Here is a 57,671-nt window from a genome sequence, read left to right as displayed (position 1 = left end):
GAGACGATCACCTTGAATCCCTGGTCGGACGCCGCGTCGATGACCGCGCGGTACGACTTCCAGTAGGAGCCGTTGACCGTGTACGGGTTGATCGGCAGCCGCACGGTGTTGGCACCGAGGTTCGCGCGGAAGGCGGCGATGATCCGGGTCGCCTTGGCGTAGGTGCGGGCGTAGTTGTCCGAGGTCGACAGACCGGACAGCTGGAGCAGGTCGTCGGCGAAGTTGTCGCGCGGGTCGGCCCAGTTGACGCCCTTGAACTGCGTCGTGTCCTTGCTCGGCGCGCCGTTCGCGAGGGCGGCGGCAGAGGTGGTGGCAGGGGTGGAGGCGGAGGCGGGACTCACGGCCACCGCCGTACCGCTGGTCGCGGCGATCGCGAGCGCCACGAGGGCGGCGCGCAGTCTGGGGGAGGGGCGGGTGGCGCCGAGGATGTTGCGCATCAACTTGCCCTTTCGCATGCCGGTCGGAGACCGAGGGGGGCGATGTTTACGTAAACATCGCGGCGCCGAAATCGTGGCACCCGCCACAGAGATCGTCAAGGTTTCCAGCGCGTAACGCGTCCGCTGGGTGGAACGGATGCCGACCGGTCGAACGTGAGGGTGCCCGATCATCGCCGGTCGAGCGTCTGAGAAGAGGGGATGGGTGCAGGGCGTCGCACGAGGCCGGGCCGGACAGGACTCAGCCGACAGACTCAACGAGACTGGCCCGGTGGCCCGGTGGCCCGGTGGCCCGGTGGCCCGGTGGCCCGGTGGCCCGGTGGCCCGGTGGCCCGGTGGCCCGGTGGCCCGGTGGCCCGGTGGCCCAGCCACGCCTCGGGCTTCGGATGGGCATGTCGGCAGTACCGGCCCGGCTCACGCCGACAGCCTGCGGGCTCCCTCCCCGTCGCCGTTCCGGTTCTGCCAGTCGGTGCGGTGGGCGCGGGCCGCCGATTCGGCGTGGCGCAGGGCCGGGGCGGGCACCGGCAGGCGGCGCAGGGCGTCCAGGGTGGTCAGCATGTGCTGGGCGAAGCGGTCGCCGAGGGGGGTGAGCCGGCCCGAGGACAGGGCGACGGTGGTCGCCTCGTGGGCGGCCAGCCGCCAGCGGGCGAACTGGGCGTGCGCGGTGGCGCGCAGCGCCGGGTCGGGTTCCGTCTCCCGGCGGCGCTCCCAGAAGCGGGCGACGCCCAGATGCGCGTACGCCCCGTGGAACAGGCCGGGCAACGGGCGGGGGTCGGGCCGCCAGGGGGCGTAGAAGCGGTCGGGGCCGCCCGGTTCGAACAGGTCGAAGAGATGGAGCAGCGCCGCCAGTTTGTTGTGCTGCGTCTCGTGCGTGAGGGTCACCGCGAGGCCCGTCGCCGAGGTCGGCGGAGACAGTGCCATACAGCCGAACGTCTCCGCGCGGCTGCCGCTTCTGTTGCCGTGGCCGGGGCGGATCAGCGGCACCAACAGATGTGGTCCGGCGGCCAGTTCCGCGTACGTCTCGGGATGGTCGGCGCGCAGGAGCCGGCAGGCGCCCCGGGCCGGGCCGGCCCACCGGTGCGCCTCGGCGGCGGAGAGGCCGTCCGGGTGGCGGGCGGAGTGCGGGAAACAGGGCGGGTCGAGGGTGTCCAGCAGCAGCGGGGCGCCGCCGTCGAGGACGGTGAGCAGCTGCGCGCCGTACCAGCGGCCGGTGATGCCGTGGAAGCCGTCGGGGTCGACGGAGCTGACGGGTTCGGGTGCGTGGCCGCCCAACGGACCGCCGGGGTAGGGGAGTCCGGGCACCTCGACCGTTTCGCCCACCGCTGTGACGCGGCACCGGCCCGCCCCGTCGACACGTACCTCGGCGAGGTCGCCGGGGCGGGCGCCGGGAAAGCGGGCGCGGCCCAGGGACGGCAGGGCGGCCCAGGAACCGGCGAGGGGCAGCTCGGCCCGGGTCGGCAGCCCCGCACGGGCAGCCGCCGACACCGCCAGGGCCGTGAACCAGTGCACGGGTGGCGGGAGTTGACCGTTCGGGTGGCGCAGCTGGGCCAGCAGGCCGAACAGGGCGGGGCCCGCCGACGGGTGGGTCAGTACGGCCGCCACCGCCTCGGGCGAGGCACGCGTGGCGTCGGTGAACAGCCCCCAGGCGCGCTCGGCCGCCTCACCGGCCCGCCCCCCGGTCTCCCGGGCCGCCACGGTCACGGCGTACGCGCAGGCCAGGCGCCTGCTGTACTCGGCACGGCCCAGCAGCCGCAGGGCCTCCGCCCCGCCACCGCCCGCGGCGATCGCGTCGAACAGCGCCCCCGGCATCCGGTGCGGCGACGGGTTCATGCCGCTCCCGAGGACAGCGCCACGCCGGGCGCCCCCAGGTCCGCGGTCAGGCGTCCCCGTACGCGGCCGATGAGTTCGGTGAGGTCGGCGCAGTACACGCTCGGGTTGGCGAAGCCCGTGGCGCGGTCGTAGCGGGTGGCGTAGTGGCCGCCTCCGCAGACCCGGTGCAGGGGACAGGCGAGGCAGGCGGCGGACAGGGCGGCGGTGCCCCACTGGCGGGCCGCGACGCCCGGGTGGAGCAGCAGGGTGTCGAAGGAGTGGCGGTGGATGTCGAGGCCGGTCCGGGCGGCGCCGTCGTACGCGGTGCGCAGCGTGTCGTCCTGGGTGAGGGAACCGTCGGTGTCGACCACCGCGTAACGCACCGGGGACAGACCGAGTGCCTCGCTGCGCGGGGTGGCGCCGAGCAGCAGGGCGAGAAGGTTGTCGAGGAGGCGGACCGAGGTCTCCTTGGTCCGGGCGCCGTACCAGCGCTCGAAGACCGCCCACAGCCAGTCCGCGTACGGGGTGCGCCGGCCGCGCGGGTCCAGACCGGGGGGCGGGGTCTGCCAGTTGCCCAGCGGGAGAAGGAAGTCGACGGCCGGGGGGCCGTGGGTCAGCAGGGCCTCGTACGTACGCACCGGGTCGTTGCGCAGGTCGATCGTGCACAGCAGCGCGCCGAACAGCCGGCGGTGGCGCCCGCTCGACAGGCGACGCAGCGAAGCCTCGACCCGGGCGTGGCTGCCGCGGCCGTCGGCGCCCCGGCGGTGGCGGTCGTGGGCCGCCCGGGTGCCGTCCGTGCTGACGCCGATCCGGACGTCCAACTCGCCCAGCAGATCGAGACGTTGCTCTGTCAGACGCAGCCCGTTGGTCTGCAGGCTCAGGTGCAGGCGTACCCCGTCACCGAGCACCGCGCGCAGGGTGCGGACCGTCCGGGCGAGCGCCTCGTCGCCGATCAGCAGCGGCTCGCCGCCGTGCAGGACCACGCCCGCCTCGGTCGTCCCGTGCGCGGACAGGTGCTCGGCGATCCGCTCGGCGGTGCGGGCGAGGGTCGCCGGGGTCATCGTGCGGGGCTGGGCACGCCAACTCTGGTCGTGCGAGCGGTACATGTAGCAGTAGTCGCAGGCCAGGTCGCAGCGGCTGTGCACCTTCAGGACGAAGGAGTCGAGCGGAGTCGGCTGCCAGCCGGCCGCCCGGCGCGCCGTCACGTCGGCGATCGTCGGCCAGGGCGGTTCGGTCCGGCCCAGTGGCGGTCGACTCATCCGCTTCCCCCCGAAGGCGTACGTCGCGGACCCAGGGCCTGTCCGGTGCCTGCCCGGTGCCTGTCGTGCCGCCCGTCCGGGCGTCGCCGACGGCACACTCTGTTCGACGTGCGACCAGTATTCGGGCGGGTCAACTTCAGCGTCAACATCATGAATGAGCCAACGAAGGTCGACTGCGGGGAAGTTGAGCGACGCTCACCGTCTCCGGCTCCTGCCGTAACGGCAGTTGGCGGCGTTACGCTGGAGAGCCTCTCCGTGTTCCTCCGACACCCCATGGAGTGACCCGCATGGCAGTCGCCGACGGCACCGCCCCCGCCGGGGCGGGTACAGGAGCGGGACCGGGTGAAGGCCCGGACCCCGAGGTCGAGTCGGTCGTTCTCGACCTGGTGGCCCTGTCGCCCGAGGACATCGGAACCCTGCCCGACTCGGTGCTCGGCGCGTTGCTGCGCCAGGTGTACGACAGCTGCGCCGAGGGCAATCCGTTCGTCACCGGGCACAGCGAGAGCGTATGAGACACGGGGCACGCGGGATTGCTCCGGACGCCGTGCGCCAGGTGCGCGGCGTCCTATACTGGCGCTCCTCGGCCGCCCTTTTTGTCCCCCTTGTTCACCGCCGCGCCGAGCGGAGACGTGCCGAGCGGAGAAGCCATGCCAGACGCCAACACCCCTGACCGGCCAGGGCCGTTCGCGGTCTTCCTCGCCACCTCCGAGAACCTGGGCCTCAGCACGACCCTGCGCAACGTCGCCGACATCCTCGCCGACACCAACCGCAGCGTCCTCCTCGTCGACGGCCGCTCCGGCGAACCCGGCGCGAGCGCGCCCTTCCCCCACCCCGAACCCGGCCGGGTGCACACCGCGACCGCTCCCGGCGGCCCCGCCCTGGCCGCGCTCGCGGAGGACCCCGTCGCCGCCGAGTACGACCATCTCCTCGTCGAGGCCCCTGTACCGGACGCCTCCGAGGAGACGGAACCGGTGCGCTTCGCCGCGGACGCCGACACGCTCGTCGTCTGTTTCGCGATGACCGCCTGGTCCATCGACGGGGCCGCCGCGCTCGCCGAGGACCTGATCGTCCGCCGGGGCGGCCGGCCCGTGCGGCTGCTCACCCTCGGCCTCAAGAGCGACATCGGCGTCCACGACCGGCTGCGCGACTCCCGCGAGCGGGTGCGCCGGAAGTTCGCCCCGGTCGCCGCCGCGCTCGGCGGGACTGATGTCACCTTCCTCGAAATCCCGTACAACCCGCTCTACCAGGACAGCCGCAGCCTCGCCGTCGACGCGGAGGACGTCGGCACGATCAGCGGACTGCGCCCCTACTACGAGCAGCTCGCCGACTGGCTGCGCGCCCGCCGCGCCACCCGTCTCACCGACGTCACCGTCGTCCACTCGGCCCGGCACGCCCTGTGGGCCGCGTGGCTGCGCGACCGGCTCGCCGTCAAGGGAGTGCGTACGGAGCTGCGCCGCGCCGACACCTACGCCGGCGAACGCCCCGACCCCGGCGCCGCGTTGCTCTTCCTGTCGCCCGACGACGCCGACGACACGCTCCTCGAACAGATCGGTGCCCTCTCCCACACCGACGTCCGCATCCTCCTCGTCGACGAACCGTTCCCGCACACCGAGGCCGCCCACCACGAGCGGATCGACCTGCGCGACACCACCGAGGACCAGGCGCTGCGGCTGCTGTACACCGGCCTCGGCCTCGGCGCGGCCGAACCCGGCGACAGCGGTGACGGGGCCGGGTTCCCGCGGCTGCCGGAGACCACCAACGTGGGGGCGCGCAACAACGCCTTCGTGGACCGCCCCGCTCTGCTCGGCACGCTCCACGAGGAGCTGCGCGGCGCCGCCCGCGACGGCGCGTGCCTGGTGCTGCACGGCCCCAGCGGCTGGGGCAAGAGCGACACCGCGCACGAACTGTGCCACCGGGTCGGAGCCTCGTACGACGTGGTGTGGTGGGTGCGCGCCTGGGAGCGCACCCGCGTCGAGCGCGGCCTCGGCCGGCTCGCCGGGCGTCTCGGCGCACCCGAGGACCGGGTCGGCACCGACGGGGACGGCGTCTCCCGGCTGCTGTCGCGGCTCTCCCGTACCGACGGCGAGGCGGACAGCTGGCTCATCGTCTACGACGGTGTCACCGACCCCGCCGAACTGCGCGGCCTGCTGCCCGTACCGCACGAGCGCGGGCACGTCCTCATCACCAGCCGGACCGCACCGGCCGGCAGCGACCCCGCCGAGGACGTACGCCCGCCGCATCTGCGGCCCCTCGGCATCGCCCCGATGGACGCCGAGGAGAGCCGCGCGCTGCTCGCCGAGAAGGTGCCGGAGGTCAGCGAGCGACAGGCCCGGCAGATCGCCAGCGTCGTCGACTCGGTCCCGCAGGCACTGCACCTCGCCGCCCACTGCCTCGCCGAGCGGACCGCCGCGCACCGCCGCGACGACCACATGAACCAGGACGCCGCGGTCCGCGCCGCCGTCGGTGACCTCCTCGCCGAGTACCGCGCCGGCAAGACCGAACTCCTGCGCACCACCGACGCGGTGTCGCCCGTCGCCGTGATGGTGCGGGTCGCCCGGCGCGTCGTACGGACCACCCCGGGCGCTCTCGCCTGGGGCGCCGAGAGCCCCGAACGCGACGCCGTGGGCTGGCTGTTGGGCGCCGCCTCCCTGCTCACCGGGCGAGGCATGGGCCTGGAGCTGCTGCGCTCGCGCCGCATCCTGTCCGAACTCGCCCGTGACGACGAGTCGTCGACGCCCGCACCCGCCGGCACCGAGGTACTGCTGCCCGACGAGCACATGGTGAGTGTCGCCCTGTGGGCCCTGGCCCAAGTGGGCCTGCTGGACGTCGACTTCGACCGCGCCCGGCAGCCGCTCGTCCAGCATCACGGGCTGCGCGACCTGATCCGCGCGGACATGGACCCCGCCGAACGCGCGCACATCGAGTCCGTGCTGCGCAGCGTCCTGTCCGAACACGCCTCGCAGAAAGAGGACCTGCCCCCCGACTGGGCCCGCGAGGTGTTCTCGCTGCGCCTGTGGGAGGACCCCCGGCCCCGGGTGCGGCGCTCGCTGCTGCGTCACCTGGGCGCGCTCAGCCAGCGTGCCGAGGCCGCCGACCTCGACCGCCTCCTCGACATCGCCGGGCAGGCCCGTGAGCAGTGGCGAGTCGACAACAGCGACACCACCGACAACAACGACAACAGCGCTGGCAGCGAAGGCAGCCACAGCAGCCGCGACAGTGACAGTGACAGCGGCGGCCACGGCGACGAGCAGTCACCCGAGTACCTGCGGCTGCTCAACTTCGTCGCCCGCGCCCACCGGCTGCGCGGCGACTACGACCTCTCCCGGCGGATCGCCCAGGACGCCCTGCGCGGCCACCGCCGGCTCCTCGGCATCACCCACCCGCGCACCCTGCTCTCCGCCGACTCCTACGCCGCCACCCTGCGCGCGCTGGGCCGCTTCGACGACGCCCTGCTGCAGATGCGGCCCGTCCTCGCGGGCCTCACCCTGCTGCTCGGCCCGCAGCACACGGCCACCATCCAGGCCGAGCACAACCTCGCCCTCACCGAGGCGCTCACCGGCCGGGTCGCCCCCGCCCTGGCCGCCATCCAGGACCGCTTCCGCTACCGCCAGGCCGTCGGCGGCACCGACGACCCCGTCGCCTGGAACGCCGCCGAGCTGCTCGCCTACCTGTACCGCGCCGCCGGACGCGACGGCGAGGCGCGTGACCTGCTGCGCCAGAAACTGCGCCGGCACGGCGACACCTGGGACCTGGTCCGGCTCCGTACCGAGGTCGGCCTCGCGGTCAGCGAACGCCGGCTCGCCGACGGCTTCCCCGCCTTCAAGGACCCCCTCTACAGCTACGAACTCGCCCACGAACGCGACCTGCGGGCCCTCGGCCTGTACGTCGACCGGTTCGGCCCCGACCGCTTCGACACCGTGCGCTGCCGGTTCAGCTACGCCGCCGACCTGCACGCCCTCGGCAAGGTGGAGGAGGCCGAACAGCAGGCCCGGCAGTGCGTGGACAGCCTCGCCCGCTGGTTCGGGCCGGGGCACCCCTACACGGGCGTGGCCCAGGTGCGCCACGGGGTCTATCTGCGGGCCGGCGGCGAGCTGCGGCTGGCCGAGGGCGTCGGCCGGGGCGCGCTCAACCTCCTCACCCACAAGCTGGGCCGGGCCCATCCCTGGGTCGCCGTCGCGGAGAACTCCCTTGCGGCGACGCTCGCTTCGGCGGGCCGCGACGAGGAGGCCGTCGAACTCGCCCGCACCGCCCTGGCCCGCCTCGGCGATCTGGGCATCGCCCACCGAGTCGGTGGCCGCCGGGTCGGCGCCCACCTGGACCGCCTCACCGGCGTCGACCCCACCCGCCCCGTCCCCCCCTCGGGCTACGACATCGACCTGGAACTCCCCGACGTATGACCCACCGGCCCGCACGACAGCCCCCGCCCACCGACCGGCAAGGCACCGACGAGTAAGCCACCGCCCCAGCAAGGCACCGAGCCGCGAGCCACCGAGCAGCTAGCCGCCGACCAGTACGCCACCGGCCGGCACCGCACCGACCAGTGAAAGGTGAGTACCCGTGGCAGCCCCCGTCCCGCTCCGGAGCACCACGCTGAAGGAGTCCCACTGGACTTCCAAGCGCCACGGCCTGATAACCGCGCTGTGCGAGGAGACCCTCGCGCGGACGCCCGCGATCCGGTCCCTGGCCCACTACAGCAACGGCATCCTCGACTTCGCCGTCCTGAGAGCGGACCGCGCCCCGCTCTCCAGCCTGATCACGGAGATCGGTGACGACGCGCAGAACGAGTCGCTGCCCGGCTCCAGGCTGCTGCTGTGCACGCAGGATCTGGGCGCCGTCCTGCGCCCGCTGAAGACCGGCGAGCTGATGCGCACGGTCCTCGCGGGCACGCGCGCCGGCCTGTGGGGCGGCCGGGCCCGCCCCGACGAGTTCCTGGCGGCGGTGACGGACGTACCCGACGCCGTGCCCGCCATGGACGAGGCGATGAACGGGCTCGTCGCCCGTATCCGCACCGAGGTCCACGGGCTGCCCGACGAGTTGCTCGGCGGTGACGCACAGGCGAGGCCCCATCTCCAGAGCGGGGAGGCGCCCGCGGGCCCCCACGTCGACTTCGGAACGGCCGCCGCCCCCGACACCGTGTACGAGCAGCGCCTGCGCGATCTGTGGCGCGGCCATGTGAACACCACGGACCTCCAGTACGCGGGCTACTACCGGGACTGGACCCTGGTCTGTGTCGGTGACGTCTTCGACAGCCAGGAACTCGGCCCCCGCTTCATGGACGTGAGCGTGCGCACCCGGCGGACCGCCTACCGCGACCTCTCACGCAGCCTGCGCGGCCATCTGATCCGCCTCAAGGACGCGCTCGACCTGATCGCCCCGCCCCCGGGCAGCGGCGCCTCCGTCGAACGGCTCGTCCTCGACGTCCAGGAGGGCGCGGTGTACGTCCACTGGACCTCGCCCCGCGCCTTCCTCCTCGGCGTCACCCTCGACCAGCGGCAGGTGGGCAACGCGGAACGGCGGCTCGCGGGCCTCGCCCGGACCACGGGCGGCGTGACCGTACCGCCGCCCCGCTGAACACCCGTACCACTAAGGCACGGCCGGAGCGCTCAGCGTCCCCCACACCTCCTCCGCCAGCACCTCCACCGTGCGGGCCGGGGTCAGCGGGTGCTGGTGCTCGGCGTTGCCCAGCAGATGCACCGGCAGCACCTCGACCGCGCTCTCGTACTCCCGGCAGATCCGGCGCAGTTCGCTCAGCTGCACCTCGGTCGGCGAACCCGGCGTCGCCGCCCGGGCCCAGGTCGCGACAGCGCCCCGGAAGTCCTCCGTCAGCGCCCGCACCAGGGTCGCGCAGCCCAGCACGCTCAGCTCCGCCGCGCTCGCCGCCGTCCGCCGGTTCATGGTCCGGCCGGCCACCCGCCGGGTCACCGACTCCAGCATCGCCAGCGCGTCCCGGAACCGGCGCCACACCGGCCCCGGCAACTCCTCGGCCGGCTCCGCCTCGGGGGCCGTGTGAACGGACTGGGGCGTCCCGCCGGGCGCCCCCGTCGCGCCGGGACGCACCTCCAGCGTCATCGCGGCCAGGTTGCGACGCATCTCGTCCAGGTGGGCCGTCTGCTGCGCCAGGTTCCGGCGCATCCGCTCGCCCAGTTCGGCGAGATCCTCCTCCCGGCCCTCCTCCACGAGCCGCCGCTCCAGCTGCAGCAGCGCCTCGTGCACCTTCTTCGGGAACCCGCCCTGCCGGTACACCAGCGGGCGGGAACCGATCGACCGGCCGAGCCGGTCCTGCATCGCGTGCGACACCAGCCCGTTGACCACCAGCAGTGCCTCGAACCGCCCCGGGCGCACCGCGCCGCGCAGCCCGTTCACCTGGGTGACGATCCGTTCGACGTCGTCGGCGAGGAGCAGGGAGCGGGCGTAGACCACCGCGATGTAGGCGTTCGGGGCCGGCGACAGCCAGTACAGGACCTCCTCCCGGCCGCCCGCCGAGCGCGCGAGCCTCGCCGGCACCGGATCACGGGAGGCGATCCGCCACTGCCCGAGATTCAGCGCGTCGTGCACATCGCCCATGACCCGCTGGTACGACACCCGCTCGTGCAGCGCCCGTACCGCCTTCAGGACGGTGACGCCCGGCACCCGTCGCACCAGGCCCGCGGTGTCCTCACTGAGCTGCCAGGCCTCCCGGCACGTCTTGAGCACCTCACGGGGCACACCCTCGGTCAACTCGTGCAGCAGCCGCAGGGCTTCGTCGTCGAAGGGCCCGGTGGGCGGCGGCGCGGCGCCGGTTGCGGGCGACGGCTCGGACGTCCCGTCGGCGCCGGCCGTCACCTCGCCCGTGCCATTCGTGTCGAGCGCCCCGTCGGCCCCGCCCGACCCGTCCGCCTCCCCGCCCGAGGCCAGATAGCGGGCCACCAGCTTCCCCGTACGGTCCTGGTCGAGCCCTGTCGGCCACAGCTGCACCACCCGCTCGTGCACGCTCTGGCGCAGCGCCCGCAGTCCGTCGGGCGAGGAGCAGAAAACCAGCAGACCGCCGTGGCTCGTGTAGATGTTGATGAGGCGTTCGAAGGCGTCCATGAACGCGCCCCGGTTGTCCGCCGGCCAGTCGAGCACCTTCTCCAGCGAGTCGAGGAGCAGGACGTACGGCTGTCCGACCCGGCCGTGCAGAAAGCCCTGCACGGTCAGCGCGTCGAAGACCCGGTCGATGCCCGCGGCGAGGTCGTGGCGCCCGTCCGACGGGCCGATGGCCTCGGTGATGCCACGCTCACGCAGCGGCTCGGCGGGCTCGGCGCCGTTCAGCCAGTTCCACACCATGCGGTTGAACGGCGGCTCCAGCAGCAGCGCGAGCGCGGTGGAGTACCGGCGGTGCTCGGTGACATCGCCCAGGGTGCCGCGCAGATCGGCGTGGATCACCTCGGGGTCGTAGCGAAGTGCCGACACGACCTTGTCCGGGTCGAGGACCCGGTCACGCAGCCCGGTGGCGATCTCCCGCAGGGTGCCGCGCCGCGGGTCGTCGTCGGCCGCGCCGACCCAGCCGGCCGTCACATAGGCGTAGTAGTCCCGCACCAGTTCCTCGAAGGCCCGTTTGCCCTGCTCGGTGTCGCCGGGTCCGCGCAGCCGGTCGCGGTAGAGCCGCCCCATGTCCTGTGCGGGTTCGTCCACTATCCACGTCGCGGTCTCGGCGTGCCGTGCCCGGATCGTCTGGTAGGTCCGGCGCAGGGCGTGGCTCTTGCCGAGGCCGAACTCGCCCACCAGAGCGATCGCCCGGCCACGCCGGCCGCCGGCGGCGGGTGGCGCGAAGTAGTCGTCGACGAGCCCCTCGACGTCCTTGATCAGCGGGGTGTCGATGTGGGCGTTGCCCGAGTCGGCCGCCCGGACCCGCGCGTCCCCCAGGTCGGACAGGGGTCCGAGGCGCACGACAGGGCTCAGCGGGAAGGGGTTCTGGTGCCAGGTGTGTCCACTGGTCGGTGTCACGATGGCACTCCTCATGTGTCCGGTGTCGGCCTTGGGAGCGGCGAGCGGGTGCGGCGGGTACGTCTGTTCGGTTCCTGTGTACGGCCGGAACGGGTGCGTCGGGAGCCCCTCGGTCAGTCGGATCTGCGGGGCGGGCGGCCCATGTCCGCGAGGCCGAGGTCGGGCGGGGTGAGATGGTCGGCGGTCACCCGTACCCGGCCGTCCGTGAGTCTCTGCTCCTCGGCGATCCGGAAACACTGCTGGCGCAGGTACCGGACGTCGGCGAAGCGCCACAGGTTCGCGTCCCCGCCCCGCCCCGGGATCGCGGGCGGCGGAGGCGGCGCGTTCCCGCCGTCGGGATGGCCGCCGCGAACGGCCTCGGTGAACTTCACGGTGTCCTCCGTGGCGAGCGAACCGAGCGAGAGATGGGTGACCGCCTTGCCCGTGGGCAGCCCCGCGATCACCTCGCCCGCCGTGTCCGGATCCTGATGACTCATCTCGACGAACAGTACGATCCGGCTCTGTGCGTGACTCAGCCAGGTTTTGAGGAAGTCCGTCCGCACCTCGCCCCCGGCGTCCCGCCAGTCGATGTGCGGGATGATGGCGAACAGCAGACCGTTCTGCCGGGTGAGCAGTCTGCTGATGCCGCGGAACGCCGCGCGGATGTCGTCGCCGGTGACCGACGGGTCGAGCGGAACCCCGGGGAACTCCTTCTCCAGGGTCTCGACGAGCTTGTTGCGAATGGCCGCGTTGATCTTCTGGGTGCTGACGAAGTGGCCGCTGCCGTCCCAGCTGACGTCCTCACCGCCGTTCACGTACCCCCCGGCCATCGCCACGATGGGACGCGGCGCGAGGTGGGACCGCTCCTGCTCCCTGAACCTCCGTGCGAGCTCCTGGAAGTACTCGTGCGCCCGGTGCACGCACCGGTGGATGAGGGTGGTCTTGCCCATGCCCACCGGCCCGGTCACCACGACCAGATGCCCGCGTACGTCCGGCAGCAGCAGCCCGGTCAACTGAGCCCGGAGACACTGCTCGAACAGGTCGAACTGCTCCCGGGCGTGGTCGACGTCGACCCACTGGTGGGCGTGGCTCCCGTCCTTCCAGGGCACCAGCGGATGGTCGTCCATCGGCCGGGCGTGCCCAGCGGGCAGCAGGTCCCTGATGTCGGGAAGGAACACGCCGAACGGGTTCTCGTCGTACTCGTCCTGTGCCGTGGTCACTCCGCGCTCCCCGTCCCCGCTGCCCCGGGGCGTACCGGCCGGTGCCGGACGGCGCGCCAACTCCAGTGCAGGGAAGTGCGGTCGAGGCCGGGCAGGGAGCGCAGGCAGCGGTCCACGGACTCCTGCTCGCTGTTCGCCCGACGCGTGCGGGTCGGCGCGTCGAGCAGGTACCGGCCTGCTGTCCGCGGCAACGGCTCGGCCAGCGGCAGCGCGTCGGTGAGCCGCTCCGCCTCGGCACGCCGGGCCGAGGGGCCGGGCACCCGGGAGAGGGCGACGGTCAGTGCGTCCCGCGTGGCGCGCACCGCCGTGTGGTCCGCCCGCTCGTCCTGGCCGTACTCGGCGAGGTACTCCCGTACGGCCGCCCGGTAGGCGCTCTCCGTCGTCCCCAACTCCTGCCGCAGCGAACGCCGTTCGGACTGGCCGCGTTCGTAGGACTGACCGCCCAGGGTGAGCAGCGCACCCGCCAGGAGCAGGGGCAGCTGTTTCAGCAGGGCGATGAGCCAGCCGTCCTCGCCGCCGCCCTTGTCCTCCTGCGCGGCCGACGCCGGGGAGTCCGACTCGGCGGCCATCAGCGCGGCGCAGGCCCGCCCGAAGTCGTCGTCGTGGTCCTTGGCCCACCGTTCCGGCGACACCTTCGCGTCGGCCTTCAGCAGCCCCAGCCTGACGGCCGCCGGGAGCAGGTCGGTGCGGTGGACGGGGTCGAGGCAGTACACCAACTGGGCATCCCGCTCAGGGGAGTCGGCGCCCCCGGAGGCGGCGAAGGCCGGCGCGGTACCGGTGGCCAGCAGCAGGAGGACCGCCCCGGTCGCCGCGCGGGACGCGTGCCGTCCGCGAGGCCGGCGGCCCGGGGGAGCGGTACCCCGAGGGCTCCGGGCGCTCCGGGGGTTCCCGGCGCCCCGGACCGGCGGCCGGGTGTCGTCGCGGGGCACCCCTCGCACCCCTGATCTCCTCGCCTGCCTCATCAGCGTCTCCCCCGTCCGGTGCCGGAACCTCACACACTCACACGCCTGCTGGGTCTCGTACGTCTTGCATTCCCCACGGCCGCCGCCTGTCCCACATTTCCGGCCGCCCGAACTCCGTTCACGCGACCGACTGTTCGTCCTCCGTCCGCTGGTCGTACGGGGAGTGACGCTCGGAGCCGGAGGAGAGTTCCCGGCGTCCGCGTGCCCGCCGTCGCCGGGGCGGATGAGCCAGGAGCGCCTGCGAGGTGCCGTACAGCAGGTTGACGGTGATGACGGCCGGCCCGACGGTCGCGGCGGTGCCCGGGAAGTCCCGTTCCAGGGTCAGGGCGATCAGTACGGCAGTGATGCCGTTCTGCTGGCCGAGACCGAGCGCGATCCGGTCCCCGCGCTCCAACCCCCTGACGAACAACGGCAGTACGACCAGCGCCACCACCGCCTGCGCGGCGAACGCCGCCACCCCGAGCACGAACCCCGGCCACAGCCGCACCCCGTGCGCGAGCAGCAGCCCGAGTGTCAGGAACGCGGCGAGGAACGCGCCGCCCACCGCCCGGCCGACCGCCTTGTCCAGCACCGTGGCACGCAGCACGAGACCGGCCAGCGCCACCCCGAGCATCAGCTGGTCCAGCGCCGCGAGCACCAGCATCGCCCCGACGAGCAGCACCGCGCCGCCCGCCTTCGTGCGCCGGACCGCCACCACGTCCGGCAACCGTGACGCCACCCGCCGCCCGGCCCACCACAACAGCACCACGGCGGCCAGGAGTACGGCGTTGAAGAGGAGCCCGGTCGCGTAGTCGCCGCCCGCGCCCCGGCTGATCTCGGGGGTGCCCTCGTGCCCCGCCGCCGTATAGGCGTACCCCGCCAGATACAGCGTCAGCAGGACCGTCATCGGGTCGTCGAACGAGGCCCACGCCGTCAGCAGCGACCGGGCGCGCGGCGACATCCGCCCCCTGCCGGTCAGGGCGGCCACCGACAGCGGGTCGATCTGGGCGACGGCGATGCCGAGCACCAGGTACTCCGGCCGCCGGAACACCAGCACCATCGTGCCGGCGATCAGTCCGGCCTTCAGGACCACACCCAGGGTGACCGCGGCCACCACACCGGGCAGATCGGCCCGCAGCGCCCTGAGATCGATCGAGTACGTGCTCCCGTACAGCCCGACCGCGAGCAGCAGCGCCGCCCCGAGCACATAACCGTCGGAACGCACCAGCGCCGAGACGTCCACCACCAGACCGGCCAGCACGCCGACAACCAGCAGGCCCGCCGCGCCGAGCACGATCCCGGAGACCACCTCGGGCAGCCTTCGTAAGCGGGTGCGCAAGGATGTCCCCATGGCCTTGTCCCCCCTCCGCTCCGCCCCCGCGCGCTGTACGGCGGGACCGGAGACATGCCCCCGGTGGTACGGGTGTGACCGCCCGTGGGGCAGGTGAATGCTAGGGGCCCTGGTGCCGAGGGAAAAGGCCGCACACCAGCTCTTCCGCCCGGCTCGTCGACGCCCCCTGGCCGGTACGCGACCCGACGGGCCGGCGCCGCTGCCGTCCCACCCTGTCCCGTCCCGTCCGTCCTGTCCTCACGATGCCCGGCACGAGGCACCCGCGAACCCGTTTCGGTGCCCTGGCCGAAAGCCAACGTTCTTTTCCAGCAGGGTATTTGACGCCCGTAGACTCACCCGGTGACAAAGGTGACACGCGACGACGTCGCCAGGCGCGCGGGCACTTCCAGCGCGGTCGTCAGTTACGTCGTCAACAATGGCCCCCGGCCCGTCTCGGCGGAGAAACGCCGACGCGTTCTCGAAGCCGTGAGGGAACTCGGCTACCGCCCCGACCGGGTGGCCCAGGCCATGGCCAGTCGCCGTACGGACCTGCTGGGGCTGATCGTTCCGGACGCCCGCCAGCCATTTTTCGGGGAAATCACCCATGCGTTGGAACGCGCCGCCGCCGACCGGGGGAAAATGGTGCTCGTCGGTAACTCCGATTACCAGGAGGAGCGCGAAATCCATTACCTGCACGCCTTTCTGGGGATGCGGGTGTCGGCGCTGATCCTGGTGAGTCTGGGGCTCGGTGACCGGATCGCCGCGGAGCTCGACGCCATGGACACCCGGGTCGTGCTGATGCACGAACGGTCCGCGTCCGTACGCAAGTTCGCCGTGGTCACGGACGATGTCGAGGGTGCCAGGATGGCCACCCGGCATCTCCTCCAGCACGGTCACACCGCCGTGGCCTGCCTGGGCGGCCCCGAGTCGGCTCCCATGGCCGGCGATCCCGTCGCCGACCATGTCGAGGGCTGGCGCAAGGCGATGGCGGACGCCGGCCGCCCCACCGAGGGCCTCCTCCACCGAGCCCCCTACAACCGGTACGACACCTACGAGGCCGCACTGCGCCTGCTCGCCGCCCCCGGCCGGCCGACCGCCGTGTTCTGCTCGACGGACGACCAGGCCATCGGCCTGCTGCGGGCGGCACGCGAGCTGGGCGTCGACGTACCCGGCGAACTGGCCGTGGTGGGCTTCGACGACGTCAAGGAGGCGGCGATGACCGACCCGCCCCTGACGACGGTCGCCTCCGACCGCGAGGGGATGGCCCGCAAGGCGGTGGACATGGCGCTCGATCCGGACCTGGACACGGCGTCACCCGGCGAGACGGACCGCACCCGCCGTTTCCCGTCCCACCTGGTCGTCCGGACGTCCTGCGGCTGCCCGAACCCGGCCCGAACCTGAACCCGAGCTCGCACCCGGCCCCGGACCCGGCCTCCCGCGACCTGGCCGCCCGGACTCCGACCGCCACCGGCTGAGTCTCCGCCCGCCGCCGAACACCGTTGACCCCTTGCCGTAGAGGTCCGACCGATTTATTGTTTGACCTCAAACGAAAGGTGCGTACGACATGACCGCGACTCCTCGTATGCAACTGGTCCTCAGTGAGAACTGGACCATGACCGGCGGGCGCGTCGACCTGCCGCTGCTCCTGCGCTGGGCCCGGGAGGCCGAGGACGCCGGATTCGACTCGGTGATGCTCAGCGAGCACATCGTGCTCGGCCCCGACGCCGGCGCGAACGGTGTCATGGGCAACCCGCGCGACTGGGCGCTGCCGGGCAACCAGGACCCGTACATGCCCTGGCCCAACTCCCTGATCCTGCTCGGCGCGATCGCCTCGGTCACCGAGCGGGTCCGGCTGGCCGCGTCGGCGGTGATCGCCCCCTTGCGTCATCCCCTGCTGCTGGCAAGGGAGTTGGGCACGCTCGACCTGCTCTCCGAGGGCCGGCTGATGGTGCTGCCCAACGTCAGCTGGAGCCGGGACGAGTACGACGCGCTCGGGGTGCCCTTCACCCGGCGGGGACGGCTGCTCGACGAACACCTGGAGATCTGGGCGAAGTTGTGGGGGCCGTCGCCGGTGTCCCACGAGGGCGGGAACTACCCGTTCGAGAACGTGTACTTCGAGCCCAAGGCGTACCGGGCGGACGGGCCCCGCCTGTGCTTCGGCGGAGCCGGGATGCACGCGGCGATGGTGCGGCGGCTGGTGCGGCACGGGCACGCCTTCAATCCGCTGGGGCGGCCCACGGCCGAGGAGATGGGGATCCTCGGGGAGGCGATGAAGGAGGCGGGGCGGGATCTGTCCGACCTGGAGATGATCGGCGGGGTGCGGGTGGAGTTCCCGGACGACCGGTCCTGCGCCGACCTCGGGGCGGCGCTCGCCTCGATTCCCGAGCAGATGGAGCTGGGGTTCACGACGTTCTGCGTGAAACCCTCCCAGTTCACCGATGATCCGGACGGGGTCGGAGCGTTCTGCCGCGAGGTGATGAGGCGGGTCGCGAGGGGAGCGTCCGCCGTGTGAGGCGGCCGGGTTCGTACAATTTGGTGCCGAACGACATGGTGTCGTGGGAGGGGATGTGCCGGTGACGCAGCGACCGATCGTCGAGACCGAACAACTGGTCAAGGCCAAGCTCGGGGACATCCCGATCCGGCACGACCAGATGGCCGTCGTCGCGAACATCCACCGGGCCGCCTCCGCCGTGCGCCAGCATGTCGAGAACTCCGTGCTGCGGGGAGCGGATCTGACCTGGACCGGGTTCGTCGTGCTCTGGGTCGTCTGGATCTCCGGGGAGACCGAGACACGGCTCGTGGCGGAGGAGGCCGGGATCTCCAAGGGGACGCTCACCGGCGTGGCCCGGACCCTGGAGTCACGTGGGCTGGTCCGGCGTATCGAGCACCCGTCCGACGGGCGGCGGGTGCTGCTCGGGCTCACGGACCAGGGGGAGACGCTGATGCGGACGCTCTTCCCGGACTTCAACGACGAGGAGGCGTTCGTCGCCGCGCCGCTGAGCGCCGAGGAGTGCCGGGCCACCGCGGACGCGCTCCGCAGAATCGTCGTCCAGGTCGAGACCCACGGCGAGGACCGCCGGCTGGAACTGCTGGACGGCGCCGAACCCGCCCCGCGCCGCAGCGGACGGCGCCCCAAGCGCTGACCCGCGGCCCCCGGCCGTGACCTCGCCCCGCCCCCGCCCCCGCTCTGTCAGAAGTGGAGAACCCCGTGCGCGCCCTCGTCATACGTCACGACCATCTCTCGCTGTCCGGTCCCGTCGGCGACCGGATAGCCCAACTCGGCTATGAGATAGACGAGTTGCTCGTCGTACCGGCCGAGCGGTACGACAGCCCCGGTGTGGAGTGCGACTTCCCCGACCCGGCCGGATACGACCTGGTCGTGCTGCTCGGCGCGCCCTGGTCGGTCTACGACAGGGCCTCGGTCGCGCCCTGGATCGACGGCGAACTGGAGCTGCTGCGCACCGCGTACGCCGCCGAACTGCCCGTGCTCGGCATCTGCTTCGGGGCGCAGGCGCTCGCCACCGCCCTCGGGGGGAGCGTCGAGGCGGCGCCCCGGCAGGAGATCGGCTGGACGGCCGTCGAATCGGACGTGCCCGGACTGATTCCGGCGGGTCCCTGGTTCCAGTGGCACTTCGACCGGTTCACGGTCCCGCCCGGCGCTGTGGAGCTGGCCCGTAGCGCGGTCGGTCCGCAGGCTTTCCGGGCCGGACGGGCGCTCGGGGTGCAGTTCCATCCCGAGCTCGACGAGGAGACCCTGCTCCAGTGGCTGGACGCCGGCGGCCGGGCCGAGGCCAGGGCGCACGGTGAGGACCCGGAACAGTTGCTCGCCGAGACCCGCGCCCGGCACGAGGAGTCACGGCAGCGGGCGTACGACCTCGTGGACGCCTTCCTCGCGCGGATCGCCGGGGTGACGGCGGACCCGGCAGCGGCAGGGCAGGAGCGCGCGGCCTGAGAGAGCTTTCGGTGCTCCGATGAACGTTTCCCGGTGAATACGCGTCGTAGCGGTAGTCGGGACTCGTTCGTTTGTTCAGGGGGATCACCATGGCTTCGGTCCGATTGCTGTCGTCCGTCGTGCTGGTCGGGGGACTGCTGTGCACGGTCGTCGGCTGTGAGAAGGATGCCGGGGCCTCGGAGCCGGGGCGGAGCTCGTCGGCGGTCTCGCCCGCCCCCTCCTCCTCGTTCTCGTCGTTCGCGGAGTCCTGGAAGGAGCCCGCCTCGTACGCCTACACGCTGACGTCGAGCGAGGGGGAGCGCAGCCTCGTCGGCACGTTCCGGGTGACGGTGCGGGACGGGAAGGTCGCCAAGGTGGTCGGGCTCGACGAGAGCGGGCGGGGCGCGGTGCGGCGCGCGCCCGAAGAGGTGCCCACCATCGGCGGGCTCCTGGACCAGCTGGCCCGGGCCCACGACGAGGGCGCGGACACTGCGGAGGCAGAGTACGCGCCCGACGGCCACCCCGTCCGGATCACCCTGGACCCGGAGGAGAACGCGGCCGACGACGAGGAGGCGTACGTCATCACCGACTACGAGCCGCAGTCGGCGGCAGCAGGGAAGAAGTCCTAGCTGCAGCTAGTTCTGGGCGTCGTGGTCGTTGAGGTCCTCGAAGGTGCCGCCGACCTTCTGGCGCAGGGACTCCTGGAGTTTCGGGGGCGCGCTGATGACCCACTTGTTGCCGACCAGGTACTTGCCGCCGTAGATGGCCGCGCTGTCGAGCCAGATGAGCTTGTACTTCTCCTCGGGGAACGTCGTGATCAGGTAGTCGCCGTCGGCGGTGTGGCAGACGCCCTCGCGCAGTTCCTTCGCGTCGGTGCGGATCGTCACCTCGCAGCCGGTCAGCTTGGCGATCACCTCGACCTTGGCCGGCGCGACCACGGCCGCCACGGGGGCGGGCGGCATGGACTCCGACGCGGACGGCGACGCCTTCTTCCCGGAGTCGCTGTCCGAATCGGAGCCCGCCGTGCAGGCGGTGGTCAGGGGGAGGGCGACGGCCGTCAGAAGCGCGGCGAGCGCGACGGCCCTTCGGGAGGACGGTCGCCGGGGGTGCTGCTGGGACACTGCGCTGCTCCAGGTCGGGTGGTACGGCGGACGTACGACTCGACAGAAGGTACGGGCGAGCGGTGGGCCGTGTTCACAGCCAGCCGTTGCGTTTGAAACCGCGGTGGACGAAGAAGCAGGCGGCGGCGATGACGCCGAGGACGAGCGGGTAGCCGTAGCGCCAGTGCAGTTCGGGCATGTGCTGGAAGTTCATGCCGTAGATCCCGCAGACCATGGTCGGTACGGCGACGATCGCGGCCCACGCGGTGATCTTCCGCATGTCCTCGTTCTGGCCGACGGTGACCTGCGCGAGGTGGGCCTGGAGGATCGAGTCGAGCAGGGCGTCGAAGGCGTGGATCTGCTCGGTGGCGCGGATCAGATGGTCGGACACGTCCCGGAAGTAGGCCTGTATCGCCGGCTCGACGGACGGCATCGGCTCACTGGCCAGCTGCTGGAGGGGGCGGCCGACAGGGACCACCGCCCGCTTCAGTTCGAGGAGTTCACGCTTGAGCTGGTAGATACGGCCGGCGTCGGCGGTGCGCGGGCTCTGCGGGGAGAACACGTCCGACTCGACCTGGTCGAGGTCGTCCTGGAAGGAGTCCGTGACGTTCAGGTAGTCGTCGACGACATGGTCGGCGATGGCGTGCAGCACCGCGGCCGGGCCCCTGCCGAGCTGCTCCGGGTCGGACTCCAGCTCCTCGCGCAGGGGCCCGAGGGAGCCGTGCCTGCCGTGCCGGACGGTGACGACGAAGTCGGGGCCGGTGAAGACCATGATCTCGCCGGTGGTGACGACCTCGCTGGTCGCGGTGAGCTCCTCGTGCTCGACGTAGCAGACCGTCTTGAACACGGCGAACAGGACATCGCCGTACCGCTCCACCTTGGGGCGCTGGTGGGCCTGGACCGCGTCCTCGACGGCGAGCGGGTGCAGCCCGAACAGTTCGGCGACGCGGGCGAACTCCGTCGCGGAGGGCTCGTGCAGACCGAGCCAGACGAAGCCGCGGTTGTGCTTGCGGACGCGGGCGACGGACTCCTCGACGGTGGGCGCGGTGGGCTGGCGTACACCCTCGCGGTAGATCACGCAGTTGACGACGGTCGAGCCGAGCGGTGACCGGGCGGGGTGACTGAGATCCACCCGCCGCCGCCCACGCCGAGCCAGGCGGGCCACTTTGCGCAGGCTGCCGACCATCGACATGCGGTTGCTCCTTCTCCGGGTGCGGACAGTGTGCCAGGTGGGGGTAAGGGGGAGGTCAGGGGGCGGCCGGGGGAGCGACCCGGCCTCCCGGTGGCTCCGGAAACAGCCGGGGGAGGGGTGGGCCGGCCGGTCTGGGCGCCCCGCGCTCGAACGTCACGTGCCGGACATACCCGTTTCGCCCTCTGTGCATCCGGGCAGGGATCGGGCAGCGTGGTCCCGGTCGAGTGAGTCGGCCAGGGGGAGGGGGACGCGGCGGTGGTGGCGGACCATGTGCGGACCGCGGACGGGCGGCGCCTACGGGTCGAGATCTCGGGAGACCCGAACGGACACCCCGTGTTCCTCCTGCACGGCACACCCGGCAGCCGGGTCGGCCCCAGGCCCCGTGCGATGTTCCTGTATCAGCGCGGCGCCTGCCTCATCAGCTACGACCGTCCCGGATACGGCGGTTCGGACCGCAAGGCGGGGCGCCGGATCGTCGACGTGGTGAACGACGTCTCCGTGGTCGCCGACGCCCTCGGGATCGACCGGTTCGCGGTGGCCGGGCGATCCGGCGGCGCCCCGCACGCCCTCGCCTGCGCCGCCCTGCTGCCGGACCGGGTGACCCGGGCCGCCGCGCTGGTCGGGCTCGCGCCGAGGAACGCGGAGGGGCTCGACTGGTTCGCCGGCATGGCGCCCTCCAACGTCAACGAGTTCAGGACGGCTTTCACCGATCCGGAGCGGTTCGCGGCCCGGCTGATCCCGCGGTCGGCGGCCATCCGCAGCGATCCGGCGAAGCTCCTCGAGGAACTGCGCACGGAACTCACCGACGACGACCGGATGATCGTCTCCGACAACTCCATCCGCTCGATGCTTCTGCGCAACTACCTTGAGGCGCTGCGCACTTCACCGTACGGCTGGATCGACGACGCCCTCGCGCTGACCGGCCCGTGGGGATTCGACCCGGCGCAGATCGATGTGCCGGTGCTGTTGTGGCACGGCGGGCTGGACGTCTTCTCGCCCGCCTCGCACTCCTCCTGGCTGGCGGCCCGTATCCCGCGCGTCACAGCCGTCCTGGAACCGGCGGCGGCCCACTTCGCCTCCCTGCGCGCACTGCCGACCGCCCTCAACTGGCTGCTCGCGGACACGGCTCAGCCCTGAGGCCTGCCGTCGAATTACCGCCTGCCCGGCGACGCCACGCACGCCCACTCGCCGCATACCGGTACGAGGGCCCGCGCCCGGCACGCCGAGAGCACGCGCCCATTCGGACATCAGCCGTCGCCGCGGCGGGCGCCAGGCCCGGCCCTCCGGCCGGACGACCGGAATCTGACGACAGACCCCAGCCCCAGCCCTGGCCGACTGGGGCGGCCGGCCGACGCCGACGCCCCGTACCTCACCGCGCCCCACACCCCGCCTCACACCGCCAGCGGCTCCAGGTCCCGGTACACCCGCCGCCTGCTGTGGGCGAACCGGGTGATCCCGTTCTCGTCGCCGAGCAGCATCCGCAGCTCCGTCAGCGCCTCGCCGTGCCGCCGCTCCGCCTCCGCCTCGTGGCCCAACTCGCTCAGTGTCAGCGCGGAGTTGGCGACCACGGCCAGGGTCTCCGGGTGATGCGGGCCCAGTACCTGGCGCAGGGTGACCACAGCGTTCTCCTCCAGCTCCCGGGCCTCGTCGAGACGGCCCTGGCCGGCCAGTACGTTGGCGTAGTTGACCCCGCAGAACAGGGAGTGCGGGTGCTGCGGGCCCAGCACCTCGCCCATACGCCGCAGCACCTGCCGGAACACCGTGTCCGCCTTCTCCGTGTCACCGCAACCCCAGTGGTAGATACCGAGGTTGTTGAACGCGGCCTGGGTGTAGGGGTGTGCCTCGCCCGGTACCTCCATGTACCTGGCCAGCGCCTCCCGGGCGACCTCGCGGGCCCGCTCCCGGTCGTCGGCCGCGAACAGGTCGGCCGCCATGTTCAGGTCGCAGGCCAGCGAGTCCGGCGTCGGCTCCTTGTACTGGCTCCGGTACTGGTCCTGCGTCGCCGACGTCAGCCGCCTGGCGTCCTCGAACTGCCCGGCCCGACGCAGCGACACGGCAAGGGACTTGGCGCACCGCAGGGTGCCCGGGAACTCCTTGCCGAGGATCCGCTTGTGCGTGTCGTACGCCTGTGACAGCACCGCCACCGACTCCGCGTACCGGCCGACCTCGCGCAGGTCGCGGCCCAGCCCCTCGGCCGAGGCCAGCGTGTAGGGATGCTCCGGCCCCAGTACCCGCTGGCGCCGGTCGAGCGTCTCCTGGTCCAGGTCGCGGGCCTCGCCGTAGCGGCCCACCATGCGCAGGGCGAGGGCGAGGTTGTTGGCCGCGTTGAGAGTCCTGGGGTGGGACTCGTGGAAGATCTCGCTGAACCCGTCGTGCGCCTCACGGGCGAGGTCCACCGCGGACCGGTAGTCACCGAGGGCGGCCAGGTCGCTGGCGAGGCTGGACGTGGTGACGTACGTGTGCGGGTGCGTGGCGCCCAGGACCCGGCGCTGGCGGTCCAGCAGTTCGGTGTCGATGTCCCGGGCCTCGATGTAACGCCCCTGCGAGCGGAGCACGTTGGCGAGCTGACAGCGCAGATACAGATACTGCACGTCGTCCTCGCCGCGCAGCGGTTTCCAGTGGTCCAGCAGGTCCTCGGCGCGTTTCTGCGCGTTGGGGAAGTCACCGCGCTTCCAGTAGTAGCGGACCCGGTCGATGAGCAGCCGGCGCGTCTCGGACTCGGTGCAGTTGCGGGCGTCGGAGGCGGTGAGGTGCGGCCAGATGACGCCGAACCGGGGCCAGCTCTCGGGGTCGTCGATCGGCTCGTCGCCGTCGGGACGGGCGCCCGCGAGCACGGTGTGGACGACGTGCCGGGCGTGGCGCTGTTCCTCCTGGGTCAACTGCGCGCGGATCACGGCCTGGACCAGCCGGTGGACCTGGATGCTGTTGCTGACCTGGTCGACCTTGGCGAGCGCGAACCGGCCGATCTCCTGGACGACCCGGCCGAGCAGCAGCGGCTCCTGAAGCGCCGGGTCGTACGGCTTGAGGGCGTCGATCATCTCCTTGCTGTAGAGCAGGTCGGAGGAGATCGGCTCCGGGGCGAGGAACGCGCACAGCTGCAGCAGCCGTACCGAGGCGGGCGAACGTTCCTTCAGCCGGGAGATGGACACGTTCCAGGTGGCGGCGACCGTCTTCGGGTAGTCGGCCGGCTGGTTGAGGTCCAGGACGTCGGTGGTCTGCTCGGCGAGCTGCCGCAGATACGTCTCGACGGGCGTGGCCGTCTCGGCCAGCCAGGCCGCCGCCTGCTCGACGGCCAGTGGCAGGTCGCCCACCGCCAGCGCCACCTGGTCGGCCGCCTCGGGGGTCAGCCCCCTGGCCCGCCGGGTGAGGTGTTCGACGCTCTCCTCCCGGAGGAAGACGTCGACGAGCTGGGCCGAACCCTGCTGCGCCCAGGCCTGGTTGCGGGAGGTGATGAGGATGTGGCCGCTGCCGCCGGTCGGGAAGTACGGCGTCAGCGCGGCCGGGTCGTCGGCGTTGTCGAAGACCAGCAGCCAGCGGTTGGTCGGTGTGCCCCGGGACAGCATCTGGCGGGCTTCCTTGCTGGCCATGGTGATGTCGTCGCGGCCGGGTGCGCCGATGCGGGTGCCGAGTTCGGCGAGCGAGGCGACGACGTCGTCCTCGTGCTCGGCGGACGTCCACCACACCAGGTCGTAGTCACCCATGAAGCGGTGTACGTACTCCAGTGCGACCTGGGTCTTGCCCACACCGCCGAGCCCGAACAGGACCTGGGGCTGGGAGGGGCCGGCGGAGACACCGCCGCCGAGCTGGTCGCGGATCCGCTCCAGGATGACGTCCCGCCCGGTGAACGTGTTGTTGCGCTGCGGGGCGCTCAGATACGCCGGCGTGTTGCCGGGGAAGCGGGCCGCGTGCGGTCCGGCCTCCGGCGCCTGCCCGGGCAGTCCCAGGGCGCGCAGCACCGCGGCGGCGCACTGCGTCTCGTCGAACCGGTGCAGGTCCACGGGGTTGTGGTCGAGGTAGGTCTCGGGCAGCCGCACCTCGTCGACCCGGAGCGGAACCGTCGTACCGGGCGGGGAGTCCATGCCGCTGTCGGTGAGGGTGCGCCAGACGGCGTCGGCGTACCGGGACTTCTGGAACGCGGTCGACACCAGGACGACGGTGCGGGTGGCCGGGTCCACCCGCTCGACGGGACCGCCGGAGATGTCGTGCGTCACGACGTTGCAGCCGACCCGCTTGAGCAGCGACTCGACCCAGTCGGCCCACATCCGGTTCTCCGCCGAGTACGCCACGACCACATTGGCCGCGCTGGTCAGCGGGCGCCGCCTGAGGTACGCGTCGCGGCAGCGCAGCCGCACCGGCTCGGGGATCGGCGGCAGCGAGGTGACGTCGCCGTCGGTGATGACCTGGGTGAGCCGCTCGAACGCGGACAGCAGCGACTTGGGATCGCCCTTCGCGTCGCCGAAGGTGGCGAGGGTCTCCTCGTAGGCGTAGTAGGGGCGGTAGGGGATCTCGACGCTGCCCCAGTACGCCGTCTGCTCGTCCGGGCCCAGTTTCTCGCCCTTGAGCCCCTTGGGCAGCCCCTGGAAGCGCAGCCGGGCCAGCGCCCGGCCGGCGTCGACCTTGTCCTTCTCACCCTCGTCGATTCGCATCGGCACGGGCAGCACCCGGATCGGATGCGGGAGGGAGCCGTCCTCGACACTGCGGGCCACCGCGGCGCCGCCGTCCAGGGACTGGTCGCTGAGGGTGAAGCAGTCGACCAGGACGTCGGGCATCTGCATGGTGCAGATGTCCGCGTTGTCGGACAGGCCGGTACGGCTGTCGATGAGGACGTAGTCGTACGACTTCTTCATGTTGGTGCGCAGCGCCTTGAGGAACGCGCCGCCGCCCAGCCGGTCGTAGAAGTTGTCCCACTCCAGGGAGGACACGGTCGCCGAGTAGGCGCGGTCCTGGCGGCCCGCGGACAGGAAGTCGAGCGAACCGCCGTCCTTGAAGCTCAGCCCGAACCGTTCCGGGGTGAGGGAGATGGCGTGCTGCTCGACGTTCGCGTAGTCGTCCTGCCAGTCGCCGGAGCGCTGCGGACCGGTGGTCGCGGCCCACGCGAAGTCATGAATGATGTTGATGACTCCGGTGGTGGCCACCAGCGCGTTGGGCTCCAGGAACGGGTGGAAGAAACGGTGCAGGCCCGGCGCCTCCAGGTCCCAGTCGACCGCCAGTACCCGCTTGCCGTTGGCGGCGAGGATCCACGCCGTGTTGGCGAGGGCCATCGTGCGCCCGGTACCGCCCTTGTACGAGTAGAAGGTGATGATACGTCCGTTCTGCACGGCGTTCATGCTTCTCCTCCGTCGTGGGATCCCGCTTCCGGGTACTGCGGCTGGATGGGGCCCATCAGGCGGGGCCTGCGGATGGGCGGCCCCGGCGGCGGATGAGCGTCCGCGTGCCTGAGGAACTGCCGGGTCGTATGGGCCACGACGGCGGGGAGCACGTCGGTGAAGGCCTTGAGCGTGGGCACCCCGGTGACGGCGATCCGGCAGTCGGTGCGCCGGCCCCGGTCGAGGAGCAACGGGAGGGTGCGTTCCAGTTCCTCGGTGAGCTGGCGCCCCTCCGAACTGTGACACTGCAGGTCGAGGCGGTTCCACGGGACGATCGCACTCACCCACGGCCGGGCGTGCGAGTCGAAGAGCTTGAGCCGCCGCCGCCGTTCCTCGTCGGTCAGCACCCAGCGGTCGACCAGCAGGATGCCCGGCCTGCCCACCGCCTTGTCGTCCTTCTCGCCCTGATCGCCGTCGTCGTCCGTGGAGTTGCCGCCGGACACCGTCGGGGGCTCTCCGGTGTCCTCGTCGTCGAAGGAGGACACCGTGATCCGGTAGTCGAGGGAGCGGATGAGTTCCTCGGCGAGCGACGGCAGGGGACGGGTGGACTCGCCGTGGTACGGGTTCCAGTCCTGCGCGTCCTCGCCGTACGGCCGGATGTCGCGGTACTCGGGGACGCTGTCACGGGTCGGCGCGGCCACGGTGAGGTGGATGTGGCGGGGGCCCGTGCCGCGCGGCTTGAACGCGCTGGGCGTGCTCTCGTAGTTGCGGGGCCTGCTCGGCGGCAGCGGCGACTCGTGGGCGACCCGCACGATCCGCTGCGCCAGGCCCAGCACGGTCTCCTCGTACTCGTCGTGCAGCCGGTTGAGTTTGATCAGGCCGTAGATCCCGTTGGTGGCGTAGCGGTCGCCGTACGTCGCGTGGTCGAGGTGGATGTGCCGTACGGAGTCCGGGAGTTGGTCGTAGTCCACCCGGGTCCACAGGGCGGGGACGATGACGGACGCGGAGCCCGCGCCGGTGGCCCTGGCGTGCAGGACCCGCTCGTGGAAGGCGAACCACTCGCGGCCGCACATCTCGCTGGTGAAGTACCGGGGCGAGAACAGCGGTACGAACACCCGGCACTTGGCCAGGTTCTCGCTGAGCTTCTCCGGCCAGCCCTCGCCGGAGTGCATCTCCCGGTCCATGAAACCGGCCTGTGAACCGGCGGGCAGATCGGTGAGCGCCATGATGTGGTTGCACAGGTCCCGGTACAGGACGTGCACCCAGTGATCGGGGTCTCCGCCGCCCGTGCCCCATGGTGGTGTGTGGGCGTAGGAAAGGAAGAAGTAGGGCTGGGTGTCCGGCACCCGGTCCTGACCCCGTTCGGTGTTGTCCACACGCCCCCCTGCCCGTCGGTGCGCCCCAGCGCCGGGGTCACCTGACCGGAACCAACAATGTGCCCGACGGTCGGCTCGCCGGGGTTGCTTGTTTTACGTCAATCCGGGGCGATAACTGGCCATCTGATCGACTGCGTGGTCCACAACGGCACGCATGTCGCAAAGCGTGACCGTTTTTCCGGCCCATTCCCGCTCCCTCACCAGTTCACGCGGGAGCCGCTCCCCGATCGCGCCGAAGTCGCTGTCGTCCAGGACGAGATCCTCGTACGAGATCCAGTTCCCCCGCTCGCCCACCACGCACCGGTACGTACGCCGAGGCGCGGGCGGTGCCGTCCGGTACTCGGCCAGATGGAACGCGCTGCACACCTCGAACCCGACGCGCAGCAGCAGGATCTGGGCATCCGCCGCGTACAGCGGGGCCAGTGGCGAGCGCTCACCGAGATGGCAGTGCGGGTCGTGCCGGCCGAGCAACTCCGCCGCCCTGGGCCCGAGTCCGGCGAACGAGGTCTGCGGATGTGTGCTGCGCACGGCACCGGGAGTGGTCCGCACACATTCGGCCAGCGCCCCCGTGGAGGGACACGGTGTGCTGTCAGGAGCGAAGGGCGGCATCGAAGCCCGGAAGGCGGCCTTCTCCCGCTCGGTCATCCCCTCGGTGGAGGCCCGGTACGCCCGCGAGGTGTCGGAGTTCTCCGGCGTGAACGCGGGCACGACAAGCGTGCCTCCGGCCCCCGACCGGGCGAGCAGACAGTCCCGCACGAGAGAGGGAGCGACACCGGTGCCGCGCAGGGAGGCGTGAACGATGAGGGGAGCGCCGGCCCGGATGCCCAACTCCGCCAGAACGTCCCGTAGTTGGACAGCGGAGTGGGGTGCGCCGGCGGGCGCGGAGGCATCAGCGCCGGGACGCGTGCTGTCCTGGGCGACGGGGCCGCTGCTGGCCCTGAGGGTGAACCGCGACTGAGGCGGGCGCGGTTGAGGTGGGAGGTCCGGGGCGGTCGAGGTGTGTGAAGCCAGGCTGGACGTGTCCGCGGAGGTGGGCGGCGCAGGAGTCGGCCGAGGTGGCTGATCCGGGGCGCTTGCGGTGTGGCGGCCCGGGGCGGGGAGCCGGTCAGGCACGGGGGGTCTTTCGGAACGGTGGGCCCGGGTGCTCTGCCCATTCCGTCCACAGCTGGGCGGCCAACACCGCGCCCGTTTCCGTGAGTTCGTGCGCGGGGAGTGCGGTCAGCTCGACGAGGGCGCGTACGGCGTCCTCGCGACGGGAGCTGCCGAGTTGCTCGAAGGCCTCGTCGAGGAGGCGGCCCGCCCGGTTGCCCAGGACGTTCAGGTCACTTGTCTCCCGGAGGGAGGTGAGCCTGGCCCGCCGCCCCAGACGCGGGAGTTCACGCGCGAACTCCTCCGGCGTGAAGTCGACCGCCGCACCCAGCGCCCCCGGCCCGTGCGTGCCGAGCCGCAGTCCGCTGCCCGGTGCGAGCGGAGTGACGGTGGTGACGAGCAACGCGTTGCGGTCCTCGGACCACCGTGGCAGCCGGGCGTCGAGCAGTTCGTACGCCTGCCCGAGGCGCTCGGCGAAGGATGCCGGGGTCGGCCCGGGCGCGAGGGGAGCGGGGAAGCAGTCGCGGTAGGAGTCCGCGTCGTCGACCAGCAGGGCCGGCCGGCCGGGCAGCCGCACGGTGTCCAGCGGGCGCCACTGGGCGGCGGCAGCGGCGTCGGCGAGCTGCACCTGTACGGGGCCCGACGCGCCGAACACCCAGAAGCCGCCCGGCGTCGTCTTGACCTCCACCCGACCGGGCTCCGCCAGCGTGAACGTGCCCAGCGCGGGGAGATGGAGGGCGCTTTCGGACTGGTCCCAGCCGAGCATCACATCGGCGCCGGCCCGCACGGCCGCCGAGAAGGCCAGAGCCATGAAGCGGGGGAGATCCACGCCTTCGTGCCGGGAGCGAAGCAGCCACGTGCGGACGTAGGGGTGGGCGAGAACCCCATTGAGGTGCCGGACCGTGTCGGCCCCGGCGTCCAGCTCCAGCAGAGTCCGCCAGGCGTCGTCCCAGCCGGGTTCCGGCGTCGGGTCGTCGTGCACGACCCGTAGCAACGCCCGGTCCAACTGCAGCTGGGAGAGGCTGAGTTCGTCCGGCCGGAAAACCGACGGGGTGAGTGCCCGGTTCGTCACCCGCTCGGCGATGCCGTCCACCAGGGCGCGCAGATCGGCGCAGAACACGGAAGGGTTGTCGAAGTCGCGTTCGACACTGTAGCGATGGGCGTACAGGCCGCCGCCGCAGGAGTCGACCACCGGACAGCGACGGCACTCCTCGCTGACCCCGGCCAGCCCGCGCTGGCGGGCCAGCACTCCCTCGTGCCGGGCGAACTCCTCGAAGCCGTGCCGGAAGACGTCGTACCCCGTGGCCGCCGCCCCGTCGAACGCCGTCTTGAGCGAGTCCGCCTGCTCGAAACTGCCGTCCGTCTCGACCACCGCGAGGTCGGACGGGGCGAGTCCCATCGCCTCGGTCAGACTGGGACCGCCGCGCAGTGTACTGAGCACCGACTCGAACGTCCGTACGGGAATCCGGCGCCCCTGTTCCTCCCAGAGGTCGAATACGGCGAGCAGCCAGTCGGCGTACGGGGTCGGTGATCCGGTGGGGTTCGGCGGCGGGTTCTCCCAGGTCGAGTGCGGGAGCAAATAATCGATACGGGGAGGATCGAGAGCCGTAAGTGTTTCGTGCACCGTGACGGGATCGTTCGCGACATCGACGGTACAGAGCAAACCGCCGAAGAGGTGGCGGTACGCGGGAGTGCGCAGCAGGTCGATTCCGCGCAGCACCCGGTCGTAGCTGCTGCGGCCTCTGCGGTCGAGTCTGTGCCGGTCGTTGGCGACGCGGTCGCCGTCGAGCGAAATACCCACCTTGACGCCGAATTCCGCGAAGACGTCCAGATGTCGTGGGCTCAGCTGGATTCCGTTGGTGTGAATCTGGAGGTCCAGTGTGGTGACCGGGGCGAGGGCCCGTGTGAGTTCCGCGCAGATTCTTCTGAGTCGGGCGGGGCCGCAGAGGAGTGGCTCGCCCCCGTGCAGGATGACCGCCACGGAAGGAAGCTTGTGTGCCTCGGCGTAGGAGGCGAACTGCTGGGCGGTCCGGGTGAGCGCCTCTTCGGAGATGACGACCGGGCGAGCTTTCCAGCCCTGGTCGGCATGCTCGTACACGTAGCAGTGGTCGCAGGCCAGGTCACATCTGCTGTGCACCTTGAGGACCAGCTGCTGGAGGGAGGGGCTCGTCACACTGCATCATCGCAAAACTACTACCCTACCCGAGGCCAACTTGTCGAAACGTTACAGAAGTTGACGGGTGTGACGCCTGTGACATGGGGGGCATCCGACGGTGGTGCCGTCGGATACACCTGTCCGCGTGAACCTTCGGGCTCAAACCGCCGAGTTGAACGTGGGGTTCGTCGGACGCCTGTCGGGGCTGTCCGGCAACCGACCGATCATGTTCATGACGGCATGCGAGTGTCGGGAGAGGTCCGCCAGCGGGGTCAGCGGCTGGGAGGTCGACCGAGTACCGCTGACGGGCGTTGCCTGTGACTGAGAGAGGCTCATGACTGGCTCGTAGCTCCTTCTGCTGGCGCTGTCCAGCCCCCTTGTCGCCGGTTGGGACCGACCGACGCCAAGAAAGTCTGGTTTTGACGCGGACGATACCGGAGGGCGACCCCCAGGATGGAATCCGCCCATTCGACTTCAGGCTCTGATCGCCAAGAGTTGGCTATTGCGTGGGCGATGACCACGGGGGTGAGTCAATTGCACGCCGGTACTCCGGGGCCCAGTGTCACGCTGAGTGAGAATGATCTTCCGCCGCTGTTTGTCGTAAGTGATCGGCGCGCTCTGAGCCGCCAGAGTGAGTCTCTCTACGCGGTCCGTACGCAGTTGCTGCTCCTGTTGTCGGCGACCGCGATGGCGATGCTGGCGGAGCGTTTCAACAGTCATATTCCAGCGGCATTGGCGGCTCTGCTTTATGCGTTCACGATTGCTATCGGGCTGCATATCGCCCGCCGTCGGGCCCGCGCCCAGTGGCGGGCGCACCGCGATGTGGCGGAGCTCCTCAAGTCGCTTGCCTGGCAGTACATGGTGCACGGAGGGCCGTTCCACTCCAGGGTCCCCGACCCCGACGGGCTGTTCGCGGAACGGCTGGAGGAGCGGCTCCGGGAACTCAGACGAGTGGGCTGGGAGGACTCCCGCAACGGGGCCCACTCCCGGGGAACGGGGCAGATCACCCCGGTCATGCGGACCGTGCGCGCCAAGCCGTTCGCCGCCCGCCGGGAGATCTATCTCCGGGACCGGCAGCTGGAACAGTTCGTCTGGTACAAGAACCGCGCCTCCGAGTCGCATCGCGCCTCCGTGCGCTGGTCCTCCGTCACGGCCGCCCTGACCGGGCTCGCCCTGCTGGCTGCCGTGCTCAGGGCCCTCGGTGTCATCGGCGGCTGGGATCTCACCGGGCTCCTCAGCGCGGGCGCGGCCGCCGGGGTGGCCTGGCAGGAGGTGCGGCGGCACCGGCCGTTGACGTACGCGTACTCCCTCATCGAACAGGACCTGGAGACACTGCGCGTCTCGATGTCCAAGACGGTGACGGAGGCGGGGTGGGCGGAGGCGGTGGCCGAGGCCGAGCGGATCGTGTCACCGCAGCACACCGACTGGCTGGTGCGGTTCGGCGGTTGACCCCCCGACTCAGCCGCGCAGCACCCCCGGTCGCCACAGCACCGTCACCGGAACGCCTGTTCGGCGGGCGTACGCCACCACGTCCCCGGTGCCGCCGAGCCCTCGGGCGGGCCGGCCGTCCCACACCGCGACCAGGCGGTCGGCGTGGTCGACGATCCAGCGGCCGGCCGCGAAGTAGGCCTCTTCGTGTGTCGCCTCCTCGGGCAGATTCACGCGGGTACGGCAGGAGTCGAGGAGACGGCGGTACGCGGCACGGGTGTCGGCGTCGCCGAGGTGGGTCTCGTAGTCCATGCCGGGAATCACGGCGGTGACGGGTATGCCCCGGTCCAGGGCCATGTCGGCGAACAACTGGTCGGCCCCGGCCGCGAGGCAGCTCAGTGCCTCCAGTTCCTCGTCGCCCCGCAACTGCCGGCGGATGCCCGTGCGGACCGACGGCAGAACGGCGGCGGGGATCGATCGGTGCCCGGTCACCCCGATGCGTGTACGGACGCGTGCCCCGATGTGCGTGCCCGTGCCGGTGTCCATGAACGTGCCGACGCGGGTGCCGGCGAACGTGCCGTTACGCGTGCCGATGTCAGTCACTGGCTGCCCTCCGCCGTCCACGGTCCGTGACCTCTCTACAGGGTGCCGTGTCCCAGCGGGGCCTGCCAGATGACCGTCGTACCCGGGCCTGCGCCCGTTGTGTCATCACCACTGTCGCCATCGGCGTACACGGTCAGCCGTACGGCGTCCCGGCCGTCCGGCAGGACCGCCGTCGCGTCGACCGTGACCTCGACGCGCGTGACACCGGGACGGCGTACGGCGGTGGCGAGGTTGCGGCGCAGGGCGGTGAGGAGCCGGGCGGCGACGGGGGAGGGGACACGGTGCTCGACGGGCCCGGTGAAGCGGACGGAGGGCCGGCGGCCGAGCACCGCGGTCGCACCGGCCGTCTCCCGCAGGACCTTGCCGCGCAGGCCTGTCGGTGCGTCGGCCGGAGGCTGCTGGAGGGCGAAGATGGTCGTCCGGACCTCCTGGACGGTGGCCTGGAGTTCGTCGACGGCGTGCCCGAGGAGCTCGCGCACGCTGTCGTCGTCCCCGGCCCGGCGCTGGGTGGATTCCAGCATCATGCCGGTGGCGAACAGTCGTTGGACGACGAGATCGTGCAGGTCACGGGCGATCCGGTCGCGGTCCTCGTACACCGCGAGGCGGGCGCGGCGGCGCCGGGCGTCGGCGAGGACGAGCGCGAGGGCGGCCTGCGAGGCGAACTGCGTCGCGAGGAGCCGTTCCGTGCCGGTGTACGGGCGGTCGCCGCGTCGGCGCGGCAGCGCGAGCGTGCCGATCAGCCGCCCCTCGGCCTGCAACGGCAGCAGCATGCTGGGCCCGAACCGGTGCCGTACAGGGGTCGTCATCCGCGGGTCGGTCGCCGAGTCGTCGACGAACACCGGCTCCCCGCCGAGGAGTTGAACGAGAACCGGGCTTCCCGGGGCGATGACCGTCCCGACGATGTCACCGGGTTCGTCGAGCGTGGAGGCGGTCACGATCTCCATACCGCCGGCGTCCGTCGGCTGCAGGATGACGCCCGCGGCGGCGTCGGCGAGAAGCCGGGCGCGGTCCGCGACGATCATCAGCGCGTCGTCGGCGGCCCCACCGGTGAGCAGCGCGGTGGTGACGGCGGCGGCACCCTCGATCCAGCGCTCCCGCTGCCGTGCGGCCTCGTACAGCCGGGCGTTGCCGATCGCGATGCCTGCCTGCACGGCCAGCACCCGCAGCAACTCCCTCTCCTCGTCGCCGAATCGGGTCCCGTCGAGTTTCTCGGCGAGGTACAGCCGCCCGAACTCCTCGCCCTCCACGAGGATCGGTACGTCGATGACGGTGATGCCCTCCCTTTCGGCGCGCCCCAGATCGGCCCGGCGGATCTCCAGGAGACCGTCGTGCCCGGGGTCGGCCATCCCGAGCCCCGCGTACCGGGCACCGGTCAACTCGGCCGCGCCGTCCACGATGTGCTGGAGGGTGGTGCGCAGTTCGAGATCGGTACCGATGCCGAGTACGGCTTCGAGCCGGGGCGGCAGAGGAAGGGAGGGAGGAGGGGGCGGGTCGCCTGGCATGGGGATGGGGTGGGGCCGCCGGTTCGGGTGGGCGGTCTCAGGTGGCCAGCGGATCCAGTACCAGCGGCTCGATCCGGCCCTCCAGCATGTACCCGAGGCCCTGCACCGCGCACACGTCCGGCCGTTCGGCGATGTGCACCGGCATGCCCGTGGCCTGCCGCAGCATCTGGTCGAACCCGGGGAGCAGCGCGCTGCCGCCGACCATCATGATGCCTCGGTCGGCGAGGTCGGCCACCAGATCGGGCGGGCAGTCCCGGAGCACCTTGCCGATGCCGTCGAGTACGGCGGTCAGCGGCGTCTGGATGGCGTCGCGCACGGCGGCGGTGTCGACCTGGACGGAGCGGGCGAGGCCGGTGGCGACGTCACGTCCGTGGATCTCGGTGGACGACGGACCGTGAGCGGTGAGCCCGTTGCCGGAGAGGGCGAGCTGCAGCGGACGTACGGACTGGCTGGGCAGCATCAGTTCGTGCTGGTGGCGCAGGTGCTGCACGATCGCGTGGTCGACGGCCTCGCCCCCGACCGGGATCCGCTCGGCGGTCACGATCGAGCCGAGGGAGAGAACGGCGAGCTGGGTGGCGGCGGCGCCGCACACCATGACCATGGTCGCCTCGGGCTGCTCGACGGGCAGTCCGCAGCCCACGGCGGCGGCGACGAGTGTGTCGACGAGTTCGACGCGCCGGGCGCCGAGCCCGACGAGCGTCTCGATGGCCGCGCGCTGCGCGAGCGGGTCGGCGTCGTGCGGGTAGCAGGCGGCGGCCCGCAGGAAGGGCTTGCGGCGCAGGGTGCGGCGGACCTTGTCGCCGATCAGGTGCCGCAGCATGCGCTGCGCCATCTCGATGTCGACGACGGTTCCGCCGGACACGGGCCGCACGACCCGGATGTAGTGGGGCGTACGCCCCGTCATCTTCTCGGCGAACTCCCCGACCGCGATCAGCGCACCGGTTTTTGTGTTCACGGCGGCGACCGACGGCTGGTCGACGACGATCCCTTCACCCTTCACGTAGACGCGGGTCCGCGCGGCCCCGAGGTCGACGGCGAAATGGCAGCGGCGCATCTGTTCCAGACTGACGGTCATGGCAGATCCTCCCGAGAGCGCAGACCGAACGGGCCGCGCCGGTCGGCGGGCCTCCACTGGCATCGTGCGGGGGTGGAGGAGCGGGGCGCCTGTTGTAGGGGGCCGGGTGGGGTGCCGCCGTATGGGTGTTTTGTCCTTTATGTCGCAATTCTGACCAAAGTCCCGAGCGGGGTGGCCGAAGGTCCCGAAGAGGCTGCGCGAGGCGTGGGGGGCCTGTGGGGCGTCACGGAATGTCAGGGCCGGGTTCCGGGCGGCCCACGATGCCCCGGACGACGCCCAGCTCCACCAGGTCCTGCGGCCGGATCCGTAGCTGGTCCGCCGTCGCCTCCACCTCCCCCTCCGGGCGCTTGAGGATGGCCGCCGCCGGCTCCGGCGCGATGACGGAGAAGTAGCTGTCCGGCGTGGCCCAGGTGTTGCCCGGAGCGGCCAGGGCCAGGGCGCCGCCCGAGCCGCCCTCGCCGATGAGCAGCGTGGTGACCGGCGTGCGGGTGGCGGCGACCGCGCCGAAGAGGTCCGCGATCGCGGCGCCCGCGCCCTGGCGCTCGGCGTCGGCGTCGTTGGCGGCGCCCGGGGTGTCCACCAGGGTCAGCACCGGCACGCCGAGCCGGTCCGCGAGGCGGATCAGCCGGGCGGCGGTGCGATAGCCGGCGGGGCGGGTGGCCGTCCCGAGCTGCGCGGCGTACGCGACGGTCCGCCCGTCCTCCGCACGCTCGCCGAACCCGCACACCATCCCGGCGTCGGTGCCCCCGCAGCGGTCACCGCTGATCGCGGCACGCCGCGTGAAGTACGCGTCCAGATAGGCGTCGGCGCGCGGACGCCGAGGGGAGCGGGCGCGCTCGACGGCGTCCCAGCCGGTGGTGGGGAGGGACGCCGTACCGAGGGGTGGGGGTGGCGGGGCGGCCTCCGTCGACCCGGTCTCCTCGGTACGGCCGCTCAGCAGGCGCAGCCACAGGGCCAGGGTCTCCCGGAGCGCCTCCGGACGTACGACCGCGTCGGCCGCGCCCGCCGCCACCTGAGCCTCGGCCGTGTACGCCGCCGGGTCCGCGTCGGCCGGCCGGACCCGGGAGCCCGCGAAGCCCACCTGGGCACCGGGCAGCGCCAGTACGACGTCGGCGCCCGCGCCCAGGGTCGCCCAGCCGCCGCCGGTCGTCGGATCCCGGAGCACCGCGATCTGCGGCAGGCCCGCCTCACGGGTCAGCGCCGACTGCCGGGCCACACGCTGGAGCTGGGTCAGCGCGAGCATGCCCTCCTGCATCCGGCTGCCGCCCGTCGCGACGAGCGGGACGACGGGCAGGCGGTGGGCGCGGGCGTGCTCGTACGCCAACTCCAGGCGGTCTCCGGTGCGTTCGCCGAGCGAGCCGCCGAGGAAGCCGAACTCGAAGGCGATCAGTACGGCCGGGGTGCCCCCGATACGGGCGGTGCCGCAGACGACGGACTCCTCCTCGCCGGTACGGTCGGCGGCGCGGGCGCGCGAGGTGTCGTAACCCTGCCAGGCGAGGGGGCCGTCGGGCTTGAACTCCCTCTTGGAATAGGTGAGTTCGACGAAACCGTCACTCGCGCTGTCTGAGAGCAGGGCGATGATCTCGCGGGCCGAGAGGCGTCCGGGGGTGCGGTCAGTCACTGGGCAGCGCCCGCTTCATGATCTTCCCCATGTCGTTGCGTGGGAGGGCGTCCAGATAGCGCACGACCCGGGGGCGTTTGTGCGGGGCGAGACGGGCCGCGACGTGGTTGGCCAACTCGTCGGCGTCCGGCGGGGACTGGGGATCGGCGGGGACGATCCAGGCGACGATCCGCTCGCCCAGGTCGGCGTCGGGCTCCCCGGTGACGGCGGCCTCGCGTACGCCCGCGTGTTCCAGCAGAGCGTTCTCGATCTCGCCCGCCCCGATCTTGTAGCCGCCGCTCTTGATCAGGTCGGTGGCCTTGCGCCCGACGATACGGACGTAGCCGTCGGGATCGCGTACCGCCATGTCGCCGGTGCGGAACCAGCCGTCGGCGGTGAAGGCGGCGGCGGTGGCGTCGGGCCGGTTCAGGTACTCGGTGAACAGGTTCGGCCCGCGCACCTGGATCTCACCCACGCTCTCGCCGTCGTACGCCGTGATGGGCGCCCCGTCCTCCTCGACGAGCCGCAGCTCGACGCCCGGCAGCGGTACGCCGACCGTGCCCGCGCGCGGCTCCCCGTCCGCGCGGACGCTTGGCCGGGGGTCCGGGGGTGTCCACCGGGACGAGCACAGCATCAGCGTCTCGGTCATGCCGTAGCGCTCCACGACCCGGCGGCCGGTCGCCGTCGCGATCCGCTCGTGGTCGTGCACGGGCAGCGCGGCGGAACCGGACACGAGCAGACGGGCCCGGCCGAGCGCCCCGGCGAGTTCCGGGTCGTCGGGGAGCGCCTCCGCGATCCGGTGGTACATCGTCGGGACGCCGAACAGCATCGTCGCCCCGTCGTTGAGCTCACGGGTGACGCCCTCCGTCGCGAACCGCCCGAGGTGCCGTACCGAGCCGCCGCGCCGCAGCGGGCCGAGGATGCCGAGAATCAGACCGTGCACATGAAAGAGCGGAAGCGCGTGCACGAGGACGTCCTCGTCGGTCCACTGCCAGGCGTCGGCGAGCGCGTCCAGGGTGGTGGCGACGGCCCGGCGCGGGATGACGGCGCCCTTGGGCGGGCCGGTGGTGCCGGACGTGTAGACGATCAGGGCGGGGGATTCGGGGGAGAGGTCGTACGCTGTCCCGGGGGCTCCCGAAGGGAGGCTGGCCGCGCCGTCCACCGCGACCTCGATGCGCTCCAACGAGCCGAAGGCAGCGGGGAGTTGGTCGCCGGGGGCGGTGAGTACGAGAGTGGGTGAGCTGTCCTTCAGGATGTGGCCCAGCTCGCTCTCGCCCGACTTCGGGTTGAGCGGCACCGCCGGGACCCCGGCCAGCAGGGCGGCGACGACACCGACGGCCGTCTCCAGCGTCGGCGTCGCCCAGACCGCGACCCGGCCGCCGGCCCCGGAAATCCGGTCGGCGAGGGCTCCGGCCGTGGCGGCGAGTTCGGCGTACGTCAGCGAGCGCTCGCCAAAACGCAGGGCGGGCCGCCCGCTCAGGGCGCCGGTCGGGTCGCCGGTCAGCCCGGGGAAGAGAGAGGACACGCGTCGTACTCCTTAACTCGTCACGTCGGTTGTACATGCGCGGCGACACCCGAGGTCACCCCCAGTCGGGGACCACCAGCACCAGCCACACCACCGCGGGAACCACGGCCACCACGACTCCTCCGTACACCATCAGCTGCCGGAAGAAACGCTCGCGGTCGACATCCTGTGCCGCCACCATTGCGATCGCTCCGATCTCCCCCTGCGCCGGAAACGGCACCGCCGACGGAAATCAGCTCCCCCATGATGCCGACGGAGGACGCGCACGCCGAGAGTCGCCATGAGTCCCTGCGTCAATCGGGCCGCCTTGTCCGCTCCGTCCGCGCGGTGGCGATTTTCCGCGTCCGTGCCCGTCGGAACTTCTCACGTCTGTGTGCTTCCCATTTGGTTGTCGTGGACGCGATGATTTCGCGATGCGACGTCAGCGTGTCTCGAAGGCATGGCGCTGGCCTCTGGTCGGCCTGGTACTCGCCGTTGTGGGCGGGATGTTCGTGCCGATCGGTGGGATTCTCTGGGTTCACCTCCTCGTGTCGCTGGTCGCGATCATCGTGCTCGTGCGGATCGCGCGCAGCGAGCTTCCGTTCTCCGTGGCGGTGGCGCAGTGGCGTCTGGGCGGTGACGATCCCGTTGTTCTGCACGCTCGCGCTCTCTGGGCGGCGGTAAGCCTGCAGCAGGGCCGTGCCGACATGGGGCTGGCCCGGATCGATGCCGTCATACCGGACCTGATCCGTGTCCTGGGACCGGACCACCCCGAGACCTTGTCGGCCCGCCTGCTGCGATTGCAGCTACGGGGAGAGACAGGTCAACTACCTCGTCGCGTCGAGGCGATGGAGGAACTGATCGGCGAGATCGACCCGGTCCTCGGGCCTGCCCACCAGGACACGCTGGCCGCCTGGTCCTGCATGGCCGAATGGCTCAAGGAGGACGGTGAGACCGACAAGGCCGAAGCCGCCTACCAGCACGTCGTCGCCATGGGCACGGAACACCTGGGCCCCGACCACCACGTCACGCTGATTGCTCGCAGTTCACTGGTGATCCTGCACTACTACGGCACTGGTGAGGGAAAGAGCGCGGCCGTGGACGACATGACCGGCGTCGTCGAGGGGATGGAACGCGCCCTCGGCCCGAACAATCCGATCACCGCCTCCACGCGCCGCCTCCTCACCCAGTGGGAGAACGCCCGGCCCGACCCCATCGACAGCTGACAGCCCGGCTACTCGCTTCCAGCGCCTACCGCATCCGAATCCGGCCTCGGTCCCCGTGCACCACGTCCGCCACCACACAACTCACGTTGTCCGGGCCCCCGTTGGCGTTCGCCGCCTCGATGAGCGCGGCCGTCGTCGCGTCCGGGTCGGGGATCGTGGCGAGGAGACACTGAATCGTCTCCTCCGGTACGGCCCTGGTCAGGCCGTCGGAGCAGAGGAGGTACCGGTCGCCGGGCCGGGCGTCGTGCAGGCGCAGGTCGGGGGAGGCCGGGGCCGGGGCGTTCGGCAACGCCTTGCGGAGCAGGGTGCGTTGGGGGTGGGTCGCGGCCTCCTCGGGGGTGAGCCGGCCCTCGTCGATCATCGACTGGACCAGGGTGTGGTCGTGGGTGATCAGGAAGAGTTCGCCGTCACGCAGGAGATACGCGCGGCTGTCTCCGATGTGTACGAGGGCGAGGCGCGACCCGGTCCACACCATCGCGGTGAGGGTGGTACCGACGTCGTCGGTCTTCTCGTCCCCTGTCTTCTCGTGCCTGGTCCCGGCGATGTCCCGGACCGCCTGGTTGGCGCCCTGGACCGCGTCCTCCAGGAGGTTCAGGACGTTGCCGGCGGTGAGCGGTTCGGCGTCCAGGAACTTCAGGGCCTCGACGGCGGCGGCACTGGCCGGTGCGCCCTCGGGGCCGAAGCCGTCGGCGACGGCCAGGACGCGTGAACCGGCGTACGCCGTGTCCTGGTTGGCTGCGCGGACCAGACCGATGTCGGTGCGGGCGGCGTAACGGAGTTCGAGCGGACTGCTGCTTGTCATCAGTTCGGTGTCCTTCCTCGGCGGTGTCGAGAGGTGATCGACGAGGAACGTGGCGAGATCGCGCCGGGCGGCGGTGTCGGCCTCGACCTGTGCCCAGAAAGCGCGGATCTCCTGGGCGGCGGCCGGTGGCTCCATGGCCCCGACCTGCCGGATACGGGCCAGCGGCATCCCCAGCCGACGCAGCCAGGCCACCAGCCGGGCCTGCTCCAGCTGCGCCACCGCGTAGTAGCGGTAGCCGGTGTCGGGGTCGACGCGGGCAGGGCGGAGCAGGTCCAGTTCGTCGTAGAGCCGCAGTGCCTTCGGCGAGAGCCGACACGCCCTGGCGAACGCCCCGATGGTCAGCATCTCCGGCTGCGTCATGGAGCGCTCCCCTTTCCTGATCCCTGATCCCGGTTTCCCGGCCGTTCCTCGTTCCGCCACCGATGCTGGGGCTTCACCGAAGGTGAAGGTCAAGCGTCGCTTGTTAACCTTCACCTCACGCCACTATCAGTGGTGAACCAGTGCTACGCGCCTTACCGCACGCCTCACCGAGGGAGTCCCCGTGGTCCGCATCGCGATCGTCACCTACGACCCCCGGCCCGGGATCAGCAAGGACCGGGATTTTCCGCTCCTGGTACGGGAGTTGCTGGCAGCCGGGGCCGACGCGACCGCCGTCCACTGGGACGACCCCGACATCGACTGGGCGTCCTACGACCTCGCGGTGGTGCGGTCCACCTGGGACTACAGCTGGCGCGCGGAGGAGTTCGCGGGCTGGCTGGAGCGGTGCGGGAAGCTCACGCGGGTCGCCAATCCGGTCGGCGTCCTGCGCTGGAACATGGACAAGCGGTACCTCGGCGAGCTGGCCGCGGCCGGTGTCCCCACGGTCCCCACCCGCTACCTGGCCCCCGGTGAGGCACCCGGCGACGGCTCAGGCCTTCCCGACGACCGCGAGTACGTCGTCAAGCCCACCTCAGGTGCCGGCGCCCGTTACGCGGCCCGCTACACACCCGAGGACCGGGAGACGGCCGTACGGCATCTCGCGCGTATGCACGCGGAGGGGTTCACCGCGATGGTGCAGCCGTACGTGGGGAGCATCGACGTCACCGGGGAGCGTGCCCTGCAGTTCTTCGGCGGCAGCTTTCTGCACGCCAGCCGCAAAGGAGCCGTACTGGCTCCCGGCACGGCGTACGACGACGACAAGGTCGCCCATCCCGACCTGGAGGTCTGGATCCCGACCCCGGCCGAACTCGCCGTAGCGGAACAGGCGTTGGAGGCCGTGCCGGACAACTCCGGTCTGCTGTACGCCCGGGTGGACCTTGTCCTCGGTGATGACGGTGAACCCCGGGTCATGGAACTGGAGTTGATCGAGCCCAACCTGTTCCTCGATCTGCATCCGGACTCGGTACCGGTGGTCGTGCAGGCCATCCTGCGGGCCGCCGTCGGCCGTCAGGGACGGTCGTGAGCCTCGGGGGTGACCGGCGGGGGTGACGGGCGGCCCGTCAGTCCTTGACGGCCACTCGCTGCAGCAGCCCCCAGGTGAACTCCGCCGCGCACTCCCGCCGTACCCCCGTACCGTCCGGTGCGGTGAACGCCAGGCCCCAGCGGGTCGGGGCCGTGCCCTCCAGGGGGCGGACGGGGGCGAAGGCGCGGGCGACCTCGTCGACCGTGCAGGACCAGGGGCGCAGATCGTCCGGCGTACGGAGTTCGGGGGCGGGGGCGCCCGGGGCCCGCACCAGCCATTCGTTCCAGGCGACGCCGTTCGCGGCCACGAGCACCTCGAAGCGCAGGTCGGGCCAGAGGGGGACGGGCCACAGCCAGGCCTCGCACTCCAGGTCGCCGATTCTGCGCGCCGTCACCGACTCGGGGGCGCCGAGGACCGAGCGTATGGGGGTCCCCCCGCTCGAGCGAAGCCGAGAGTGGGGGAGGGAGGCGGCAGCTCGGGCGTACTTGGAGCGCAGCATGCCCTGCCAGCGTTTGTTCGCCTCACGCATGTCCGCGATCGACACGCCCAGCTGGTGCCGGGCGTCCTCCACCAGGTCCGGGTTGTGGTCCGCCATGCGGCGCAGGAGCACCAGCTGGAAGTCGATGACCGTGAACATGCGGACCATCGTGCCGTACCTGCCGGGCGGCGAGGACAGTCACGGACGGCAACGAAGCCGTCGCACGCCCATTGCCCGGCCGGGCCCTTGTGGTTAGCCTGTCCTCTGTTCGTCATGCCGATCGTCTGTTGAAATCTCGAACGTCGTCGTATCGCTTCGAGATCGTAGACACCTTGAACACAAGAGAGGGGGCCGTCATGGGACGCCTCGTACCTGCCGTGACCCGGGCTCTCGACATTCTTGAGCTCTTCCTGGACGGAGACGGGACTCTCTCCGCCCCGGACATAGTGCGCCGGCTTCAGCTGCCACGCACCACCGTGCACGAACTGGTGACGACACTCGCCGCCCGTTCGTACATCGTGCAGGTCCCCGGCCAGCCGGGACGCTACCGCCTGGGCGTGCGCCCGTACCAGCTCGGCAGCCGTTACGCCGAGCAGCTCGACCTCGCCGCGGAGGGTCTGCAGGTGGCCCGTTCCGTCGCCGAGAACTGCGGCGAGACGGTGCACGTCGCGATCCTCGAAGGCACGGACGTCATCTACATCGCCAAGGTGGACTCCACCCACGCGGTCCGGATGGTGTCGGCCGCGGGCCGCCGGCTGCCCGCCCACTGCACCTCCGTGGGCAAGATGCTGCTGGCCTCGCTCCCCGACCACGAGCTCTCCGCCCGGGTTCCCGACAAGGTTCCGCTGCCCGCGATGACGCCGAACAGCATCACCGACCCGGCGGTCCTGCGCGAGGCCCTCGCGGAGATCCGTCGCCGGGGCGTCGCCGTGGAGAACCGCGAGTCGAACCCGGACGTGAGCTGTGTGGCCGCGCCCGTGCACGACCGCACGGGCCGGGTGGTCGCCGCGCTGTCGATCTCCGTCCCGATGATCCGCTGGAGCGACGACCACCGTTCGGAGCTGGAACAGCTCGCAGCCAAGGGCGCCGCCGAACTCTCCGAGCGCCTCGGTCACCGGAGTGTGGCATGACGACGTACGAACCCGCCCTCGAAGTGGCGGTCCAGGCGCAGGCGACCCTCGGCGAGGGCCCGACCTGGGACGCGGCGGCGTCCCGGCTGATCTGGATCGACATCCTCGGCTCCCGCGTCAACACCTACGACCCGTCGACGGGCCGCCGCACGGTCATGGCGACGGAGCAGCACGTGGGCGCGGCGAAACCACGCGCCGGCGGCGGCCTGGTCCTGAACCTGCGCGACGGAGTGGCCCTGTACGACGGCGAGAGCGCCGACCCCGCCACCGACTCAGCCGCAGGCTTCCGCTGGCTGCACCACGAGCCGACCCCCGGGCGCCGGGCGAACGACGCGGCGGTGGCCCCCGACGGCTCCCTGTGGGCCGGCACGATGCGCTACGACGAGGCGCCGGGCGGCGGCACGCTGGCCCGGTTCACGGGAGACGGCGGGGCCACGACGGTCCTGGACGACGTCGCGGTGAGCAACGGGACGGGCTGGAGCCCGGACGGCCGGCTGATGTACTACATCGACTCCCCGACCCGCCGCGTCGACGTCTTCGACGTGTCGGCCGACGGCCAAAATGTCGGCAACCGACGCCAGTTGGCGCTGATCGAGGAGGGCGCGGGCTTCCCCGACGGCCTGACGGTCGACGCGGAAGGTTGTATCTGGGTCGCCCTGTGGGACGGCGGGGCGGTCCGCCGCTACACCCCGGCAGGCACCCTGGACCGTACGATCACCCTCCCGACGGTCCGCCCCACGGCCTGTGCCTTCGGCGGCCCGAACCTCACGGACCTGTACATCACCACGGCCCGCGTCGGCCTCTCCGACCCCCACCCGATGTCGGGCTCGCTCCTGGTCGTCCCGGGAGCGGGCAAGGGGGTCGCCCAGCCGGCGTTCGCCGGCTGACCCGGTCACTCCCTGCCGGACGGGCTCACCCCGTACCGAACCACTCCTCCGCCACCGCCTCCCAGGTCCCCTCCACCGGTACGTGCAGTTCGCGCATGTACCAGGGCAGGTTGCTGTACACGTGCAGCAGTGTGTACGCGAGGAGCTGGGGCGGGGCGAAGGTGTGGCCGTACGCGCGCGACAGGCGGGCCAGCAGGTCCGGGTCGCCCCGGGTGACGAACAGGCCGACGCCCACGAAGTCGTACGCGCGGTCGCCGATCATCGCCGGCTCGAAGTCGAAGAGGCCGGTCAGGCGCCAGGTGTCCGGGTCGATCAGGAAGTGCTGCTGCATCACCTCGGTGTGCAGCAGGGAGCGGGCCGGGGTGCGGGGGAGCGGGGTCGCGGCGAGGAAGTCGGGTATCCGGTCCAGCCAGGGCGCCGACAGACCGTGACCGCGCTGCTGCTCGACCGTGCGCTCGCGCCGCCGGTCCAGGAACGCGCCCCAGTTCTCCGGGCCGAGGACGTCGTCGAGGGGCCCGGGGTCGAGGGCGTGCAGGGCGGCCAGCGCCTCGCCGATCTCGGTGACGAGGCGCTCCCGGTGGGCGCGCGGGACATGGCCCCAGACGTGGGCGAGGTTCACACCGGGCAGGCGGGACATCAGGACGTACTGCCAGCCGTTCTCGTACGGCCCGAAGTCGTGGACCTTCGGGGTCGGTACGGGAAGCCGGCCCTGCAGATACGACAGGACCCGGCCCTCTGCCCTGCCGTCGTCGGCGGCGGCCCCGGGGAACAGTTTCAGGACGAGCTCGTCGCCGACCGCGTACACCGGCTGCGAGCCGTCCGCGAACCGGGTCAGCGGGGCGCCGCGCAGGCCGAGGCGGGCGCACAGGTCGGCCGCCCCGGCCCGCATCACCGTCTCGTCGGGGACGACCGTGTCCCACTGTTCGTCCGTCTCGACCACAGGAAGCATGATCCGGACCGTACGGCCGCCACCGGCGGACAGGCAATGCCGTTTGGTGACAACCGGGCTGTCCGTCGGGCCGGTCACTCGGCGGCCTTCCACTCCTCCGGTCGCAGGGGCGGGCCGCTGAGCGGCGGTTTGAGCGGGCCGATCGCCGCCGCCAGCAGCACACTCGGTGCCAGCAGCACCTCCGCGCCGCGTTCCAGGGACGTCACGTCCGTCACCCGGCGGGCGATACGGCCGTTGCCCGCGGCCGTGCGCATCAGGCGGCCCACGTAGGCCGCCAGCAGACGGTCCCGCAAGGTGGGGCCGTGTTCCGTGGCGCCGGGATAGAAGAGGTCCTGGCTCGTCGCCAGGTCCCAGGCGGCGGCGACCGGACGGGCCACCGCCTTCTGGGCTTGGCGGGACAGACCGGGCGCTCCCCAGCCCTGACGGCGGATCACATCCCTCAGGGCGACGGCACTTTGGGCCGCCACGGACATGCCGTGGCCGTAGATCGGGTTGTAGGCGGCCAGCGCGTCGCCGATCACCGTGAAGTTCTCCGGCCAGGCGGACATCCGCTCGTAGTAGTGCCGCCGGTTCGACGTCGTCCGGGTGACGGAGACGCCCGTCAGGGGTTCCGCTCCCGCGAGCAGTTCGGCGATCACCGGGTGCCGCAGCTCCTCACGGGCGAAACGCGTGAACTCGGCGCCGTCCGTGGGAGGTTCGCAGCCCCGGGTGCCGGACAGGGAGACCAGCCAGCAGCCGTCCTCGACGGGTACGAGGACGCCCGCCCGGCCCGGACCGGCACCCCTCGGGTCCGCCTGCACGTTGACCATCGGGAAGCCCTGCCGGGCGGGTTCGGGCGCCCGGTAGATCCGGCTGGCGTACGCGAGCCCCGAGTCGACCACCCGGCGCGGCGGTTCGGGCAGCCCCAGTTCGCGCAGCCAGTGCGGGGTGCGCGAGGCGCGGCCGGTGGCGTCCACGACCAGGTCCGCGTGGAGTGTGCTCCGGCTGCCGTCGGCGCCCCGCACCCGCACGCCGGTGACGGCCTCGGCCGTGCCCTCCAGGCCCAACACCTCGGCGTGCTCGACCAGTTTGACCCGGTCGTCGTCCAGGACCTGGGCGCGGACGGTCGCGTCCAGCAGGTCCCGGCCGCACAGGAACACGTGGTGCGACTCGGCCCATCGCCGGAACCAGCCCTGCGGGGCCAGCGCCACCATGTCCGTCGTGACCGGCAGCCGGTGCGCACCGGCGTCGAGCAGCAACTCGCCCACGCCCGGCACCAGTTCCTCGACGGCCCGGGCACCGCCCGACCACAGCACATGCGCGTGCCGGGCCTGCGGCAGGTTCCGGCGCGGCTCGGGGCCGTCCGGCAGGACGTCACGCTCGACGACGGTCACACGGTCGGCGAACTCGACCAGGGCTCGGGCCGCAAGCAGCCCGGCGAGCGAACCGCCGAGCACGACGGCGGATCTGACGGTCCGTCCGGAGGCCGGTCTGAGGGGGGAGTCGACGGAAGTCGGGCGATCACTCATATACGTGCAGACTCTCTGCTGGGGCGGTCGCGAGGGTGCGCACCGCCTCGATCTCATCGGGGTGACTCAGCACCTGGGACACGGCTTCGATGCCCTGGAGCAGGTCCGTGAGCAAGTCGGTCGCGTGGCCGGTGACTTGGGGGGTGGGGTGCCGGGACCGGGCGCGCGCCTCGATCGCGTCCCGGATCGTCACCGCCGCCGCGAGCGCTTGTGCCCGCCGCGCGCCGTGTCCCAGGTCCACGGCGGCCTCGTACGACCGCCGCCGCATCTCCTCGTCGAAGTGGCGGGCGAGTTGCAGCAGGGCGTCGCGGATGAACGTCTCGCGGCGGATCAGCCGCAGTTCCGGGGTGGCCCACAGCGAGAAGGGGACGCCTCTGCCGGTGGCGGTGCGCAGCAGGTCGTACAACGGGCCGAGCCGGCGGCGGGCGCGCCGGATCCGCCCGCGGTCGCGCAGATACTGGCCGGCGTGCGGCAGCACGAACCCCGTCGCGATGAGGGCGGCGGCCACACCGGCGGCGGCGGGGGCCAGTTCGGTGGACAGGGGGTCCAGGTCACCGCCCGCCCACCGGGCGAGGACGGCGGTGCCCTTCGCCGCGTCGAACACCAGGTTGGCGGCGTAACCGACGGCCAGCGACCGCAGACCCCGGCGCAGCCACACGTCGAGTCCGGGGGTGTGGATCCAGTCCCGGACCAGCCGGTACGTCAGGACACAGGACGTGGTGTGCGCGAGCAGGTAGAGCACGACGAACTCGCGCATGAAGGGCGTCCGGGCGTAGTACGTGTCCAGGTCCCGCCGGCGCTCCACGGGTACGTCCGCGAGCGCGAACAGCGCCCACAGCGCGACGATCACCCCCGCGTGCCCGACGGCGACCCACCGCATCGTCCGACGCCCCCCGGCGGATCCCGCCGACCCCGTCGAGCGCCCGGTGAGGCCGCCGCGCCACGCGATCATCAGCAGCAGGCTCGCCCCGCAGAACGCGACGAGGAAGCTGTAGACGAGGGGCGCCGCGAGGTTGGGCACACCGGAGACCCGGTTGGTCCAGCCGATGGCCGGGGGCGCCGCGAGGACGAAGATGCCGCAGGCGAGCAGCAGCAGCCCGCCGACCGCCCGCCGCAGCGGGTCGCCCCACAGGCTGACGATGCTGGGCAGCTTGAACACCAGGGCGGCGGCCAGGAACACGATCGGTGTCCCGAACACGAGGACGGAGTACGGCTCGCCGAGGAAGCCGGAGAGGTTCATCGCCGGGCGTTTCCGCTTCCCCGGCCGCGATACCCCAGCGAGGCCTGCACACCACTGCTTCCCGCACTCGTCGTACGGCCCTCCACCCACGGCCGGAAGACGGTGGCGAGGCGGTGGCCGAACTCCTCGGCGTCGGCCTCGTCGGCCTCGCGGGAGCCGTTGCGGGCAGCGACTGTCAACGCGCCGCCCTGCCAGGACTGCTCGTCGGCCAGGACCCGGGCGGCGCTCGCGCCGACACTGTGGTGATGGCAGTGCCCGGCGTGCAGATGCCACAACTCGTGTCCCAGGATGACGAGTTGCTGCACCGCCTCGGCCCGCTCCTCGACGATCACCAGGTCGAAGTCGTGGAACTCCACACACAGACCGGTGACTTCGATCTCGTCGGGAAAGCGCTCGAACCGCAGCTCGACGCGCCGCCCGCGCCGCACGCTCATCTCCGCGCACAGCGCCCGGCACAACTCCCCTGCGCCAGAGGTGCTGTCGGCCTGGTCCCGCAGTGCCATGTCGAGCGCGCCGGTCAGGTCGCGCATCGCGCCCCGGGTCCGCAGCCGGTGCGCGGCCCGGGCGGGCAGCAGCGCGGCCAGCACGCCCCTCGTCAGCCCCTTCGTCATCCCGCGCGTCGTCCTCCTCGGCGTCACCGCTCCGTCTCCTCGCCGCCGCTCAGCAGCCCTTCGAGCATCACGGCGAGGGCCTCCTGCTTGCGCGGGGTCAGCCGTCGGCCGCGCAGGGCCAGCGTGACGACACCGTGCCGGGTCGCGAACCGGACCAGCGGGCCCTCCTCGGCGCCGCCGAGTTCCCCGAGCAGCCGGCGCAGTTCACGGTGGAGCACGACGGGCGCGGGGTCGGTGAAGAAGCCGGTGCCCTGCTCGACGTCGAAGTACGCGGCGAGCGCGGTGAGATCGGGAACGTTCGGCATCTTCTTGCCGAGGAGCAGCTGACGGGCCCACTCGGGGCTGATCGACAGGGCGCCCGCGACCTCCTTGCAGACCTCGGCACGCGTTCTGCCGTTCGCCGCGAGCCGCGTCTCGTGGAGGGTGCGCACCCGGCTCCGGATACGGCCCTCGATGTCGTCGGCCGGAGGTTGCGCGCCCTCGGCCAGCAGTGCCCGGATCTCGCCCTCCGTGAGAGCGGTTCGGGCGGACAGGGCGCGTACGTCGAGGACTTCGGCGCGGTCGAGGCAGGCCTCGTCGATGCGCTCTTCGAGGCGGGCCAGGGTCTCCGGGAGGGGCTCACTCACGGGCTGACCCTACGCGTCCGGACCCCTGGGCACCAGGGAAATCCAACGATCGTTGGAGGAGTCGGAACGATCGTTGCGCACGCACGCCATTGACGTGTGGACACTCCAAAATTACGGTTTTGTTCGAAGTTACGAGCGGATACCGAGATACCGAACAGGGAACACGGAACGCAGCGCAGCACGCAGCAGGCAGCACGCAGAACGAAACGCAGAACGCCGGAGAGGAACCCATGTCCCGCACCGCCCGTTTCACGATCGACCCCGCCTTCACCGTCGGTGAGGTCAACCCCCGGCTCTTCGGCTCGTTCGTCGAACACCTCGGCCGCTGCGTCTACACCGGGATCTTCGAGCCGGACCACCCCACCGCGGACGAGGCGGGCCTGCGCACGGACGTGCTGGAACTGGTCCGCGAACTCGGTGTCACCGCGATCCGCTACCCCGGCGGCAACTTCGTCTCCGGCTACAAGTGGGAGGACTCGGTCGGCCCGGTCGAGGAGCGCCCCCGCCGCCTCGACCTCGCCTGGCGCTCGACGGAGTCCAACCGCTTCGGGCTCTCCGAGTACATCGACTTCCTGCGGAAGCTCGGCCCGCAGGCCGAGCCGGTGATGGCCGTCAACCTCGGCACCCGGGGGGTCGCCGAGGCCCTCGAACTCCAGGAGTACGCCAACCACCCCGCCGGCACCGCCCGCGCGGACCTGCGCGCCGCCCACGGCGACAAGGACCCGTTCGGCATCAAGATGTGGTGCCTCGGCAACGAGATGGACGGCCCCTGGCAAACCGGCCACAAGACCGCCGAGGAGTACGGCCGCCTCGCCGCCGAGACCGCCCGCGCGATGCGCCAGATCGAGCCGGACCTCGAACTCGTCGCCTGCGGCTCCTCCAGCCAGGGCATGGACACGTTCGCCACCTGGGAGTCGACGGTCCTCCAGGAGACGTACGACCTGGTCGACTACATCTCCCTGCACGCCTACTACGAGCCCCAGGACGGCGACATCGACTCCTTCCTGGCCTCCGCCGTGGACATGGAGTCGTTCATCGACAACGTGGTCGCGACCTGCGACCACGTCGGCGCCCGCCTCAAGTCGAAGAAGAAGATCAACCTCTCCTTCGACGAGTGGAACGTCTGGTACATGTCGGGGTGGCACGAGATCGAGAACTCCGGCGCGCGGGACTGGGCCGAGGCCCCGCGCCTCCTGGAGGACGTCTACTCCGTCACCGACGCCGTCGTCTTCGGCTCGCTGCTCATCGCCCTGCTCCGGCACGCGGACCGCGTCACCGTCGCCTGTCTCGCCCAGCTCGTCAACGTCATCGCGCCGATCATGACCGAGCCGGGCGGCCCGGCCTGGCGCCAGACGACGTTCTTCCCGTTCGCGCAGGCCAGCACGTACGGGCGCGGCGAGGTCCTCGACGTACGGGTGGACTCGCCGACCTACGAGACGAAGAAGTACGGCGAGGCGGACCTTCTGCACGCCACCGCCGTACGCGCCGAAGACGGCACGGTCACCGTCTTCGCAGTCAACCGGGACCGCACCCAGCCGCTGCCGCTCGAAGTCGTGCTGAACGGCCTGGAGTTGACGACGGTCGTCGAGCACAGCACGATCGCCGACGCCGACCCGGACGCCCGCAACACCAGGGACGACCCGGAGCGCGTCACCCCGCACCAGACCACCGGCACCACTCTCCAGGACGGCACCCTGACCGCCGTCCTGGAGCCGCTGTCGTGGAACGTGATCCGGCTGGCGTAGGTCCGGGAGATCCCGGAAGGCGTCCGTACGTACGCGTCTACCGGCCGGGGGAGGGGACGACCGTCACCGGAACTCCCCCGGCCGCGCTCCCCAGCAGTGTCAGCCGTACCCGTCCCGGCCCCGACTCGGTCGTCCCGTCCGAAAGCACCGCCAGGGCAAGGGTGTTGGCGCCCCGGGTGCGCAGGATGCCGTTCGGGAGGACGAAGGTGTGCTGGGGGCCGACGTCGTTGACGTACTGGCCCATGTTCCAGCCGTTCAGGAAGATCTGGACGCGGTAGGCGCGCGCCGGATCGTCCTCCAGCAGCAGCCCGATCGACGCGTCGACGCCCGGATCCACGGCGAGCCGGAACCCCGTCCGGTACCAGGTCACCCCCTGCCGCCGCCGCTCGGCACGCGGCAGGCCGACCTCGGGCCAGCCCTCGTCCCCGTACCCCGGCAGATGCCAGCCCGACCGCTCCCCGTACAGCCCACCGGTGTTGAGCGCCCCTCGCACCGGATCGGCTGTCGCCGCGCCCCGCAGCCGCCAACTCACCTCGGGGGAGGCGCCGGTGAAGGTTGCCCCCGTCAGGCCGCGCGCGACCTTGTGGGTGTCCAGCGCCTTGCCGTCCATGTCGTGCTGCATCCGCCGCACCAGCACGGACAGCACATGCCCACCGGACGTCCGCAGTCTCTCCGGCACCGCGAAGTTCGCCGTGTCCGCCCAACTCCCCTTCCGCACCGTCTTCTTGTCCGGCACAGGCATCCGGTGCGTGCCCAGCGGCTCGCCGTCCAGCCACGCCATCAGCAGCCCCTGCGTCCCGGTGCTGTAGCCGAGGGCCACGGATTCCATGCCCCGGGCGCCCGTGAAGGAGCCCCGGTACCAGACGTCCCCGTAGTGGAACCCGTAGTCGTCGGAGAACAGCACGGGCTGCCCGTCGGGTACGGCCGTCGTACTGAACGTCGAAGTCCGGTCGGCGACTGTCCAGTTGGCGTCGTCGAAACCGGGCTCGGACTCGGGGTTCTCCGTCTGTCGCCGCCAGCCGTCCAGCACGGGCAGAGCGACCGCCGGGACACCGGTCAAGGGCCGCTCGGCCCGCAGGCTCCCGGAGTCGGTGGCCGACGTACGCAACGGCTTCTGGTTCCAGACGACTTCACGAACCCCGTGCGGCGCCCACACCTCCAGTTCGGTCGCCTCGACGGTGTCCCCGGTCAACCGCACGACGTCATCCTCCAGTTCGGCGGTCCGCAGCAGCGGAGGCCCGAGGACGAGCACCGACCCGGCCGGAGTCTCGCGCGGCCACAGCCGCACCGAGGTCTCGTCGTCGGCGAGGAGGAGAAGGAGGGGGGCCGGGACACCGCCGCCCTCCACCAGTACCCGGGTGAGCCCGCCGAGCCGGGCACTCACCCGCACCAGCCCGTCGGCGTACGAGGACTCCGCGTCGCCCGAGAGCACGGTCACCGTCGGCTCGCTCGCGCACTCCAGCGCCGTCACCGTCGCCTCTCCGGCTCGCCCGGTCAGCACGGCGACGTCCTGGTGTCCTGCCGTCAGCCACAGCATCGGCTGGGCGTTGGAGTACGCCAACCTCCGCCGCCCCAGGGCGAGTCCGGCGGCGAGGAGACGCGCGTCCGAGGCGGGGACGGTGACCGGCAGCGTGGTTCCGGCGACCGGGAGCGTGGAGGTGACCGACTCCGTGGTGTCGTTGCGCAGGACGTACACGTGGGCGTGGGTGTCCGGGTTGGAGAGGTGGTAGACCTTGATCCGCCCGTCACCCACCGCCGCACCGCCCCCAGCCGTCCTACCCCCTGCCGCACCGCCCCCTGCGGTGATGTCCTCGGCCCGGTCCAGCTTGGCCAACTCCGGGACGCACCGCACCAGATGCCCGAGCTGGTGCATGGGGACGACCTTCGGGGTCGCCCGGCGCCCCTCGTCGAAGGCGGCGCCGTAGTCGTACGACGTGTACACCTGTGGGGCGGGCAGCCAGCCCCAACTGGTGCCGCCGAAGGTCATGTAGACGTTGTGGACGGTGATGCCGTTGGCGAGGTTGGTGAGGTAGAAGCGCCGTTCGTAGGCCGAGTCCCGGGTCCGCGCCGACCCCGCGTACCCCGCCCCGTCGAACTCGGCCCCGCCCCACGGATCGAACCAGCCGCCCCCGAACTCGGGGATGAACCCAGGGGTCCCGGGACTCGCCGTGGCCCCGCCCTTCTCGCCGCCGATGCCGAAGTGGCCCCAGTCCGGCGGGAGTTGACCGGGGTCCGGATAGCCGTCGAAGCCGTACAGCCAACGCCCCCGCTCACCGTCGGTGTCGAAGGTGCCGGGGGCCCAGTAGCCGTTCCTGCCGAGGTCGTTGTGGAAGAGGGGGACGTCGATGCCGTCGGCGCGGACCTTGGCGTACAGATGGGACATGTAGTCGATGCCGGTGGGCTCGGTGACGTACGAGCCGTACTCGTTCTCGATCTGGTAGAGCAGGACCGTGCCGTCGCCCCGGGTGTGGAGGTGGCGGCCGACGATCCGGTTGACCGCCGTCAGCCACTCGTCGACGTGGGAGAGGTAGGTGGGGTCGGAGGTGCGGGCGCGGCCCTTCGTCGCCGTCAGCCAGCCGGGGAAGCCGCCGGCGTCGACCTCGGCGTTGATGTACGGGCCCGGCCGCAGGATGACGTACAGCCCGGTCTCGGCGGCCTGGCGCAGGAAGAGGTCCAGGTCGCGGACGCCCGTGAAGTCGTACCGGCCGGGGGCGGGGGAGTGGTAGTTCCAGGCCACGTAGACGCTGACGGCGTTGTAGCCGTGCGCGCGCATCTTCTGCAGGACGTCCCGCCACAGGGACGGGCTGGGCAGCCGGAAGGGATGCATCTCGCCCGACCACAGGACGAGCCGTCGGCCGTCGACGAGCAGGGAGTATCGGTCGAAGCCGACGGTGTGCGGACGGCCGTCCGCCGAGGGCGGGTCGGGGGCCGGTCCGGTGGGTGCGATGCGGGCCGCGTACGCCGATCCGCCCGGCCCGTCGGAGCCCGTGCCCGCGCTCGCGCTGAGGGAGAGACCGAGGGCGGCGGTGCCCGCGAACGCGGTGAAGGTCCTTCTGCTCAGCACCACTGGGTCTCCTCGGCCGCACGGCCCGCGCGTGTGGACGTGTATGTGCGTATATGGATGCGTATGGACGGGTGCGGACCTGCGTGGTGACGCGAGTGCGCGGGTGCGGTCATTGTCCATACCGCGACGACATCCACTTCACGACGGTCGACAATGACCCCATGAGGATCTCGGCGCGGGCGGACTACGCGGTACGAGCGGTGCTGGAGCTCGCCGTACGGCAGGAGGAAGCCGCCGTGAAGGCGGAGACCGTCGCCGCCGCCCAGACGATTCCGCACAAGTTCCTGGAGGGCATCCTCGGGGATCTGCGGCGCGGCGGGATCGTCGACTCCCGGCGTGGCGGCAACGGCGGCTACCGGCTGGCGCGCCCCGCCGCCGAGATCACCGTCGCGGACGTCGTCCGGGCCGTGGACGGGCCCATCGTGTCGGTGCGCGGCGAACGGCCGACCGGCCTCGCCTACTCCGGCCCCGCCGAACCGCTGCTGCCGCTGTGGGTCGCGCTGCGCGCCAACGTCCGCAAGGTGCTGGAGGGGGTGACCTTCGCCGATCTGGCGGCGGGGGAGCTGCCGGAGCCGGTGCGGGGGCTGGCGGCGGAACCGGCCGCCTGGGAAAACCCGTAAATGTTCTAGATTCTTCGAAATTTCCAGTCTTTCAGGGCCATTTATTTTGCTCCATTGGAGCGTTTGTAAACCACTGGGAAGGCTGAAATTCCGGGTTGGTTGTTGACGCCCATCACTCTCCCGATACCTTGACCTCTGCATGTGCATGTAACGGGTGGGGCCTAGGTGAAGGGTGTGCGGACGGGGATGAGTCTGCTGAGATCGCGTCGAGGGTGGGGCATCGGGGCCGTAGTGGCCGCCGGAGTGTCCGGGGTTCTGATCGTGCAGGGCATGAGCGGCGGCGGTGTGGACAGCGCCGCCGACGACGGCAAGCCGGCCTCCGGGCCGATCGCGAGCGAGGAGTACGCGGCGGCCCTGAAGGTCGCCGCCGACGGTGACTCGGCGACGCTGGCCAAGCGGGACGCCAAGCCGTTCAGCATGCTCGGCGTCACCTGGTCCGACCCGTCGGCGAAGATGGCGGGCAAGGTCGAGGTCCGTACCCGGGACGCCGGCACCGACAACTGGTCGTCCTGGCTGGAGCTGGGCACGGACAGCGGACCCGGCGAGGAGGGCGCGACCCGCGCCGGTACCGAGCCCGCGTGGGTCGGCGCGTCCGACGGCGTGGAGGTCCGGGTCGACGGCAAGGAGTCCGCCGAGCTGCCCAGGGGGCTGCGCGTCGACATGATCGACCCCGGCACCTCCTCGGTCACGGACCTGGAACCCGCCGGCTACGTTGCCGCCGCGAGCACCGAGTCGCCGGACGAGACGGCCTCGCCGGAGGTGTCGGAGTCTCCCTCGCCGACGGCGACGGACTCGGCGTCCGCCTCCGAGTCCCCGAGCCTGCCCCCTACCGTTCCCCCTTCGGAGTCCGCCTCCGAGTCGTCCAGCGGCGCGCCCGAGACGACTCCGCCGGCGACGACTTCGGCCCCGGCCACCCCGACGACGGCCCCGCCGAGCACCGGCCCCACCGCCCCGCCGTCCACCGCCGTCAAGCCGCCGATCACCCTGCGGGCGGGCTGGGGCGCGGACGAGACGATGAGCCCCGAGGCGCCGGAGTACCTGACCGGCGGGATCAAGGCGGTGGTCGTCCACCACACCGCCGAGACGAACGACTACACGTGCGACCAGTCCCCGGCCATAATCCGAGGCATCTACACGTACCACGTGAAGACGAACGGCTGGAAGGACATCGGCTACAACTTCCTGGTCGACAAGTGCGGCACGATCTTCGAGGGCCGTAAGGGCGGGATCGACAAGCCGGTCTTCGGCGCACACGCCTACGGCTTCAACAGCCAGACCACCGGCATCTCGGTCCTCGGCAACTACAACCTGGTCGAGCCGCCGACCGCCGTACTGACCTCCGTCGCCCGTCTCGCCGCCTGGAAGCTCGGTCAGTACGGTGTCGACCCGGCCGGTACGACCACGCTCACCGCGGGCGCGGCCGGGACCAGCCAGTACAACACCAGGACGTGGAAGACGGGCGACCAGCTCAGCTTCCCGACCATCCACGGCCACGGCGACGGCTACGCCACCGAGTGCCCGGGCACCAAGCTCTACGCCCAACTGCCCACCATCCGCAGCTATGCGGCGGGCCCGGTCACCGGCCTCACCCTCAAGTCGGTTACCGGAGCGGGCGTTTCGGGGACGCGGACGTACACCAAGTCGGCCACGACGGTCACTTGGTCGGCTACCACACCCGCCGCCCTGATCGCCAGGTTCGAGGTGCTGGTCGACGGCAAGGTCGCCGCCACCACCGCCGGTACGGCGACCTCCGGAACGGTGAACCTGGCTCTCGGCACGCACTCCGTGTCGGTACGGGCCACCCACATCTCCGGCAAGGCGACGACCACCGCCGCCGCGACCGTCGTCGCCGAGACGACAGCGCCGGCCTTCACCACCGCGCCCAACCTCTCCCTCACCACCGGCACGGTGAACACGACGGCCGTCCCGGTCACCCTGAAGTGGAAGGCCACGGACACGGCCGCCCTGAAGGAGGTGCGTCTGACGGCCCCGGTCGCCAAGACGTACGGTCCGACGGTCACCAGCGCCAACCTGACCTCCAAGTCCGGTGCGGCCACGACCTGGTCGATGACGGCGTACGACCAGGCGGGCAACATGAAGGCGGCCTCGGTCGCCGGTACGCCGATGATCCTCCAGGAGACCTCGGCGACCCGCGCGGGCACCTGGACGGCGAAGTCGTCGACCAGCTACCTGGGCGGCAAGTCCTTCTCCAGCTCCGCCAAGAACGCCTCGATGACCTGGACGTTCACCGGGCGCTCGGCCGCCCTCGCGGTGTCGCGGGCCTCGACGTCCGGCCAGGTCAACGTCTTCGTGGACAACGTCAAGGTCGCCACGGTGGACCTGAAGTCGACGACGACGAAGTACCGGGACGCGATCTGGACGAAGAGCTGGAGCGCGAGCGCCAAACACACGGTCAAGATCGTGGTCGTCGGCACGACCGGCCGCCCGGCGGTCACGACGGACGGCCTGGTCTACCTGAAGTGACCACGGTCGCCCGACCGGCTGAAGCAACTACGGTTGCCTGAGCCGCAGTTCTGCCAGTGCGG

The 57,671-nt window shown here is 71.7% G+C and carries 43 protein-coding genes and 1 pseudogene (1 of these 44 running past the window's edge); 17 read left to right on the top strand and 27 right to left on the bottom strand.

Translation table 11 applies throughout. From position 1 onward, the window contains the following. The 3 genes from STRTUCAR8_RS13315 to STRTUCAR8_RS13305 all read right to left on the bottom strand — a co-directional run. A protein-coding gene (locus tag STRTUCAR8_RS13315) for a glycoside hydrolase family 5 protein (RefSeq protein ID WP_044472125.1) crosses the window boundary here: on the bottom strand, positions 1-437 show its beginning. The gene continues 661 nt to the left of window position 1, outside the view; the window shows 437 of its 1,098 coding nt (coding positions 1-437); the start codon lies at positions 435-437; the stop codon falls past the left edge of the window. A 411-nt stretch (positions 438-848) separates the two neighbouring features. Further along, a complete protein-coding gene (locus tag STRTUCAR8_RS13310; protein ID WP_006376231.1) occupies positions 849-2,264 on the bottom strand; it encodes an HEXXH motif domain-containing protein in 1,416 nt (471 codons plus the stop codon). Further along, positions 2,261-3,502, bottom strand: a complete 1,242-nt coding sequence (locus tag STRTUCAR8_RS13305) for an FxsB family cyclophane-forming radical SAM/SPASM peptide maturase (protein WP_006376288.1) — start codon at positions 3,500-3,502, stop codon at positions 2,261-2,263. The genes STRTUCAR8_RS13310 and STRTUCAR8_RS13305 overlap by 4 nt, the downstream gene beginning before the upstream one ends. A 287-nt stretch (positions 3,503-3,789) precedes the next feature. Between STRTUCAR8_RS13305 and fxsA the strand changes: the two genes are divergently transcribed. From fxsA to STRTUCAR8_RS13290, 3 genes are all read left to right on the top strand, one after another. After that, on the top strand, positions 3,790-4,014 hold the full coding sequence (fxsA, locus tag STRTUCAR8_RS13300) for an FxSxx-COOH cyclophane-containing RiPP peptide (protein WP_006376268.1): 225 nt from the start codon (positions 3,790-3,792) through the stop codon (positions 4,012-4,014). Positions 4,015-4,149: 135 nt separating this feature from the next. Continuing rightward, complete coding sequence (gene fxsT, locus STRTUCAR8_RS13295; protein WP_006376321.1) at positions 4,150-7,899, top strand: FxSxx-COOH system tetratricopeptide repeat protein; 3,750 nt, start codon at positions 4,150-4,152, stop codon at positions 7,897-7,899. A 160-nt stretch (positions 7,900-8,059) separates the two neighbouring features. Continuing rightward, a complete protein-coding gene (locus STRTUCAR8_RS13290) occupies positions 8,060-9,073 on the top strand; it encodes a hypothetical protein (protein ID WP_006376333.1) in 1,014 nt (337 codons plus the stop codon). Positions 9,074-9,085: 12 nt separating this feature from the next. Here STRTUCAR8_RS13290 and STRTUCAR8_RS13285 read toward each other — a convergent pair whose 3' ends face one another. The 4 genes from STRTUCAR8_RS13285 to STRTUCAR8_RS13270 all read right to left on the bottom strand — a co-directional run bounded on the left by STRTUCAR8_RS13285 (position 9,086) and on the right by STRTUCAR8_RS13270 (position 14,958). Beyond that, positions 9,086-11,467 carry a hypothetical protein gene (locus tag STRTUCAR8_RS13285; protein WP_006376267.1) on the bottom strand — a complete coding sequence of 794 codons (2,382 nt, stop codon included), beginning with the start codon at positions 11,465-11,467 and terminating at the stop codon, positions 9,086-9,088. A 113-nt stretch (positions 11,468-11,580) separates the two neighbouring features. Continuing rightward, the gene (locus tag STRTUCAR8_RS13280; RefSeq protein ID WP_006376277.1) at positions 11,581-12,666 is read right to left on the bottom strand and encodes an ATP-binding protein; all 1,086 of its coding nucleotides are present in this window, start codon (positions 12,664-12,666) and stop codon (positions 11,581-11,583) included. After that, positions 12,663-13,604: a hypothetical protein gene (locus STRTUCAR8_RS13275; protein ID WP_006376250.1), complete on the bottom strand. Its 942-nt coding sequence runs from the start codon at positions 13,602-13,604 to the stop codon at positions 12,663-12,665. Before STRTUCAR8_RS13275 ends, STRTUCAR8_RS13280 begins: the two co-directional genes overlap by 4 nt. A gap of 142 nt (positions 13,605-13,746) precedes the next feature. Further along, a complete protein-coding gene (locus STRTUCAR8_RS13270) occupies positions 13,747-14,958 on the bottom strand; it encodes a cation:proton antiporter (RefSeq protein WP_234372452.1) in 1,212 nt (403 codons plus the stop codon). A gap of 339 nt (positions 14,959-15,297) precedes the next feature. Between STRTUCAR8_RS13270 and STRTUCAR8_RS13265 the strand changes: the two genes are divergently transcribed. The 5 genes from STRTUCAR8_RS13265 to STRTUCAR8_RS13245 all read left to right on the top strand — a co-directional run bounded on the left by STRTUCAR8_RS13265 (position 15,298) and on the right by STRTUCAR8_RS13245 (position 19,497). After that, entirely contained in the window at positions 15,298-16,338 is a 1,041-nt protein-coding gene (locus tag STRTUCAR8_RS13265) for a LacI family DNA-binding transcriptional regulator (protein WP_044472123.1), read from the top strand. A gap of 163 nt (positions 16,339-16,501) precedes the next feature. Beyond that, positions 16,502-17,449, top strand: coding sequence for an LLM class flavin-dependent oxidoreductase (locus tag STRTUCAR8_RS13260; protein WP_006376297.1), 948 nt, complete (start codon positions 16,502-16,504; stop codon positions 17,447-17,449). Between the two features lie 61 nt (positions 17,450-17,510). Continuing rightward, entirely contained in the window at positions 17,511-18,080 is a 570-nt protein-coding gene (locus STRTUCAR8_RS13255; protein WP_006376307.1) for a MarR family winged helix-turn-helix transcriptional regulator, read from the top strand. A gap of 65 nt (positions 18,081-18,145) precedes the next feature. Further along, complete coding sequence (locus tag STRTUCAR8_RS13250) at positions 18,146-18,889, top strand: type 1 glutamine amidotransferase (protein ID WP_006376207.1); 744 nt, start codon at positions 18,146-18,148, stop codon at positions 18,887-18,889. Between the two features lie 89 nt (positions 18,890-18,978). Next, a complete protein-coding gene (locus STRTUCAR8_RS13245) occupies positions 18,979-19,497 on the top strand; it encodes a DUF6174 domain-containing protein (protein ID WP_044472121.1) in 519 nt (172 codons plus the stop codon). Positions 19,498-19,503: 6 nt separating this feature from the next. Here the strand turns inward: STRTUCAR8_RS13245 and STRTUCAR8_RS13240 are convergent, their stop codons facing one another. Both STRTUCAR8_RS13240 and STRTUCAR8_RS13235 read right to left on the bottom strand, forming a co-directional pair. Then, positions 19,504-19,989, bottom strand: coding sequence for a hypothetical protein (locus tag STRTUCAR8_RS13240; protein ID WP_006376249.1), 486 nt, complete (start codon positions 19,987-19,989; stop codon positions 19,504-19,506). A 73-nt stretch (positions 19,990-20,062) separates the two neighbouring features. Beyond that, positions 20,063-21,160 (bottom strand): magnesium and cobalt transport protein CorA, encoded by a 1,098-nt coding sequence (locus STRTUCAR8_RS13235; RefSeq protein WP_006376300.1) that lies wholly within the window; start codon positions 21,158-21,160, stop codon positions 20,063-20,065. A gap of 258 nt (positions 21,161-21,418) precedes the next feature. Between STRTUCAR8_RS13235 and STRTUCAR8_RS13230 the strand changes: the two genes are divergently transcribed. Beyond that, on the top strand, positions 21,419-22,297 hold the full coding sequence (locus STRTUCAR8_RS13230; RefSeq protein WP_006376257.1) for an alpha/beta fold hydrolase: 879 nt from the start codon (positions 21,419-21,421) through the stop codon (positions 22,295-22,297). 254 nt (positions 22,298-22,551) lie between these two features. Here the strand turns inward: STRTUCAR8_RS13230 and fxsT (STRTUCAR8_RS13225) are convergent, their stop codons facing one another. From fxsT (STRTUCAR8_RS13225) to fxsBH, 4 genes are all read right to left on the bottom strand, one after another. Continuing rightward, positions 22,552-26,487 (bottom strand): FxSxx-COOH system tetratricopeptide repeat protein, encoded by a 3,936-nt coding sequence (gene fxsT, locus STRTUCAR8_RS13225; RefSeq protein ID WP_044472120.1) that lies wholly within the window; start codon positions 26,485-26,487, stop codon positions 22,552-22,554. Further along, entirely contained in the window at positions 26,484-27,842 is a 1,359-nt protein-coding gene (locus tag STRTUCAR8_RS13220) for a TIR-like protein FxsC (protein WP_006376210.1), read from the bottom strand. The genes fxsT (STRTUCAR8_RS13225) and STRTUCAR8_RS13220 overlap by 4 nt, the downstream gene beginning before the upstream one ends. A gap of 93 nt (positions 27,843-27,935) precedes the next feature. Next, positions 27,936-28,670 (bottom strand): AAC(3) family N-acetyltransferase, encoded by a 735-nt coding sequence (locus tag STRTUCAR8_RS13215; protein WP_241784684.1) that lies wholly within the window; start codon positions 28,668-28,670, stop codon positions 27,936-27,938. A gap of 277 nt (positions 28,671-28,947) precedes the next feature. Then, on the bottom strand, positions 28,948-31,104 hold the full coding sequence (gene fxsBH / locus STRTUCAR8_RS13210; protein ID WP_006376271.1) for a radical SAM/SPASM protein FxsBH, inactivated beta-hydroxylase extension form: 2,157 nt from the start codon (positions 31,102-31,104) through the stop codon (positions 28,948-28,950). Positions 31,105-31,599: 495 nt separating this feature from the next. Here fxsBH and STRTUCAR8_RS13205 point away from each other — a divergent pair, with 495 nt between their 5' ends. Further along, positions 31,600-32,535 carry a DUF4231 domain-containing protein gene (locus tag STRTUCAR8_RS13205; protein WP_078507185.1) on the top strand — a complete coding sequence of 312 codons (936 nt, stop codon included), beginning with the start codon at positions 31,600-31,602 and terminating at the stop codon, positions 32,533-32,535. 9 nt (positions 32,536-32,544) lie between these two features. On the opposite strand, the gene STRTUCAR8_RS13200 is transcribed toward STRTUCAR8_RS13205, so the two are convergent. The 6 genes and pseudogenes from STRTUCAR8_RS13200 to STRTUCAR8_RS49595 all read right to left on the bottom strand — a co-directional run. Continuing rightward, a complete protein-coding gene (locus STRTUCAR8_RS13200; RefSeq protein ID WP_044472141.1) occupies positions 32,545-33,060 on the bottom strand; it encodes a hypothetical protein in 516 nt (171 codons plus the stop codon). A 92-nt stretch (positions 33,061-33,152) separates the two neighbouring features. After that, the gene (locus tag STRTUCAR8_RS13195; RefSeq protein ID WP_006376191.1) at positions 33,153-34,619 is read right to left on the bottom strand and encodes a GAF domain-containing protein; all 1,467 of its coding nucleotides are present in this window, start codon (positions 34,617-34,619) and stop codon (positions 33,153-33,155) included. 37 nt (positions 34,620-34,656) lie between these two features. After that, the gene (mreB, locus tag STRTUCAR8_RS13190; protein ID WP_006376286.1) at positions 34,657-35,694 is read right to left on the bottom strand and encodes a rod shape-determining protein; all 1,038 of its coding nucleotides are present in this window, start codon (positions 35,692-35,694) and stop codon (positions 34,657-34,659) included. A 223-nt stretch (positions 35,695-35,917) separates the two neighbouring features. Then, a complete protein-coding gene (locus STRTUCAR8_RS13185; RefSeq protein WP_006376236.1) occupies positions 35,918-37,315 on the bottom strand; it encodes a carboxyl transferase domain-containing protein in 1,398 nt (465 codons plus the stop codon). Next, positions 37,308-38,819, bottom strand: a complete 1,512-nt coding sequence (locus tag STRTUCAR8_RS13180; protein ID WP_006376221.1) for an acyl-CoA synthetase — start codon at positions 38,817-38,819, stop codon at positions 37,308-37,310. The genes STRTUCAR8_RS13185 and STRTUCAR8_RS13180 overlap by 8 nt, the downstream gene beginning before the upstream one ends. A 55-nt stretch (positions 38,820-38,874) precedes the next feature. Beyond that, positions 38,875-39,094 (bottom strand): annotated as a pseudogene (locus STRTUCAR8_RS49595) (SLC13 family permease); the annotation flags it as partial. Between the two features lie 138 nt (positions 39,095-39,232). On the opposite strand from STRTUCAR8_RS49595, the gene STRTUCAR8_RS13175 reads away from it, so the two are divergent. Further along, positions 39,233-40,024: a tetratricopeptide repeat protein gene (locus STRTUCAR8_RS13175; RefSeq protein ID WP_006376304.1), complete on the top strand. Its 792-nt coding sequence runs from the start codon at positions 39,233-39,235 to the stop codon at positions 40,022-40,024. Positions 40,025-40,049: 25 nt separating this feature from the next. On the opposite strand, the gene STRTUCAR8_RS13170 is transcribed toward STRTUCAR8_RS13175, so the two are convergent. Further along, positions 40,050-41,186 carry a protein phosphatase 2C domain-containing protein gene (locus tag STRTUCAR8_RS13170; protein WP_006376220.1) on the bottom strand — a complete coding sequence of 379 codons (1,137 nt, stop codon included), beginning with the start codon at positions 41,184-41,186 and terminating at the stop codon, positions 40,050-40,052. 181 nt (positions 41,187-41,367) lie between these two features. Between STRTUCAR8_RS13170 and STRTUCAR8_RS13165 the strand changes: the two genes are divergently transcribed. Continuing rightward, positions 41,368-42,267, top strand: coding sequence for an ATP-grasp domain-containing protein (locus tag STRTUCAR8_RS13165; RefSeq protein WP_006376274.1), 900 nt, complete (start codon positions 41,368-41,370; stop codon positions 42,265-42,267). Positions 42,268-42,304: 37 nt separating this feature from the next. On the opposite strand, the gene STRTUCAR8_RS13160 is transcribed toward STRTUCAR8_RS13165, so the two are convergent. Further along, positions 42,305-42,913, bottom strand: coding sequence for a hypothetical protein (locus STRTUCAR8_RS13160; RefSeq protein WP_006376228.1), 609 nt, complete (start codon positions 42,911-42,913; stop codon positions 42,305-42,307). A 188-nt stretch (positions 42,914-43,101) separates the two neighbouring features. Between STRTUCAR8_RS13160 and STRTUCAR8_RS13155 the strand changes: the two genes are divergently transcribed. Together STRTUCAR8_RS13155 and STRTUCAR8_RS13150 are read left to right on the top strand one after the other, a co-directional pair. Next, entirely contained in the window at positions 43,102-43,875 is a 774-nt protein-coding gene (locus STRTUCAR8_RS13155) for an IclR family transcriptional regulator (protein ID WP_006376339.1), read from the top strand. After that, positions 43,872-44,762 carry an SMP-30/gluconolactonase/LRE family protein gene (locus tag STRTUCAR8_RS13150; RefSeq protein ID WP_006376281.1) on the top strand — a complete coding sequence of 297 codons (891 nt, stop codon included), beginning with the start codon at positions 43,872-43,874 and terminating at the stop codon, positions 44,760-44,762. The genes STRTUCAR8_RS13155 and STRTUCAR8_RS13150 overlap by 4 nt, the downstream gene beginning before the upstream one ends. A 25-nt stretch (positions 44,763-44,787) precedes the next feature. Here STRTUCAR8_RS13150 and STRTUCAR8_RS13145 read toward each other — a convergent pair whose 3' ends face one another. The 5 genes from STRTUCAR8_RS13145 to STRTUCAR8_RS13125 form a co-directional block, all read right to left on the bottom strand. Next, entirely contained in the window at positions 44,788-45,711 is a 924-nt protein-coding gene (locus STRTUCAR8_RS13145) for a phosphotransferase family protein (protein ID WP_044472140.1), read from the bottom strand. A 74-nt stretch (positions 45,712-45,785) separates the two neighbouring features. Further along, on the bottom strand, positions 45,786-47,219 hold the full coding sequence (locus STRTUCAR8_RS13140; protein WP_158697397.1) for an NAD(P)/FAD-dependent oxidoreductase: 1,434 nt from the start codon (positions 47,217-47,219) through the stop codon (positions 45,786-45,788). Beyond that, entirely contained in the window at positions 47,212-48,459 is a 1,248-nt protein-coding gene (locus STRTUCAR8_RS13135; protein ID WP_006376199.1) for an MAB_1171c family putative transporter, read from the bottom strand. Before STRTUCAR8_RS13135 ends, STRTUCAR8_RS13140 begins: the two co-directional genes overlap by 8 nt. Continuing rightward, on the bottom strand, positions 48,456-49,070 hold the full coding sequence (locus STRTUCAR8_RS13130) for a toxin-antitoxin system, toxin component family protein (RefSeq protein WP_407705441.1): 615 nt from the start codon (positions 49,068-49,070) through the stop codon (positions 48,456-48,458). The genes STRTUCAR8_RS13135 and STRTUCAR8_RS13130 overlap by 4 nt, the downstream gene beginning before the upstream one ends. 23 nt (positions 49,071-49,093) lie before the next feature. Beyond that, positions 49,094-49,696 (bottom strand): hypothetical protein, encoded by a 603-nt coding sequence (locus tag STRTUCAR8_RS13125; protein WP_006376196.1) that lies wholly within the window; start codon positions 49,694-49,696, stop codon positions 49,094-49,096. A gap of 230 nt (positions 49,697-49,926) precedes the next feature. Here STRTUCAR8_RS13125 and arfA point away from each other — a divergent pair, with 230 nt between their 5' ends. Beyond that, positions 49,927-51,441, top strand: coding sequence for an arabinosylfuranosidase ArfA (gene arfA / locus STRTUCAR8_RS13120; RefSeq protein ID WP_006376240.1), 1,515 nt, complete (start codon positions 49,927-49,929; stop codon positions 51,439-51,441). Between the two features lie 37 nt (positions 51,442-51,478). Here arfA and STRTUCAR8_RS13115 read toward each other — a convergent pair whose 3' ends face one another. Further along, entirely contained in the window at positions 51,479-54,508 is a 3,030-nt protein-coding gene (locus STRTUCAR8_RS13115) for a glycoside hydrolase family 35 protein (protein ID WP_006376312.1), read from the bottom strand. Between the two features lie 158 nt (positions 54,509-54,666). On the opposite strand from STRTUCAR8_RS13115, the gene STRTUCAR8_RS13110 reads away from it, so the two are divergent. Both STRTUCAR8_RS13110 and STRTUCAR8_RS13105 read left to right on the top strand, forming a co-directional pair. After that, a complete protein-coding gene (locus STRTUCAR8_RS13110) occupies positions 54,667-55,125 on the top strand; it encodes an RrF2 family transcriptional regulator (RefSeq protein WP_044472119.1) in 459 nt (152 codons plus the stop codon). A gap of 186 nt (positions 55,126-55,311) precedes the next feature. Then, on the top strand, positions 55,312-57,609 hold the full coding sequence (locus STRTUCAR8_RS13105; RefSeq protein ID WP_199791680.1) for a peptidoglycan recognition protein family protein: 2,298 nt from the start codon (positions 55,312-55,314) through the stop codon (positions 57,607-57,609). Positions 57,610-57,671: the final 62 nt, after the last annotated feature.

The organism is Streptomyces turgidiscabies Car8 (genome assembly GCF_000331005.1).
In the GTDB taxonomy this organism is placed as follows: Bacteria; Actinomycetota; Actinomycetes; order Streptomycetales; family Streptomycetaceae; genus Streptomyces; species Streptomyces turgidiscabies.
This window is presented reverse-complemented; position numbering and strand designations above follow the sequence as displayed.

What these genes read in the sequence shown, in the direction of transcription:
- arfA (WP_006376240.1), top strand. Translation starts at nt 49,927, where the DNA reads ATGTCCCGCACCGCCCGTTTCACGATCGACCCCGCCTTCACCGTCGGT.
- STRTUCAR8_RS13170 (WP_006376220.1), bottom strand. Translation starts at nt 41,186, where the DNA reads ATGACGCAGCCGGAGATGCTGACCATCGGGGCGTTCGCCAGGGCGTGT.
- STRTUCAR8_RS13200 (WP_044472141.1), bottom strand. Translation starts at nt 33,060, where the DNA reads ATGGACACCGGCACGGGCACGCACATCGGGGCACGCGTCCGTACACGC.
- STRTUCAR8_RS13305 (WP_006376288.1), bottom strand. Translation starts at nt 3,502, where the DNA reads ATGAGTCGACCGCCACTGGGCCGGACCGAACCGCCCTGGCCGACGATC.
- STRTUCAR8_RS13135 (WP_006376199.1), bottom strand. Translation starts at nt 48,459, where the DNA reads ATGAACCTCTCCGGCTTCCTCGGCGAGCCGTACTCCGTCCTCGTGTTC.
- STRTUCAR8_RS13310 (WP_006376231.1), bottom strand. Translation starts at nt 2,264, where the DNA reads ATGAACCCGTCGCCGCACCGGATGCCGGGGGCGCTGTTCGACGCGATC.
- STRTUCAR8_RS13205 (WP_078507185.1), top strand. Translation starts at nt 31,600, where the DNA reads ATGACCACGGGGGTGAGTCAATTGCACGCCGGTACTCCGGGGCCCAGT.
- STRTUCAR8_RS13105 (WP_199791680.1), top strand. Translation starts at nt 55,312, where the DNA reads ATGAGTCTGCTGAGATCGCGTCGAGGGTGGGGCATCGGGGCCGTAGTG.
- STRTUCAR8_RS13270 (WP_234372452.1), bottom strand. Translation starts at nt 14,958, where the DNA reads ATGGGGACATCCTTGCGCACCCGCTTACGAAGGCTGCCCGAGGTGGTC.
- STRTUCAR8_RS13155 (WP_006376339.1), top strand. Translation starts at nt 43,102, where the DNA reads ATGGGACGCCTCGTACCTGCCGTGACCCGGGCTCTCGACATTCTTGAG.
- STRTUCAR8_RS13130 (WP_407705441.1), bottom strand. Translation starts at nt 49,070, where the DNA reads ATGACGAAGGGGCTGACGAGGGGCGTGCTGGCCGCGCTGCTGCCCGCC.
- STRTUCAR8_RS13245 (WP_044472121.1), top strand. Translation starts at nt 18,979, where the DNA reads ATGGCTTCGGTCCGATTGCTGTCGTCCGTCGTGCTGGTCGGGGGACTG.
- STRTUCAR8_RS13195 (WP_006376191.1), bottom strand. Translation starts at nt 34,619, where the DNA reads ATGCCAGGCGACCCGCCCCCTCCTCCCTCCCTTCCTCTGCCGCCCCGG.
- STRTUCAR8_RS13235 (WP_006376300.1), bottom strand. Translation starts at nt 21,160, where the DNA reads ATGTCGATGGTCGGCAGCCTGCGCAAAGTGGCCCGCCTGGCTCGGCGT.
- STRTUCAR8_RS13140 (WP_158697397.1), bottom strand. Translation starts at nt 47,219, where the DNA reads ATGAGTGATCGCCCGACTTCCGTCGACTCCCCCCTCAGACCGGCCTCC.
- STRTUCAR8_RS13175 (WP_006376304.1), top strand. Translation starts at nt 39,233, where the DNA reads ATGCGACGTCAGCGTGTCTCGAAGGCATGGCGCTGGCCTCTGGTCGGC.
- fxsA (WP_006376268.1), top strand. Translation starts at nt 3,790, where the DNA reads ATGGCAGTCGCCGACGGCACCGCCCCCGCCGGGGCGGGTACAGGAGCG.
- mreB (WP_006376286.1), bottom strand. Translation starts at nt 35,694, where the DNA reads ATGACCGTCAGTCTGGAACAGATGCGCCGCTGCCATTTCGCCGTCGAC.
- STRTUCAR8_RS13150 (WP_006376281.1), top strand. Translation starts at nt 43,872, where the DNA reads ATGACGACGTACGAACCCGCCCTCGAAGTGGCGGTCCAGGCGCAGGCG.
- fxsT (WP_006376321.1), top strand. Translation starts at nt 4,150, where the DNA reads ATGCCAGACGCCAACACCCCTGACCGGCCAGGGCCGTTCGCGGTCTTC.
- STRTUCAR8_RS13145 (WP_044472140.1), bottom strand. Translation starts at nt 45,711, where the DNA reads ATGCTTCCTGTGGTCGAGACGGACGAACAGTGGGACACGGTCGTCCCC.
- STRTUCAR8_RS13260 (WP_006376297.1), top strand. Translation starts at nt 16,502, where the DNA reads ATGACCGCGACTCCTCGTATGCAACTGGTCCTCAGTGAGAACTGGACC.
- fxsT (WP_044472120.1), bottom strand. Translation starts at nt 26,487, where the DNA reads ATGAACGCCGTGCAGAACGGACGTATCATCACCTTCTACTCGTACAAG.
- STRTUCAR8_RS13160 (WP_006376228.1), bottom strand. Translation starts at nt 42,913, where the DNA reads ATGGTCCGCATGTTCACGGTCATCGACTTCCAGCTGGTGCTCCTGCGC.
- STRTUCAR8_RS13110 (WP_044472119.1), top strand. Translation starts at nt 54,667, where the DNA reads ATGAGGATCTCGGCGCGGGCGGACTACGCGGTACGAGCGGTGCTGGAG.